This is a genomic window from Paraburkholderia haematera, assembly GCF_905220975.1.
GTDB lineage: Bacteria > Pseudomonadota > Gammaproteobacteria > Burkholderiales > Burkholderiaceae > Paraburkholderia > Paraburkholderia haematera.
The window spans coordinates 114,337-172,007 of record NZ_CAJNBK010000008.1; the positions used below are offsets into that span (position 1 = coordinate 114,337).

A 57,671-nucleotide genomic window follows, 5' to 3' on the forward strand; every position below is an offset into this window, starting at 1 on the left:
AAGAAAAAACCCCGCTTCCACCTCCGGAGCGGGGTTCATTCTCAGCGCACGTCGCGCCGCATTACTTGACAATACCAACAAGCTCGACTTCAAACGTCAGGTCGCTATTCGGCGGAATCGGTCCGACGGCGCGATCGCCATAGGCAGTGGCCGCCGGGCAAGTCAGCTTGGCCTTGCCGCCGACTTTCATTTTCTGCACACCTTGCGTCCAGCACGGAATCACGCGGTTCAGCGGAAAGGTTGCCGCGCCGCCATGCTTCGCCGAGCTATCGAACTCAGTGCCGTTAGCGAGCGTGCCACGGTAGTTGACCTTCACGACATCGTCAGCGGCCGGCTGCGCACCCGTGCCCTGCGTAAGATGTTCAACGACTACGCCGGACGGCAATTTTTCGATGGTGGAAGCGGCCATCGCCGTGGACGAAAGAACAGCCGCGGCGACCAAAGCAAGGATAGATTTCAAAGCGAGTCTCCAGGTGGGTAGTGCGCGTCATTGTAGCGGATGATATGTTCTGCTCTGCATGATTGCACGTGCGGACTTATTCGACGTCTTCGCTGAGTAACAGTAATCGTAACGGTATCGGTATCGGTCCGCTTCTCGCGATTTCGCATTGCGTCAGTTGCGCCACTTGCTGCTCCTCCCTCTTGAGCATGTAGCTGAGTCTATGCGCTTCTTCATCGCTCAGGCGGGTCGCGCAATCTGTTAATCCAGACGGCGCACCACGTAACGACCCGCTGTCTCGTCGCCGTGCGCCTTGAAGTCCGCCAGCACTGTCTCGCGTTCGCGGACGTCGGCCAGCACAGCCGGATCGAGTAGCGCGGTGATCACCTCCGCCCGTTCGCGGCTCGCTTCTTCCACCACGTCGCCATAGGGGCCCCAGATCGCGCTCGCACCGCACGTTTCCCATCCGCCTGTGGTGCCGACGTGATTCGACAACAGCACATACATGGTGTTGTCGAAAGCTCGCGCCGGAAACCAGATGCGTGACTGGTGATAGCCGGTCTTCAGGCTGAAGAGCGCGCTCACCAGATACGCGTGCGCACCGTTCATCGCAGCACTGCGCGCATGCTCCGGAAAGCCCGAGTCGTAACACACGCCGAGCGCGAGCCGCCATCCGCCGATCTCCAGCATGCAGCCTTGCGTGCCTGGCCGGTAGATCGCCGCCTCGCTGCTATAGAGGTGTTGTTTGTGATATCGCTCGATCCGCTCGCCGGAACGGCCGAACACCAGCGAAGAAATATGAAGACCATCTGCGTCACGCGTTGCCGCTCCGACGATCACGGCGATCTCGCGATGGCGGCAGACTTCCCGAATCGGCTCGAGCCGCGCGTCGTGATCTTCGAAGGCGTATTTTGCGGGATCGCCTGCAATCAGGCCGGGCTCGTAGCCACTCAGGAATTTCTCTGGAAAAACCACCAGTTTCGCGCCGCGGTCGGCGGCAACGCCGGCCAGTTCGACCGTTCTGGCAATGTTTGCCATGATGTCGCCGGAAACCGGTTGCGCTTGCGCTGCCGCAATTCGCAATGGCGTTTGCGGTAGCGCGGTCTGTTTGTTAATCAACGCGAACTCCGTTATGAATGGATCGTTGCGGTATGCCCGCTGGGGTTTGAGTTTGGCGTTTTAGTTGGCTAGCGAGACCTCGGCATTTAATCACAGATGGCACGCTGTCAGGCGGACGTCGATTGCGTTTCCGAGGATTGCGTTGAGCGGATGCTTGTTGAGTTTGAGAAGGCTGGTGGTTGAAGTGGTGCAGTGAGGGCCTTGGGTAGCAGTTGGCTTTTTGGGGTGGGGAGAGGTTGCCGTGAGTCATCCCATCGACAGGATGGCTTTTGGGTTCAAGGCGACACTGTCGATGGGATTTTTTGTGCACGCGATTGTCGCGTGTTGGTATTTCTGTTCTTCCTTTACGCGGAATTTGCGGGCGTGAAAGGAGACGGACTTTCGGCTGTCCGCTCGTTTCATGCCGGCCAGGACATCAGCGCGGGAAGCCGTTTGCCGGTTGCCGCGCGCTGAGGAACTCCCGCTGCATCAGTGGCCGTGGCCGCCGCCGTAACCGCCTCCCTGGCCGCCGCTGCCGTGGCCTTGGCCGCCGTGGCCTTGGCCGCTGCTGCCTTGGCCGCTGCTGCCTTGGCCGCTACTGCCGTGGCCGCCGTCGCCGTGGCCGCCATCGCCGTGACCACCAGCTCCATGACCGCCGTCACCGTGGCCGCCGTCGCCATGACCACCATCACCATGACCGCTGTCGCCATGGCCACCATCACCATGACCGCCAGCTCCATGACCGCCGTCGCCGTGGCCGCCGTCGCCATGACCGCCATCGCCGTGACCACCGTCGCCATGACCGCCGTCGCCGTGGCCACCGTCGCCGTGGCCACCGTCGCCGTGGCCACCGTCGCCATGACCGCTGTCGCCGTGACCGCCAGCTCCATGACCGCCGTCGCCATGACCGCCATCGCCGTGACCACCGTCGCCATGACCGCCATCGCCGTGACCGCCATCGCCGTGACCACCGTCGCCATGACCGCCATCGCCGTGACCACCGTTGCCATGACCGCCATCGCCGTGACCGCCGTCGCCATGACCGCCGTCGCCGTGGCCACCGTCGCCATGACCGCCGTCGCCGTGACCACCGTCGCCATGACCGCCGTCACCATGGCCGCCATCGCCGTGACCACCGTCGCCGTGACCGCCATCGCCGTGACCACCGTCCCCATGACCGCCATCGCCGTGACCACCATCACCATGGCCACCGTCGCCATGACCGCCATCGCCGTGACCACCGTCGCCATGACCGCCATCGCCGTGGCCACCGTCGCCATGACCGCCGTCGCCGTGACCACCGTCGCCGTGGCCACCGTCGCCATGACCGCCGTCGCCATGACCGCCGTCGCCGTGACCACCGTCGCCATGACCGCCATCGCCGTGACCACCGTCGCCGTGACCACCGTCGCCGTGACCACCGTCGCCATGACCACCGTCACCATTGCCGCCCGTTCCACCACCTCCTGTTCCACCGCCTCCTGTCCCACCGCCTCCTGTCCCACCACCTCCTGTCCCACCACCTCCTGTCCCACCACCTCCTGTTCCACCACCGCCCGTTCCACCACCTCCTGCCCCACCACCTCCTGTCCCACCACCTCCCGTTCCACCACCTCCTGTCCCACCACCTCCTGTTCCACCACCTCCTGTCCCACCACTTCCTGTCCCACCACCTCCTGTCCCACCACTTCCCGTTCCACCACTCCCTGTTCCACCACTTCCCGTCCCACCACTCCCACCGCTTCCACCACTACCAGACCCACCACTGCCCGTCCCACTCTTCCCCCCACCACCGCTCCCAGCCCCCGCACCCAGTCCCGCCGAGCCGGATGTCGAGCCGCCGCCGACTCCCGCCCCGGCCGACGAAGTTCCGCTGCCATTGCCGCTCTGCGAGCCCGAACCCGATGTCGACCCCAGACCTGCGGTCGCTGCCACTCCGGCTCCGCCGGATGCCCGCGATCCACCCGCTTCCTGCCTGCAGGCAAACGTGTCGGATAGCGAACAACCGATCGGCAATCCTTGCGCAACCAACAATTTCGTCGAATTGGCCAATGGCGCCGCGGGAGTCTCCGAACCCGATTGAGCACCCGCCATCGCCGCATAAAGACTCACAGCGACAGCCAATACCGCTTTGCCTGTCCCCAACGCCCGCGCGTCCCCGTTTTGCTTTTTCATTTCATTCTCCTAAACATACATCTCGAAATACAGATCCAGATAACGAGTGAATCTCTGTTCGCTGTTAAAAAATGAAACTTCAAAGCCCGGTCGACATTGCCGCGTGCGGCACGAAGAATGCGCGACGCGCGACATCTCTCCCGCGGACAGTCCCGGTCCGATTTGACGCGGTCCGGGATAAACAACTCGCCGTGCGCGAACAAAGCCTTGAAAAGAGCACAGCAGGGCCTGATAGAAGTTGAAGTTATGCGGGGCGCCGTCCGGCGACCGTGCGCTAGCCCACGCAAGGCGATAGCGATGACCTGTTTCCGATTAATTGCGTTGCCAGACTGTCAAATATCGTCAATTACCGCCGTGAAAAATGTTCTGACTTTTTGTTTGTAGATATGCAGTCCAAACTATTATTTTCATTTGATGTGCGAATCTCTTCATCATATGAATCGAATAGCCGCACGCGAACCTGTCACCCACAGACTGGCAATGTGAGAGAAGAGGAGCAGACGGTGACTCGAACAAACGTTTCGTATAAGTGTTTGTCCGAACACAAAAGAGAGTTTGCAAAGACGGGAGTGAGCGCAATCACACAGACAGTGCAATTCAAACGCGAGGCACGCGCCGTTACGCACATCGACGACTGCCTCTCAACGAGTGCCGTTTTTATCCGTGCGCCGTCCCACTGAGCGAACGAGAGAAAACCGCAATCTCATCGACAACAGAAAAGGAGATGCTTTTATCCGAACAATGCGTGCTGCTAACCGGCGACGCCCCTCATGTCGATTCCCAATACAGCCGGCAACGGATGTTTCGCGTGCCCGGCGGTGCCGGCGCGGATCTTGGTGTCGAGTGGATTCAGGCCGCTCGCGGCGATTCGCACCAGCACCTCACCGCGCGCAGGCTCGGGGCGCGGCAGTTCGGTAAGTTCGACCCTGCCGCACGGCGAGCCGGCGCAACACAATCAAGCCGGGTAGTGCGCCAGCCGGTGCGTCGCGATACCGCAAAAATGCCGCCTTCCGGCCACAGAAGTGTCGCCACGCAGCCACCACCGCGGCGCACAACCAACAGTTCTTCTCGCGGTCTTTCCCCGGAGCATTTCCACCATACGTAGCGGCCGCGACGGGCATGGCTCGCGCCGCAACGCGCGGACACTTGCAGCACGCGCTTTCGCGCCGCGTCGATCGCAGACGCGGGTTTACCTTCGTTTGAGTTAAGGAAGCAGGACCGTTTACTGGACGCAAAATGAACCTGTCCGGACGCTTTCAATTTACTTTGTTCAGCTGAATTGTGTTTTGAGTGCGTCTCCCATCATGTCTGGAGGTGTGTCATGGTTAGTGTGTCCAGCAGCGCCGCTGAAGAACTCAAAGCCGCGATCCGAGGCGAGCTGTTGCTGCCCGGCGACGCGGGTTTCGATACCGCCCGCAGCATCTGGAATGCCATGATCGACCGGCATCCGGCGATGATCCTGCGCTGCGCCGGCCTGGCCGACGTGCGCCGCGGCGTGGCATTCGCGCGCGACAACGGCCTGCCGCTGGCGGTGCGCAGCGGCGGCCATAACATCGCCGGCACCGCGCTGTGCGACGACGGCCTCGTGATCGACCTGTCGCCCATGAAATCCGTACATATCGATCCGGTAGCGCGGCGCGCCTATGTCGAACCCGGCGCGACGCTCGGCGATTTCGACCACGAAGCGCAAGCGTTCGGGCTCGCCACGCCGCTTGGCATCAACTCGACCACCGGTGTAGCGGGTTTAACACTCGGTGGCGGGTTCGGCTGGCTGAGCCGAAGATACGGCATGACCGTCGACAGTCTGATTTCAGCGGATGTGGTCACCGCCGACGGCGAGTTACTGCACGCGAGCGCCGATTCACATGATGATCTTTTTTGGGCGATTCGCGGCGGCGGCGGCAATTTCGGCGTCGTGACGCGCTTCGAATTCGCATTGCATCCGGTAGGGCCACTCGTATACGGCGGGCTCGTTGTGCTGCCGCTCGATCAGGCGAGGAATGCCCTGCTCCAGTACCGCACGGCTGTAAAGGACATGCCTGAGGAATTGAGCGTATGGGCGGTGCTGCGGCTTGCGCCACCGTTGCCGTTCCTGCCGCCCGAGGTGCACGGCAAGCCGGTCATCGTATTCGCGATGTGCTATTCGGGCCCCGTCGAAAACGGGCCGGCCGTGGTGGAGCCTGTACGCGGCTTCGGCACGCCGGTCGGCGAACAGCTTGGGCCGATGCCGTACGCCATGTGGCAGCAGGCGTTCGACCCGCTGCTTACGCCGGGGGCTCGCAACTACTGGAAGTCGCACAACCTCGACGGGATTCCGGACGGCCTCATCGATGCGCTGCTCGGCGCGATCGACAACCTGCCGTCGCCGCAATGCGAAATCTTCTTCGGGCAGATCGGTGCACAGACGAGCCGGGTGCCCGTCGAAGCCACGGCCTATTCGAGCCGCGACACGCAGTACGCGATGAACGTGCATAGCCGTTGGGATGACGCGAACGATGACGAGCGCTGCATTACCTGGGCTCGCGCTTTCTTCGACGCAGCCGCACCGTTCGCGCTAGGCAGCGTGTACGTCAACTTCATGACGCAGGAGGAAGGCGGCCGGGTGGCTGACGCGTATGGGCCAAACTACGAGCGTCTCGCCGCCGTGAAGAACCGCTACGACCCGCACAATCTGTTCCGCCACAATCAGAATATCCGCCCGGCGGCGTAGGGATCGGGGGACGCGGCGTCGAACGCCGTGAATCCCCGCGCGAACGTCTGCGTATCATGACAGTCTGATACCCAGGCCGTGACGTCAGGCACGCTACATGCTGGTTAGAAAATGTACGGGCCTGCCGGTGTCACGGCACCTGGCACCCAGTGTCAAATGAGAAATCGCAACCTTCATCACGCACAAGGAGAACAATCATGCGCAGACGACAATTCATCATGACCACGAGCGCCGCTTTGGCTACGGCGGGCCTGGGTCTCGCCGGCTGCACGACTACGTCACCGTCCTCGACCTCGTCGTCCTCGACGAACGCCAGCAAACGCGACACGATCAACGCCGGCGTCGATTCAACATTGTCACGTCTCTACGAGAATGTCACCGGCTCCCGTGAGCTGGTCGGCAAGGCGCGCGGCGTGCTCGTGTTCCCCTCGGTGATTTCGGCGGGCTTCTGGGTTGGCGGGCAATACGGCGAAGGCGCGTTGCGCGTGGCCGGACGCACGGCGGGCTATTACAGCACCGTCGCGGGCTCGTTCGGTTTGCAGATCGGCGCACAGTCCAAGGCGCTCATCTTCCTGTTCATGACGCAAGACGCGCTCAACAACTTCCTCGGCAGCCAGGGATGGGCGGCAGGCGCCGATGCAACAGTCGCCGTGCTGAAGGTTGGCGCGAACGGCGCGGTCGACACCTCGACCGCCACCAGCCCGGTCGAAGCTTTTGTGCTGACGAACGGCGGCTTGATGGCCGGTGTGTCGCTCGAAGGCACCAAGGTCTCTCGTCTGATCATCTGAGCAAACGCACTCGCCAGACGCAGTCAGTCACCGTCAGTCACCGCCAGTCGCCGCCATGCAGCCGCGCCGCCGGCTGCCTTCACGACGATTCACTCGACCGGCAGCGCAAGCGAGGCCACTTCACAGCGCGGCCACTGTTGCAGCACCTCGGGCGCCAATAACAATTTGGCCGCCCGAACCCCTGCCCCCATCACGATCTGAGCACGCTCCATGACGGCGGCGTCGACGAGAACGCGCCAGTCTTCCGGCAAGCCGAACGCCGTAATTCCGCCGAACTCCATCCCGCTATGCTCCACGGCGGCCTCCCGTTTGGCGAACGAGAGGCGCTGTGCCCCCAGCGCGGCTTTCACCGCGCCATTGATGTCGAGGCGCAGCGAACCCAGCGAGACCAGCGCCGCGTAGTGCTCGGCGCCCTCTTTTTTGTAGCGGACCACGATCGTGTTGGCGCAGTCCTCGAGACCAAAGCCGTAGCGCGCGCTAAATTCGGCGGTGTCCGAAGCGTCGTCGCTAACGGCAAATACGGTCACGCCCTGGGCGGGCAGATTGTCGACGACATGCGCCGGCAAATGTGCGCTCAATTGTTCCGTGGGAATGACGTCCAACTGCTTGATAAGTTCGTGCGAGTGCATGGTGCTCAACGTGTAAAGGTCCATCGGCATTCTAACGGCACACGTGCTTGCGGCGTATCGCGCCCACGTGCATGCAGCGCTTGTTATAGTGACAGACGCAAGGTTTGCGAAAGGCGTCGATGTAGAGGGCGCCGAGGCCACCTCAACGGCACGCACGCGGCGTATCTCGCGCCAGTATCCCCTTGAGAAAAAAACGACCATGGACACCGACACGCTTTCCGCCGAGAACCTCCAGTTGGTAGCCCGCAAGCAGGCCAGTTGGGCCATCAGCGCATTCAAACAGTTTGCCGACGACCGCTGCGCGGCCATGGCCGCCAGCATCGCCTTCTATGCGGCATTCTCACTCGCGCCCACGCTGGTCATGGTGATCGCCGTGGCGGGCTGGTTCTTCGGCGCGGCAGCCGCGCGCGGTGAACTGTTCACCCACATTCACGGCCTGCTCGGCGACCAGGCCGCCGCGGGCGTGCAAACCATCGTTGAGAACGCCCATCACAGCGGCAGCGCCGGTGGCATCGCGGCGATCATTTCATTCACGATGCTGGCGATCGGCGCATCGGCTACCTTTTCGTCGCTCAACAGCGCACTCAATCTAGTGTGGCCCTACACCGGGCCGCGCTCGTCGAGCGTGATCGCGATGGTGCGCGTGCGCCTGATTTCGTTCGGCCTGGTGCTCGGTGTCGCGTTCCTGCTGATCGTCTCGCTGGTGCTCGATACGGTCATCACCTTCATCGGCAAATGGCTGTGGGGCGACTCGCCGTACGTGGTGATCGGCAATCTGCTGCAGTTCGGCGTCGGCTTGCTGGTGCTGGCCTTCGCCTTTGCCGGCCTGCTGAAGTTTCTGCCGGACGCCAAGGTGCGCTGGCTCGATGCGTTCGTCGGCGGGATCGTCGCCGCCGTGCTGTTCTCGGCGGGCAAGAAGCTGTTCGCGCTTTATATCGCGCACGCCGGGATGGCGAGTTCGTTTGGCGCGGCCGGCTCGCTGGCCGTGCTGCTGATGTGGTTGTACTTCTCGGCCGCGGTGCTCCTGCTCGGCGCGGAGTTTTCGGCGGCGCGCGGGCGCATGCACGATCCACGCGGCGGATGGGGCATGCAGGACGAGTCGCCGCCCGGCAGCCGCGCCAAGCTCGCTTCCGTGCTGGCGGCGTCGACAGTCAGCGCGGGTGCCGTGCCTCGCATGGAAGACGGCGATGCCCGTGCTGCCGGATTGGCGCCTGCAACCGGAGCGGCATCAGCCTCGACACCTGCCGCCGCTACACCGGCTTCGGCTTTGCCGCAGGTGCAAACGCGAAAGGAGACGTCCGCGCGCGCCGCCGCGGTCAAGATCGGCCGCACCGTCGTCATTGCCGAAGCGCAGGCGACGCGCGTCGCCGCTGTCACGCTGGTCGAAGCGGGCCGCACGGCCGTCGCGGCCCATCGCTATGTCAGACGACATCCGTGGACTTCGGTGCTGTTTGCGGCGGCAGCCGGACTGGCCGTCGCGACCGTGGCGCGTCGCAACGGGGACGATGACGGCCGTCGCGAGTGAGGACTGAAGCGGCCACTCGGTCACAAGTGGCCGGCGCAGCGGTTGCGCCTGCTCACAGCGCATAAATTCTGTCCAGCGCGCCCGTCAAGCGCTACGCGACTCGATTTTTATATGGATGCTGCAAACAGGCGTCGAAATCTAGACGACTAGATTACAAAGGCCATTCAAACAAGTGTCTAAATTGCAGGTACCGGAGCCTTCACTGTCAACAAAACAACAATAATGCTCAGTCAACGAATAAATATTGCGAAAATAGCAACAATCGTTAACGGGCTTTAAATACAAGGCTTTGCGTCGATTGTCACTTTTTAGAGACACTCTTTTTTTTCCAGTTCTTGCCGGTTGAGGCAGTGAGCTATTCTCCTTTCCGCAACAACAAACTAATCATCTGCGTGGAGAATTGGATGAAACGAATCGCCCTGTCTACCCTCTCGCTGGCGCTTCTCGGCGCTACCGGCGTAGCACATGCTCAAAGCAGCGTGACCCTCTATGGCCTGATCGACGACTCGGTCCAGTACATTCACAACACCGTTGATGCTAGCGGCAAGAACGCCAACTCGGTGGGCCTCGCAGCCGGCAATCTGCAGGGCAGCCGCTGGGGCATGAAGGGTACGGAAGACCTGGGCGGCGGCCTGAAGACGATTTTCCAATTGGAAAGCGGCTTCAACCCGAACAACGGCAAGATGGGCAACTACAACGGCACGAACGCGCTGTTCGGCCGCCAGGCTTATGTTGGCCTGACGGGCGACTCGTGGGGTACCGCGACGATCGGCCGTCAATATGACCCGGTGGTCGACCTGGTTCAGCCGCTGACGGGTGACAACTACTTCGGTTCCACCTTCACAACGCCGGGCGACGTCGACAACAACGACAACTCCTCGCGCACGAACAGCGCTATCAAGTACACCTCGCCGGTGTGGGGCGGCTTCCAGTTCGAAGGCATGTACGCACTCGGCGGCGTGGCCGGTCAAACGGGTTCGGGCCAAACGTGGTCGGCCGCGGCAACCTATGCAACGGGTCCGTTCAGCATCGCTGCAGGCTACTTCCTCGCAGACAACAACTCGTCGGCAACGGCACGTAAGGTCAGCGCGGCAACGGGCGCGTCCTGGAGCAGCACGTCGGACGGCACGTTTGACGGTTCGCTGATCAACAACACGTACTCGTCGGCCAAGTCGATCGGTATCGCTCAAGTTGCAGCGCAATACGTCGCAGGTCCGTTCACGTTCGGTCTGCGTTACAGCAACGCACAGTACAAGCCGGACGGCGCATCGACGGGCTTCACGTCGAGCGAGAAGTACAACGTTGGCGGCGCGTACGTTGGCTATCAGGCAACGCCGGCAATGCTGGTGGGCCTCGGCTACATCTACACGAAGGCAAGCGGCGATACGTCGGCGACGTATAACCAGGTTTCGCTGGGTGCGGATTACTCGATTTCGAAGCGTACTGACTTCTACCTGGTTGGTGCCTACCAGCACGCAACGGGCAACCAACGTGCTGCAGACGGTTCCTCCGTTCAGGCAACGGCTTCGGTCGGTTCGTATGGCGTGACGTCGGCTTCGAGCTCGCAAGAAATCCTCAGCCTGGGTATCCGCCACAAGTTCTAATCGAGCTTGACAGACTGACTGCTGAAGCAATACGCAGTTGAAGACCAGCCACAGGCGATAAGCCCGTGGCTGGTTTTTTTTCGTCCGTTGGTTCTGACACGCGCGGCGTAGACCGGACCGTCCGGGTCACGCCGACTCAAACGAGCGAACTAAAAGAAAAGGCCGCCAGCAAGCCCTTAACAGGCTCGTGACGACCTTGCTGTGATGCTTCCGGCCGTAGCCCTACGCTGAGGCGCCTAGCGCCGCTGGGCCTTTCCTTTCTCCGCCTGCGCCAACGTCTGAGCCGGCTTCGCATCGAGCTCATGCTCCACGCCGTCCGCCCCCACCGGCGCACGATGCAGCACCAAGGCACGCTCGCGCTGCTGCAGCGGCACATTGGGCGAATCCTGCCAGTCCGGATCGGGAATCTCCCCGAATACCTGACGCAGCCGCTCGCCCCACGTACGGTGAATCATCTCGAAGTACGCATTGTCGTGATCAATCGAAACGAAACGCGTGACGCGCAGCGAATCTTTCTCGTAGACCAGCAAATCGAGCGGCAGACCCACGGAAAGATTCGACCGCAGCGTCGAATCCATCGAAATGAGCGCGCACTTGGCCGCTTCGTCGAGCGGCGTGGACGGCGTCAGCACCCGATCGATGATCGGCTTGCCGTACTTGGCCTCGCCGATCTGAAAATACGGGTTCACGGCCGACGCTTCAATGAAATTTCCGGCCGCGTAGATCATGAAGAGGCGCGACCGGTTGCCCGCGATCTGGCCGCCGAGAATGAAGCTGCAATTGAAGTCGACGCCGAATTCCTGCAACGCCTCGGCTTCGCGCTGATGCACGCCGCGCACCGCGCGGCCGATCACGCGGGCCGCGTCGGCCATGGTGGGCGCGTTCCAGAGCGTGGGCTGCGAAGGATCGGCGGGCTCGGACAGCTCGTGCAGCACCGCTTGAGTGAGCGACAGGTTGCCGGCGCCCAGCAGCACGAGCATGCGCTCGCCCGGCTGCTCGAACACCGACATCTTGCGCGCGGTGCTGATGTGATCGACGCCCGCGTTGGTGCGCGTGTCCGAAAGAAACACGAGCCCTTCGTCGACGCACATCGCGACACAGTAAGTCATAAGGAAAGGTACCCGCAAAAAACGACAGAACGGCGCTATTGTAATGCGACTCGCATGCGCCTTACCCCGCCGCTATTGCGGCTGTTGCCCACTGACCGTGACGGACACCTTCAACTGCTCCTCCAGCCCGCCAATACGCCGGCCGCGCACCGGTGCGGCCGCCTCGTAGTCGCGCGCCACGGCAAGCCGGCAGTAGATCTCGCTGGCAAACGCCGCATGCGTGACGTCGACGGAAATCCAGCCACGGCCGTCGAGCCATACGTCGACCCATGCGTGACTCGCGCCGTGCTCGACGTCGCCGGGTTCGATGTAGCCGCTCACGTAACGCGCCGGAATGCCGCGCGCGCGGCAGCAGGCCAGCATCAGGTGCGCATGGTCCTGGCACACGCCGTTGCCGAGCGCGAGCGCCTGCGCGGCCGTGCTGGTGACTTCGGTGATGCCGGGGTTGTACTTCACGCGCTGCAAGATCTGTTCGGACAACTCGATCAGATTGCTCGAACTCGCGAGGCTCGGCACCGATTGGGCCAGCTCGCGAATCGCCGCGTCGGCCTCCGTGAGACGCGTCGAGCAGGTGAAATGCTCCAGCGGAATCGGGCCGACGGCGTCGGGTAGTTGCCCATCGATCAGCGGAATCGTATCCACTTCGCCCGCTACATGCAGACGAATCTCGCCATGCGGCTTGTTGATGACGAGCGTATGCAGCACGTTGCCGTAGGCGTCGAAGGTGGCGTCGAGCTTGCCGGGCGCATCGATGCTCCAGCGCCGCACCACCTGCGAGGCACCGCTTGACGGCGTCAGACGCAATTGCTGGATCGAATAATGGACCGTCGCTTCGTAGCGATAGGACGTGTCGTGGCGGATCGTCAGGTACATATAAAAAACTCCGTCAGGCGACTGGCAACATCAGATAGGTACGCGCAACCAGATTGCCGAGCTCGAACACGCGAGCAAGGAACTGCGTCAGATAGGCGTGCAGGCCGGCTTCGAAAATCTGCCGGATGTCGGAGTACACCAGCTCGGCGCGCAGCTTGCCGGCAAACCGTTCGCATTGGTTCGAGCCGGACGTGCGCAGCATCGCCAGATTCGCACAGACACCCTCTAGCGACGCGAGCAGCGAGCGCGGCATCTGCTGGTTCAGGATCATCAATTCGACCACCCGCGCCGGCGTGACGACATCGCGATACACCTTGCGATAAATCTCCAGCGCCGACACCGAACTGAGAATCGAGGTCCAGTAATAGAAATCTTCGAGCTGGCGCGCGGCATCGCGTGAATTCGGCTCGACGTCTGCAAAGCGCACGTCGAGAATCCGCGCGGTGTTGTCGGCGCGTTCAAGAAAGGTGCCGAGCTGCGTGAAGAAAAACGCGTCGTCCTGCAGCGCGGTGCCGATCGTCACGCCGCGCGACAGATGCGAGCGGAATTTCACCCACTCGAATAACGCGCCCGGATTGCTCGACGCCTGGCCAGACGAGGCGCGTTCGTTGAACTCGAGCCAGGTGTCGTTGATGGTTTCCCACCATTCGGTCGTCAAGGTGCCGCGCACGGCGCGGGCGTTTTCGCGCGCGGCCTGCAAGCATGAGTGAATGCTCGATGGATTGGTCGCGTCGGCCACCATGAAATCGAGCACGTGTTCACGCGTCGGTTCGTCGTAGCGTTGCGCGAAAGCAGATTCGAGTTCGGAGATGCGCAGCACCGAGCGTTGGGCGCGCGCCTCCTGTTCGGGCGTTTGCGGCAACAGCAACGCCTTCAGGTTGATATCGAGCATGCGGGCGGTGTTCTCCGCGCGCTCCATGTAACGGGCCATCCAGAAGAGGTGATCGGCAGTTCGGCTTAGCATGACGGCGTTCCGTATCTGATGACGCGAGACCTTTGCAACGGTAAAAGGTCCGCGCGGGTTATCCGTGTGCGCCGGCGGCAATTCGATGCCTATGCCGGTGCGTCAGTTTGCGGGACGCGGTTGCCTGCCTGGCTACAGGAGCTGCTGCCTGACTGCTGCATCAGAGCTGTTACGTGAGCCACCGCAGCAACCGCGCTGGCAACCGTGTCAGTCGACCATCCACGTGTCTTTAGTCCCGCCCCCCTGCGACGAATTGACGACGAGCGAGCCTTCCTGCAAGGCCACGCGCGTGAGACCGCCCGCGCACATCGTCACGCTCTTGCCGGACAGCACGAAGGGCCGCAAGTCGATATGGCGCGGCGCGATGCCCGATTCGACAAAGGTCGGGCACGCGGAGAGCGCCAGCGTGGGTTGCGCGATATAGCCCGCGGGCCGCGCAATCAGGCGCTCGCGGAACGACTCGATTTCGGCTTTCGTCGACGCCGGCCCCACCAGCATCCCGTAGCCACCCGCGCCGTGCACTTCCTTCACGACCAGCTCGGGCAGATGCGCGAGCGTGTAGGCGAGATCGTCAGGCTTGCGGCACTGGAACGTGGGAACGTTGTTGAGGATCGGCTTCTCGCCAAGGTAAAACTCGATCATTTCCGGCACGTACGGGTAGATCGATTTGTCGTCGGCGATGCCGGTGCCCATGGCGTTCGCGAGCGCGACACGTCCGGCGCGATACGCGGTCAGAAGACCCGGCACGCCCAGCGCCGAATCATTGCGGAAGGCGAGCGGATCGAGAAAATCGTCGTCCACGCGGCGATAGATCACGTCGACGCGCTTCGGCCCCTGCGTGGTGCGCATGAACACATAGTTGTCGTCGACGAACAGATCCTTGCCTTCCACCAGTTCGACGCCCATCTGCTGCGCGAGAAAGGTGTGCTCGAAATACGCCGAGTTGTACATGCCCGGCGTGAGCACCACCACCACCGGATCGTCGACACCTTCCGGCGCCACCGAGCGCAGTGTGTCGAGCAGCAGATCGGGATAATGCGCGACCGGCGCGATGCGGTTCTGCACGAATAGCTCAGGGAAAAGCCGCATCATCATCTTGCGGTTTTCGAGCATATAGGACACGCCCGACGGCACCCGCAGGTTGTCTTCGAGCACGTAGAAGTCGCCCTCGTCGCCCGCGCGCACCACGTCGACCCCGGCGATATGCGCGTAAACACCGAGCGGCACATTAACGCCCTGCATTTCAGGCCGGTATTGCGCGTTGGTATAGACCTGTTCGGCCGGCACGATACCGGCGCGCACAATGTTGCGATCGTGATAGACGTCGTGGATAAACAGATTGAGCGCCTGCACCCGCTGGCGCAAACCGGCCTCCAGCGTCTGCCATTCGCTGCGCGGAATGATGCGCGGAATCAGATCGAAGGGAATCAGCCGCTCGGTGCCGGACAAATCGCCGTTCACCGCGAAGGTGATGCCGACCCGGCGAAACAGCAGGTCGGCTTCCGCACGCTTGCGTGCGATCGCCTCGTTGCCCTGCTTCACCAGCCACCGCTCAAAGCGCGCGTAGTGTGGCCGCACGGCATCGTCATGATGACGCATCTCGTCATAGCATCGCATGTCACGCCCCGCTCTTGTTGTCGGATAGAAGGCGAATGCGCTGCGCATTCGGTGTTCGACAATCGTTCAAGCAAGCGCTATGCCATTGAGCTTTTTCGCGTGCTGAACACGGTGCATGCACGCTAAGAGCGCATCCCGACCGGCATGGCCTCGTTGCCATCGTACTGCGGCGGCCCATGATGCGCTAGTACGGTGCATAGGGGGCACCGAGGCGGACGGCGGCGCGTTCGCCAATCCACCGCGGGCGCGCATGAAAAAATCCCCGTGGATTCGCATCCACGGGGATTCGGACAACTCGCACTGCGGGTCGGCTCAAACGTTAACGTTGGTTAAAAGCGCAAGGTTCAAAACGCACCGTTAAAAACCCGCGCTCAAAAACCGCGGCAACGCATGAAGCTCGATCAGCCTGCTGCTGCGTCTTTCAGCTTCTTCAGCGGACGTGCCTTGATGCGCACGCTAGCCGGCTTGGCCGGGAACCAACGCTCTTCGCCCGAGAACGGGTCTTTGCCGAAGCGCTTCTTCTTCGCCGGCACAGCTTGCACGACGATCTTCAGAAGACCCGACAGCGTGAATTCGCCAGCGCCCTTCTTGTGCACAGCGCCGAGGATCGTGTCTTCGAGCGCGGCCAGCACAGCCTTGGCGGTCTTCGGTTCCACAGCGGCGCGTTCAGCGACGTGTGCAGCCAGCGAGGCCTTCGTGAAGGTGTCCTTGATCGGCGACGGAGCGCTGGAAGCCTTCACGGCGACCTTCTTAGCTGCGACGGCCTTCTTCGCAGGAACAACTTTCTTTGCAGCAACCTTCTTGGTCGGTACCGGGGCAGCAGCCTTCTTGGCCACCTTTTTTGCGGAAGTCGGCATGTTTCTCCTACCTGTAGTGGTCAGTGAATTGCACGAAGCGCATACGGTATGTGCACGCTTCAACGCCGGATTCTACAAGCGCTAATACGATTTGCGCGACTCTTTTGTGTATAACAGCGAAGGTTTGTTGCGCGGCGCAGACTGCGCAACACATTTTGATCCTTGTTTTAGCGGGTAAACGTGCGTCGGAGCGCAACGGCCAGGTCCACAACACGAACACGTAACGTGCGTTACAAGCCATTTCGATACGTGAATAACGGCACTTTTGGCGTCGGACGATCTCTCGTGGATGGCGACTCGATGGCCCAGCCCTGGTTCGCCGACACGCTCACGACGCCGATTCACGCGGCGGAAAAAACACGCCCCCTGCAGCGAAAGTCTCTGCAGGGGGCGGCTAACGTTGCTCTGCGACAGAAAATCGCAGGCCGTTTCAACGCGCGTTCATGGCCGGCTGACGTGCTTCAGATCGTGCTCGCTCTCTTTCACATGAGCCCAGTACGCATCTTCGTCGCGCGCCATGCCGAGCTCGCCGTTGCGATAGGCGATCGCCAGCGCCAGATTGGCCTCGGGTAACTCCGCATTGGCCGCGCGTGTCAGCCATTGCAGCGCCAGCGCGTCGTCGTGCGGCAGCGCCGTGCCGAAGCGATACTCGTTGGCGAGCTGGAATTGCGCGAGCGGCACGCCCGCTTGCGCTGCCTGTTCCAGCCAGCGAATCGCCAGGTCGGGATCGCGCGCCACGCCGTAGCCGTTGCGATAAAGCGTCGACAGATCGTAAGCAGCTTGCGGATCATGCGACGCAACCGCGCTCAACCAGCGGCGGCTTTCCACGTAATCCGGCGCGATCCCGGGCAGCCCGCGCAACAGCAGATGTCCGAGCGTGCCTTGTGCGCTCGGCACAGCGTCGCGCGCAAGCTGGCGATACAAGGCCACGCCTTCGCGCCGCTCGTCGCGGTGCGCCGAACTCACCAGCACGTCGGCCAAAGCCTCACGCGCCGCCGCGTTGCCGAACGCCGCGGCAAGGCGCAGCCGCCACACCGGCCAGGCGGCATGCGTGGCCGCGCCCTGCATCTGCCAATCTTCGATCTGCACGCTGGATACGCGCGTGGCCGCGACCGTGGCGACCGTGGCGAGTGTTCCGGCAGCGATCGCGACAGCCACCGCAAGGCTCGCCACCCCAGCCGCCGGCCTCAAGGAAAAGCGCGCCGTCATTGGTTGAGATTCACCGAGTAGACCGCGAGCCCCTTGCCGGTGCCGTCGTCCGCCTGAAGCTGGGTGACGTTGGCGATACCGTTGGTCTGCGCGAGCGCCACCAGGTTCGGCGCCGCCTTGAAGGTCACCTGCCCGGCCGTCGCCACCTTCGTGAAGCGCCAGCTACGATCGCTGCCGTTGTTCGCCGTCTTGATGGCCTGCACTTTCTTGATGTAGGCGATCAGGACGTCGCGGCTCGCATCCGGTGAGGCGTAAATCGTCTTGCTGCCGTCCAGCCCCGGAAAATTGCCGCCGCCGCTCGCGCGATAGTTGTTGGTCGCGACAATGAACGATTGCGACTCCGAGATCGCCGCGCCCTGATATTTCAGGTTGCGGATCCGGCTGCCGACTGCCTGGGTGACGTCGATTTCGTAGCTGAAATCCTTCGACGTGATCATGTCGAAGTTGTAACCCGGATAGGTGCTGACCAGCGCCTGCGCCGCCGTGTTCGCCGGATCGATCTTGTTGAAACGCTTCGCCGCGGTTTCGAGCCAGGCCTTGAGATCGGCGCCCGTCACCTTCACCGCGTAGATCGTGTTCGGATAGAGGTAGAGGTCGGCGGCGTTGTTGATTGCGACATTTCCCTGCGCGACGTCGGTGAAATCGTTGCCGCCGCCAAAGCCGCTCTTGAACGGCGCGCTCACCGACAACACCGGAATACCCGCATATTGCGGCAGATTCGCCGCGATGTAGTCCTGCACGTAGGCCGCCTGCGCCTGATTGACGATCTCGATGGCCGAGACGTCGCCCACGTCGGCGAAGTAGGTGCTCATGCGGAAATTGGTCGTGCCGATCGGTGTTTTCACATAGTTGATGGTCGCGCTGTGTTCGGCCGCGATCGCCTGCGAGATCGCCGGATCGACCGCCACGTAGCTGTTATCCGCGTTCTGGATCGAGCGGGCTTCCGCCGTGCTCGAATTACGGTCCACCGTCCACGTGCCGTTCGTGTAGTTCAGTGCGAGCTTGATCACACCGAGATGCTTGCCCCAGAAATTCGCCATCACAGTCGGCACGCCGTTGACGGTGCCCTTCACTTTGTCCACGCCCGGCAGGTTAAATTGCGTGACCGTGCTGTTCTTGTCGGGGAACACCTGATGCGAGTGGCCGATCAGCATCGCGTCGATGCCGGGCACCTTCGAAAGATAGTAGCTGCCGTTTTCCATCGACGGCGAATAGGTCGAATTGTCGAGCCCGCCATGCGACATCGCGACGATGATCTGCGCACCCTTCGCCTTCATTTCCGGCACGTACTTCGATGCGCTTTCCACCAGCCCTTGCGTGTAAACATTACCGTCGAGCCAGCGCTTGTCCCACGCCATGATCGCCGGCGGCGTAAAGCCGATCACGCCGATTTTCACGGGTGCGCTGACGGTCTTGCCGTCGGGCGTGGTGGCGCTCAGCGTGCGCTCGAGGATCGTGTACGGCTTGAAAATCGGTTGCTGCGACTTCGCGCCGAGCACGTTGGACAGCACCAGCGGAAAGTTCGGCCCCGAGCATGCCGGTTGCGACGCGACCGGGCTCATGTTCGGCACGTCGAACGCGCTGCCGGTCACTTGTGCGAGGAACGGCAGGCCGTAGTTGAATTCGTGATTGCCGATAGTGCCGGCGTCGTACTTCAGCAGGTTCATCACCTTGTAGACGCCGAGTGTCGTCTTGCAATCGATCGGCGCGACCTGCGCCTGGTAGTCGGCGAGCGCGGTGCCCTGGATCGTGTCGCCGTCGTCGAGCAACATCGTGTTCGGGAATTCCTTGCGCGCCGCCGCGATCAGCGTCGCCGTGCGTTCCAGACCGAGGGACTTGTCTTCGGCCAGCTTGTAATAGTCGTAGCTGAGGAGATTGGTGTGGATGTCGGTGGTTTCCAGCAAGGCGAGCGTCGCCTTCGTGCCGTTCGCCACTTGCGGCTGTGACGGCGTCGTCTCAAGGTCGCTGCTGCATGCCGTGATGCCGATCGCGCTTACCACGCCTAATGCGCCCAGCGCACCCTGGACACCGGTTGCGCGAAGCGCGCGCATCTTCTTTCCTGCCATAAACGTCACTCGCATCCCTACTGCCCTCCGGTTTGTTGTGTTGTCGTGCCGGTCCATCCGGGCCGGCGTTGCATTACAAACAATTACAGAGGCGCAAGGTTACGGTCGCTTTATGACACTGATTTGTATGGTGTTAGATAGGTTTAAGTAATATTGACAGCGCTTCGGGTTATCAGCGCGTAAGGCGAGGCAGGATGTCGGCGAGCTTAGTGAGTGCCGCGTCGATGTGCTCCTCTGCAATGTTGCCGTAGCCGAACATCAAGCTGGGCTCCGGCTTCGCGCGCTGATAAAACGGCGCGAGTCCGTACAAACCGATCGACGCTTCGCGCGCGGCGCTCACCACCGCCTCCTCGGTCAACGGCGCCTTTAGCCGCGTTGCCATATGGATGCCGGCGGTTGGCACGATCGGATCGAACCACGGCGCGAGATCGCCCTGCAGATGCTTGAGCAGCATCGCGCGGCGGCCCGCATAGATCTTGTGCATGCGCCGCAGGTGCTTGGCGAAGTCGCCGTTGAGCATGAAAGTCGCGAGCGCGGTTTGCGTGAGCGTGCAGCCGTGCCAGTCGGCGATCTGGCGGGCCTTGAAAAGCGGCGCGTATAGCGATGTGGGCGGCACCACGTAACCGACCCGCAACTCCGGGAAGATCGTCTTCGAAAACGTGCCCACGTAAGCAACGAGACCGGCGCGGTCGAGACTTTTCAGCGGCTCCATCGGCCGGCCTTCGAAACGGTACTCGCAGTCGTAATCGTCCTCGATGATCACGGCGCCGCGTTTCTGCGCCCATTCGAGCAACTCGACGCGCCGCTCGAGACTCATCGGCATGCCAAGCGGGAACTGATGCGAGGGCGTCACGTAGACGAGCCGCGCCTTGTCCGGGAGCTTGCTCACGATCAGGCCTTCGTGGTCCACCGGCACCGGCACCACGCGTGCCCCCGTGGCCATGAAGCACGCCCGGGCCGGCGGATAGCCGGGGTCTTCGAGCGCCGCGATCTCGCCGGGCCGCAACGTGATGCGCGCGATCAGATCGAGCGCGTGCTGGGCGCCTTGAGTAACAATCACGTCGTCCCAGTTGCTCGTGACCGCGCGATTGAACGCCAGGTAGCGCGAAATCGCGAGTCGCAACTCCTGCTCGCCCGCCGCGTCGCGATACGTGCCTGTACCACGCGCCTGCACACGCAAGGCGTGGTTCACGCAGCGGCGCCAGACGTCGAAGGGGAACAGCGATTTGTCAGTCGCGCCGCCAATGAAATCGTGCGGCGAGGCCACGGTGGGCTTCGGCAACGGCAAGTTTTCAGGCATCTGCTCCCACAGCGGCTGGGCTCGCGCCGCAGCTTTCTGTTTCGCCTTCGCCCGCTCGGGCGCGGAGTCGGCGGCCAGTGCATGCGACGAGCGCTCCACCGGCAGACGCTCGAGGCCGTCAGCGACGAAAGTGCCCGAGCCGGCGCGGGCACTCAGATAGCCTTCCGAAAGGAGTCGTTCGAAAACCTCGAGCGTGGTCTTGCGCGAGACGCCCAGTTGCGTGGCGAGATCGCGCGTGGAAGGCAACCGCGTCCCGCCGGCGAGCCGCCCTTCGAGTATGCCGGCACGCAACTGCCGGTAGATCTGTCCGGACAGATCGTGACGGCCTTCGACCGCGATATGGATTTCCATCCGAGTGGTTACCTTAAATATCCGGGAAATGGTTATTTCGAAAGACCAATACCAACCGTAAGCTTACCTCCGTCGCCGCCATCGGAGCGGACACTTACGATAAGGAACAGCTCATGCAACCGCGTCTCGACTTCTACAAAGCCAGCCCGAGCGGCACCCGCGCGATGATCTCGCTCGAAGAAACCATCAGCAAAAGCACGATCGACAAACCGCTCGCGGAACTGGTGCGGATCCGCGCGTCGCAACTGAACGGCTGTGCGTTCTGCCTGGATATGCACGTGACGGACGCGCGCAAGCACGGCGAAACGGAACGGCGTCTGGCAACGGTGGCGGCGTGGCGCGAAGCGCCGTTCTTCACCGAGCGCGAGCGCGCGGCGCTCGAATGGACCGAATCGGTCACGCTGGTCGCGCAAACGCGCGTGCCGGATGAAGTGTGGGAAGCGGTGAAGCCGCATTTCACCGAGCAGGAGATTGGCGACCTGACCTTGCTGATCATTGCGATCAACGGCTGGAACCGGATTGCGGTTTCGTTCCGGAAAATGCCGGAGTAAGCGCGTGGAGCAGGTCCGCTCATGCGCAAACTAGCGCAACGTAGCGCATAAAATGCAAAATGGCGCACCCCTGTCAGACGGGGTACGCCATTTTTTTGCGCTGCCGGGCGTGGCAGACGCATGGGATGCCGAACGGCCGGCGCGTACTTTCTTGCGGCCGGTGGCCGACGCCCTGGGGCCGCTTTACACGCCGCCGATTACTCCGCCGCCACCGCGCTCAGGGCCGCCGTTTGCCGCGCGTTCTCACGCGCCTCGTCGCCGCAACGCTGATGTTCGCGCGACAGCTTGCGCATCAGCGGCAACAGCAGCACGGCAACCAGCGCGCCCGCTGCCGCGAGCCAGCCCAGGCCCGTAAACAGCTTGACGTACAACGGCAGCGATTCGAGCGGATCCATATCGCCCTTCGGCATCTGCGCGAAATTCGCCACCACGCTGCCCAGATACTGCGACACGCCGGTTGCCACGAAGTAAGCGCCCATCATGAAACCGCTCATCCGCGCCGGCACGTAGCGCGCGATCATCGCGAGACCCAGCCCGCTCACCAGCAATTCGCCGAGCGAATACAAGCCGTAGCCGCCCACCATGAACCACGACGAGACGCGCCCGTTCACCGCGTAGTTGCCGCTCGCCGCATACACGAAGAAGCCGGCCGCCACCACCGCGAAGCCGAACGCGTACTTGACCGCCACCGGCACGTCCTTGCCGCTCTTCGCGAGCTTCGTATAGAGCAGCGCGAGCACCGGGCTCATCACCATGATCCAGATCGGATTGAGCGCCTGGAACTGCGCGGCGCTCCACGTGAACAGCGTCTCGCCGAACAGCATGAAGCGCGGATCGACGTTGCGCAGCGCGAACAGCGTGAGCGACGTCGACATCTGCACATAGAACACGAAGAACAGGATCACCTGCGCGGTCAGAATCAGCGCGGCAACCAGACCCGAACGCTCCGAGCGTTCGCACTTCACCAGCATGTAGCCGAAGATCGCCAGAATCGCGACGCCGGCCGTGTACACGCAGGCCACCGCAATCGCCTTGTGCTGCAGCACGAACATCGTTGCGGTGCCAAGCACAATACCGCCCAGCGCGACCGCGCCGACGCGTTTCCAGCGGATCGGTTCGGCGTCCGGCGCGGAGCCGATATGCGCGAGCGTGCGGAACATGATGAAGTAGTTCAGCACCGACAGCAGCATGCCCGCGCAGCAGACCGCGAATGCCGTGTGCCAGCCCCAATGGTCCTTGATCCACGGCGTCGCGAGCATCGACGCTGTCGAGCCGATATTGACCGCCATGTAGTAGATCGTGAATGCGCTGTCGATGCGCGCGTCGTCGCCTTCATAGATGCGGCGCACGAGATTCGCGGCGTTTGCCTTGAAAAGCCCGTTGCCCACCACGATTACGCCCAGCGACGCGTACATGTAGCTCAATTGCTCGTTGGGCAGCGCCAGCATGAAATAGCCGGCTGCCAGCACGCCGGCACCGAAGATCATCGTGCGGCGCGCGCCCAGAATCTTGTCGCCGATCCAGCCGCCGATCGACGGCGATGCGTAAACCAGCGCTGTGAACGCGCCCCATGTGAGGGTGGCGTGGCTGTCGGTGAAGTTCAGCTTGTCGATCATGAACAGGACCAGCAGCGCGGCCATCCCGTAGTAACCGAAGCGCTCCCACATCTCGATCAGAAAGACCGTCGAGAACGAACGGGTCTGCGAGACCGGTGCGCCGGCGGGATTGGACGAATTCATCATGTACCTCTTGTGCTTACGGTTGCGGCGGCGCGTGGGCTGGCCACGCGGCGCGAAAAACGGAATCTGGCAAAACGTTCGGCGGATCCTGCGCGACACGACGCATGCATGGCCCCAGGCCTGCGCGTGGTCGATGGCGCGTTCATCTACACGTTCATCTGGAAACTGAACTGCGCGCTCATCTGCAAACCAGATTGCAAACTGAGGCGCCAATACCAGCGGAAAAACCAGGGGATGGGATAGTGGCCCGCCACGCGGTGCGCCCCGAAGGGAGTCCCCTGCCCCGAAGGAAGTCCCCTTGGGGGATTGGGGGACGCTGCGTCACATCGGGCTCGGGCTCCGGCAGGCGGAACGGGCTCAATGATAAAGCATTGCGGGAAACGGGGGTCTGGCGGGCGGCTTTCCGGAGGCCGGCTTTCCGGAGGCCGGCTTTCCGGGGGGCGGCTTTCCGGAGGCCCGCTTTGCAGGGGCCGGCTTCCAGGCGGCTGGCGGATGGCGGCTGCGCCAGATGGCGAACGCGATGCCCGCGGCAGGAAAAATCGGCAGTGATAGTCATGTCCTCAGCCCGGCCAGCGTTCGGTTGGAACGTGCCGGACAACGCTCCGCCGCGCAGGATCGCTGCGTGCGGAATGAAAAACAGCGGCCGGTGTCGCGTCTGATACGAACACGCGCGCCCAACCGCCAAGCGGGGCAGATTCTGCAAACAGACGCGCGATTCGTCACTCAGGGAATTCACTGATATCGCGCCAATTACCACGCCAATTACCCGTTCTTACACGCCAGATCGCTTCGTTGCGAAATCGTGTTTGACTGAAAATAGCCTTTGACGTCATGCCTTTAACCCTTCCCGATACTCAATCTGCATCAATGCTGACACCCTTATGCGTACTGCAGTCTTTACCGCATCCGCTTTCAGTTTCTCGTCGATTCCCGGTCAAAACGGCTGGGGAGAATTTCGGTTCTGGCAACATAGAGCGTTGTCTCGAAAACGCGGTCCCTTGCACGACCGGAAGCTGAACGGCCCGCCACCCCGGTCTGGACTGCGATCAAACCATATTTACTTATATCAAACAAATTTTGACGGGCTAATTTCCTCCTGCTATGGTCACGACAATTCAAAAGAAGAATCCGGCACTCGAACTCGGCAGCAAGATCCGCGCGTTAAGGCAACGGCTCAAGCGCACGCTGGATGACACGGCAACAGCGGCGGGTATTTCCAAGCCGTTTTTGTCGCAAGTCGAACGCGGCCTGGCGTCACCGTCCATCACGTCGCTGGCCGGAATTGCCCACGCGCTCGGGGTGACAGTGCAGTATTTCGTCGACACGCCAAGCGAAGAACGCTCGGTATGCCGTAGCGATCAGTTGAAGTTTTTCGGTTTTGCGGACTCGGCCAATTTGTTTGCACGGCTGACCAATCTGACGGGCGGCCGTCAGCTCGAAGCGATCCTTGTGAGGATGCCGCCCGGGCAGAAGCGCTCCGAAGTGACCACGCATGCCGGGGAAGAGTTTGTTTATGTGATCGACGGCGAAGTGTCGTTGACCCTGGAAGGCAAGACGTTCGTGTTGCATGCGGGAGACAGCGCGCATTACGAATCGACAGTGCCGCACAGCTGGGTGAATACCGCACGCAAAGAGTCGGTAGTCGTCTGGGTGGGCACACCGAGACTGTTTTAAAAAGCAGGCACCTTTTCCGGTTGATCCGGCCAGGGATTGCCTGCATTACGAAATGTAAGGAATCCTGCATGTCGAGCAACCAACAAGGGCCGCCCCGGTCCGAGCACGGCGGATAACCGGGCGCCCTGGCGCCAGCGCGTTCTTCTCTCGACTTTTCCTGCGATCTCAACCGATGAAAACCCCGTTCGTCTACGCGACGGCGCTGACCGCGCTCGTCCTTACATTTCAGCCCTCCGCCTTCGCCGTCACGGTACCCGCGGGTGTCACCCTCGCTGCCAGCCAGGAAATGACCCGCCAGGTGCCGTCCGAAACCGAATCGCTCGACCCCGCGCATATCGAATCCTGGACCGGCGACACGATCGCGCTCGACATGTTCGAAGGCCTGACGCGCATCGACGCAGCCGGCGCGATCGTGCCGGGCGTCGCGCAATCGTGGACGCGCACCGGGCCGACTACGTGGGTTTTCAAGCTGCGCCATGACGCGCGCTGGAGCAACGGCCAGCCGGTCACGGCCGCTGACTTTATCTATTCATGGCAACGCGTGCTCGATCCGAAGACGGGTTCGAAATACACCGTGCTGGTCGAATTCGTGAAGAACGCCAAGGCGATTCTCGCCGGCAAGGCGCCGCTCTCGAGTCTCGCCGCGCGCGCCATCGATCCGTACACGCTCGAAGTCACCACCGAAGTCCCCGCCGCCTTCTTCCCGCAACTGACCGCCATGCCGGCTCTCGCCCCGGTCAATCGCGCGACCGTCACCAAGTTCGGCAACGACTGGACCCGGCCGGGCAACTTCGTCGGTAACGGCCCCTACACGCTGACCGACTGGCAGCCGAGCAATCGCCTCGTAGCAACCAAAAGCAGCACGTACTGGAATGCCAGCAAGGTCGTGATCACGAAAGTGACCTATCTGCCGATCGAAAACGACGAAACGGCAATGCGCATGTATCAGGCCGGCCAGTTCGACTACACGTACTCGATTCCGTCGGGCATCTATGCGCAGGTGAGCAAACAGTTCGGCTCCGAACTGAAAACCGGCGTGCAGATCGCCACTTACTACTACAGCCTGAACAACGACGACCCGGCATTCAAGGACAAGCGCGTGCGCCAGGCGCTGGCGATGGTGCTGGACCGCGACCTGCTGACCAAGCGTCTGACGGCCGACGGCGAGGTGCCGATGTACGGCCTGATCGCCAAGGGCACGGAAGGCGCGAACGTCTTCACGCCTGACTGGGCAAGCTGGCCGATGGCCAAGCGCGTCGACTACGCGCGCAACCTGCTGAAGGAAGCCGGTTACTCTGACGCGAAGCCGCTCACATTCACGCTCACCTATAACACCAACGACCTGCACAAGAAGGTCGCGCTGTTTGCCACGTCGGAATGGCGCACCAAGCTCGGCGTGACCGCCAAGCTCGAAAACGTCGAACAAAAGGTCCTGCTCAAGCAACGCCACGACGGCAAGGTGCAGGCCTCGCGCGACGGCTGGTTTGTCGACTACAACGACGCCAACTCGTTTTTCGATCTGATACGCTGCAACAGCGTGCAGAACGATCAGCGCTACTGCAATCCGCAAGTCGACAAGCTGATCGATGAAGGCAACCAGCAGCTCGACGACGCGAAGCGCACCGCCCTGCTCACGCAGGCGCACGATCTGGCGATGAACGACTACCCGCTGGTATCGCTCTTCCAGTACTCGGCGGACCGGCTGGTCAAATCGTATGTCGGCGGCTACACGTCGACCAATTACGTCGACCAGCGCGCCACGCAAGACATGTATCTGATCAAGCACTAAGCGCGGGAGCACCGTCATGCTGGCTTATACGCTGCGCCGCACGCTCTGGGCGATCCCGACGATTCTCGCCGTGATCACCGCGTGCTATCTGCTGCTGCATCTCACCCCCGGCGGGCCGTTCGACACCGAGAAACACCTGTCGGCGGCCGTGCTCGCGAACCTCAACGCCAAGTATCACCTCGACGAGCCGCTGTGGCTGCAGTACTTCCACTACCTCGGCTCGCTGCTGCACGGCGATCTCGGTCCGTCGTTCCGCTACGCCGACTGGTCGGTCAACGATCTGGTGTGGAAGGCATTGCCGGTGAGTCTCGGCGTAGGTGGCGTATCGGTGCCGATCGCGGTCGTGATCGGCGTCACGCTCGGCACGCTGGCCGCCGTGCGGCGCGACCGTTTCATCGATCACCTGGTCATGGTGCTCGGCAATATCGGCAACGTGGTGCCGCCATTCGTGCTGGGTCCGGTGCTGGTGTGGATCTTCGCGATTCTGCTGAAGACGTCAGAAGGTCATGGCTGGCTGCCCGCCGGCGGCTGGGGTGAAGGCGAATGGCGCTATCGCGTGCTGCCGATCGTGCTGCTCACCATCATCAACGTCGCCGCGATTGCCCGGGTGATGCGCGGCAGCATGATCGAAGTGCTGTCGGGCAATTTCATCCGCACCGCGCGCGCCAAAGGACTGCCGGGACGCACGATCGTCTTGCGCCATGCGTTGAAGCCCGCGCTGATGCCGGTGGTGTCGCTGCTCGGCTCGATCTGCATCTCGTCGATCACCGCGGCCGTGGTCACCGAGTCGGTGTTCGCCCTGCCCGGCCTCGGCCAACTGGTCGTCAACGGCGCGATCAACCGTGACTACACGCTCGTGCTTGGCCTCGTCGTGCTGACCACCGCGGTCGCCGTCCTGTTCAATCTGCTGGTCGATCTGGCGTACGCCTGGCTCGATCCGCGCATCCGGTACTGATCCATGCCCCGCTCAATTCAATCGACCGCCGCGGCGCTCGATCCGCTCGCGGCCCTCGCAAGGGCGCCGCGTTCGCGCGGGCCGCTCGCCACCGCCGCACTGCGTTTCGTGCGCAATCGCGCGGCGTTTTCCGGCTTCGTCATCTTGATGCTGATCGTGCTCGCTTGCGTGGCAGGTCCGTGGTTCCTGCCGAACAATCCGATCGATAGCGACTGGAGCGCGATCAGCCTCGCGCCAACGCTGCAGAACATGCACTGGTTCGGCACCGACGAGCTCGGCCGCGATCTGCTCGCGCGCGCGCTGCAAGGCGGACGCGTCTCGCTGGAAGTGGGCCTGCTCGGCACGCTCGTGTCGGGGCTGATCGGCGTGGCCTACGGCGCCACCGCCGGCTATCTGGGCGGCCGCGTCGATGCGGTGATGATGCGTATCGTCGACATGATGTACGCGATCCCCTACATGCTGATCGCGATCCTGATGATGACGATGTTCGGCCGCGCGTTCTACCTGGTCGTGCTGACGATCAGCGCGTTCTCGTGGCTCGACATGGCGCGCGTGGTGCGCGGCCAGACACTGTCGCTGCGCTCGCGCGAATTCATCGACGCCGCCCGAGCAATCGGTGTGAGTTCGCGTTCGATCATCGCGCGCCACATCGTGCCGAATCTGCTTGGCGTAGTGGTGGTGTATGCCAGCGTGACGGTGCCCAACATCGTGCTGACCGAATCCGTGCTGTCATTCCTCGGCCTCGGCGTGCAGGAACCCATGACGAGCTGGGGCGTGCTGATCCAGGACGGCGCGCAGAAGCTCGAATCGATGCCGTGGCTGCTGCTGTGCCCGGCGGTGATGCTGTGCGTCACCCTGTATTGCGTGAATTTCGTCGGCGACGGTCTGCGCGACGCATTCGATCCGAAGGACCGCTGACATGCCGCTACTCGAAGTCAAAGACCTGAGCGTGCGCTTCACGCGCCGCGAGGGCGCACCCGTCGACGCGGTGCAGCGCGTATCGTTTTCGCTCGAAGCGGGCCGCACGCTCGGCATTGTCGGTGAATCGGGCTCGGGCAAAAGCCAGACGGTGATGGCGCTGCTCGGCCTGCTGGCCGGCAACGGTAAGGTGTCGGGCGCTGCGACCTATCGCGGCGAAAACCTGCTGACGATGAACGAAGCCGAGCTGAACAGGATTCGCGGCGACCGCATCGGCATGATCTTTCAAGACCCGATGACCTCGCTTAACCCGTTCCTGACGATCGAACGGCAGATGACCGAGACGCTGCAACTGCATCGCAAGATGTCGCGCCGCGAAGCGCGCCGCCGCGCCATCGAAACGCTCGAAACGGTGCGCATTCCCGATGCCGAGCGGCGCATCAACATGTATCCGCACGAGTTCTCCGGCGGCATGCGGCAACGCGTGATGATCGCTATGGCTCTGCTCTCCGAGCCGGAAATCCTGATCGCCGACGAGCCGACCACCGCGCTCGACGTGACCGTGCAGGCGCAAATCATCGAGTTGCTGCGCGAACTGAACCGCGAACGCGGCACCGCGATCATTCTGATCACGCACGACATGGGCGTCGTGGCCGGGCTGTGCGACGACGTGATGGTGATGTACGCCGGCCAGACCGTCGAGCAGGCGAATGCCGCCACGCTGTTTGCCGCGCCCACGCATCCGTACACGATCGGTCTGCTGAACGCGTTGCCGCGCCTGACCGACGACGATGACCGTCCGCTGCAAACTATCCCCGGCAACCCGCCATTGCCCGGCGAAGTCGGTGAGGGCTGCGCATTCGCGCCGCGCTGCGCGTATTGCAGCGATCGGTGCCGCGAGTCGCGCCCTGCGCTTACGGCGTCGCCGACGGCTGCCGATGCATTGCGCGCATGCCATCGGCCGGTGCAGGAAATCATGGAGGTACAACACGTATGAACGCGACTTCCATTACAAGCCAAGGCTTGGATCAGGCAACACTGTTATCGGTCGACGATCTCAAGGTGCAATTCGGCGTGCCGCGCGGCGGCTTTCCGTGGTCCGGCAAAGCAACCCTGCGCGCGGTGGACGGCGTGTCGTTCAGCGTGCGGCGTGGCGAAACCGTCGGCCTCGTCGGCGAATCGGGTTGTGGCAAGTCCACGCTCGCGCGCGCCATCATCGGCCTTGTGCCGGTGGCGAGCGGCAGCGTGCGCTGGCTCGACAAGGAAACCGTGCTGACAGGCGCGCGCCGCGATACCTCGCGCTTGCGCCGCGACGTGCAGATGATTTTCCAGGACCCGCTCGCCTCGCTCGATCCGCGCATGACGATCGAACAGATCGTCGCCGAACCTTTGCTCACGCATGGCCAGGATATTGCCCGCACCGACGTGCAACGGCGCGTTCTGACCATGCTCGAACGCGTCGGCCTCAACGCACAGCATCTGCGCCGCTATCCGCATGAGTTTTCCGGCGGCCAGTGTCAGCGCGTCGGGATTGCGCGCGCGTTGATCGGCGAACCGCAACTGGTGATCTGCGACGAGCCGGTGTCGGCACTCGACGTCTCGATCCAGGCGCAAATCGTCAACCTGTTGCGCGATCTGCAGCGCGAGTTGTCGCTGTCGCTGCTGTTCGTCGCGCACGATCTCGCGGTCGTCAAGGCGATCAGCCACCGCGTGCTGGTGATGTATCTGGGTCGGGTGATGGAATTCGGCGACAAGCGCGACGTATATGGCATGCCGCGCCATCCGTACACGCGCGCGTTGCTGTCGGCGGTGCCGGTGCCCGATCCGGTGGTTGAACGCGCACGCCGTCACCTGCTGTTGCGCGGCGAGATTGCGTCGCCGCTCAGCCCACCCTCCGGTTGCGCGTTTCGCACGCGTTGCCCGGATGCGATTGAGGCCTGCGCCAGCGAGATTCCGCAGCCCGTCACGCACGGTGCGAGTACGACTCGCGTCGCGTGCATTCGCGTAGGCGACGCTGCAATGTAAGTCCCCTTGAGCGACGCCCCGAAGGAAGTGCTCCTCGGGCGTCGCTAAACAAAACAGTCTGGAAATCTAAAACCGTATTCCCCGGTGCGACGGGCCGTCGCGCCGTTGGATTCGTTCGTCCTGTCGTCAGCAGGACGAACGATGCACGTGGACCGGCTAACTGCCGGCCAAAGACTCACCAAAATAACAGAGACGTACACCATGAAAGATAGCCGAACAAAAAAACGGTCAAAAAAAACTAATGCAGCCACCTTCTTTTACTGTGCATTCACGCTGCCCGCGCTGACCCTCGGCGCAAGTGCCTATGCCGATGACGTCGTATTGGAGCCCACCTCCGATACGACGAAAACTCAAACACTCGCGCAAACGTTGTCTTCTCCTGTGCAACGGTCACAAGCTTCGTCGGCCACGCAAACTTCGCAAGCCAACACCGCCGGCAAGCGCAGAGCCGACCAGGGCGGCCAGGTGCGCAACGATCAACCCGACACCACCAACGCCATCGTCAACGCGGAAGCCGATCAGACGGTCACGCCTCCCACGCCGCCGTCGAGCCAGGCGGCGAGCAAGGGCCTGATCGCCGATAGCCATCTCAACCTGCAATTCCGCAACTATTCCGACTACTTCCAGGCACCCACTGCGATCTATCGTCATGCGTGGATTCAGGGCGCGCAAGTCAACTATGAATCAGGCTTCACGCAAGGCCCGGTCGGCTTCGGCGTGGACGCGTCGCTGTTCGCCGCGCTCAAACTCGACGGCGGCAACGGCGCCGGCAACATGGTGCACGTGGGCAAGGACGGCGGCGGCTCGCAACAGCTCGCATGGGCCTATCCCGGCATGTATGACATCAAGGGTCGCATTTCGGAAACGGTCGTGAAATACGGTCTGCAGATCGTCACCAACCCGTTCCTCGAGCCGCATGACAACCGCGCGCTGCCGCCGACTTTCCTCGGCGTCTCGATGGTGAGCAACGATCTGGTTCATACGACGCTCGAGGCCGGCAGCTTCACCAAAGTCGACGCACGCGGCCACACGAACCTGACCAACCTGACCACCTCGTACGGCGGTACGCGCATCGACCGCCTGACCTACGTGGGCGGCACCTGGCACTACGCAAAGAACGGTGAAATGGCGCTGTATGCCGACCAGGCAGACGACGTCTGGCGTCAGTACTACGGCTCGGTGGCGCAGTCGTTCGGCGACCCGACTACGATCAAGTGGAGCGGTCTCGCGAACATCTATTCGACGCACGATACCGGCGCGTCCCGTCAGGGGCATATCAACAGCAACGCGTACAGTTTGTCAGTCTCCGCACAGCACGGCCCGCACGCGCTGCTGCTCGGTTACCAGCAGGTGCTCGGCGACCAGTTCTTCGACTACGTCAACGAGACCAACGGCATCTACCTGACCAACTCGATGGACGTCGACTACAACGCGCCGCATGAGCAGTCGCTGCAATTGCGCTACACGTTCGACGGCAAATACGCTGGCCTGCCGGGGCTCAAGGCGATGTTCTGGGGCGAGTACGGCTGGGGGGCGGACGCTTCGGCCGGTGCCGCGGAAAACGCTTCGGCGTCGGCGCCGCTGCACAACCTGTACTGGAAGAACGGCGAACCGGTGCACGGTCATCATCACGAGTTCGGGTTTATTCCGAGCTATACACTGCAAAGCGGCCGCTTCAAGGACACGAAGGTCACGTTCATCGCGATGTGGCACAACGCCTCGCGGTATTACTCCGATGGCAACAATATGGAGTACCGGCTGGTGGTGAATGTGCCGGTGAAGGTGTTCTAAAGCGGGCGGGTTTGCCTAAGCGGGAAGTTCACGGGTCGCGCAATGCACACCGCCGCCACCCGATGCGATGCCCAGGATGTCCACCTGGACAATCGCTCGTGAACCGGCATACGGCCGGATGGTTGCCACGGCGGCGGCATCGGCCGCAAGGTCGTTGAATTTCGGCACGATGATCGCCCCGTTACATTTGTAGAAGTTGATATAACCCGCGGCAAAGTTCGTCATCTGCTTGTCTCTCAGCGTTACGCCGTTGGATGTGCCGTAGTTACCCGGCGCATTCAACGCAATCAACGTGAGCAGCCGCCCTTTGGCATCCGTTTGACCCACCAGGTTTCCGTAGTTGGCGGCCATCAGTGCTTGCTCGTAGGTCGAATTGGTTGGATCGGCTGCGTAGGCGACGACGCCGGGCGCGAGGAACTTCGCATAGAAGTCGACGTGTCCGTTCGTGATGTCGGTCTCATTGGCCGGCGTGGCGGCGCCACCCTGGCCACCGACCCCGCAGCCTCGTGGATAGATCGCGGTGCCCGGAATCCAGATGATCTTCTGCACACCGAGCGTTCGTTGCAGTTCAGCCAGCACCGTGTCTTTGGCGGTTGGCAGAAGCGTCGCGTTAGCCACCACGCCATCTGGAATGGCGAACAGTTGCGGATTGCGATTGACGTGCAGCACGGCGGACTCGGCAAGGATCGCCGTCGCCTCGCCATCGAATTCAATCGCGCCGCCTTCGAGCGTCAATGAACTCTGAATCAGCGTCGCGTGGTTTGCCTGCGCCATCCATCCCGCTAGCGTGTGATCGTTTGCGAACGGCTGGAAGAATTTGCCCGCCTTGGACTTGTTGCTGCTCGCGGCAACCGAAGGTGGCACCGTCATCCCCGCGTTCAGGTTCAAGCCATCCGTATTCGCGTTGCCCCAGCCGTTGAAGTTGAAGCTCACGGCGCACAATGCGTTGCCGTTGGCCGTGTCCTTGACGAACAGACAACCGGTGTCGCGCGTCCAGAGATCGTCGAATCCATTGGCGAGCGGGATCAGATTGACGCCGCCCGCGCCCGTGCCCCGGGCCAGATAGTTCGCGTGGATGTCGGGATTCGCGCCGCTCGGCATCGCCAGCAAGGTCTGCGCGACGCTCAGGTCGACCGGCAGCACCAGCATGTTGACCGGCTCATACGTGCCGATCGCTTTGGCCACGTCCATCAGGTCGGCACGGACCCGATCAATACCGGCATCCGTGCTCTGCGGCGTCACCGGCGTCCAGATCCCTTCCGAACCCGAGGCGAACGCCATATACGTCGCCGTATGCGGCAAATCCTCGCCCGGCAGAAGGTACGACACGCCATTGGCCGGCGACGGATTCCGTGAAGATGCTGCCGGCGAAGACGGCGATGACGAACTCGACGATCCACCTCCTCCGCACGCGGCCAGAGTTCCCATCAAGGAGATCCCTAACAAGGTAGTAGAACTTTTGATAAAGCTGCGACGCGTCACTAGCGTGCGCTCAGCCGATGATTGAAATGCCTTGCTGCGCTTGCTCTTTGTCATATCCATTTTCCTGTCACTGCGCCTGGCGGCCGACTCCGGATTGCGGCCGGGAATTCGACGGTATTTCTGCGAGCGCACAAAACACCGGCCGACGATCTCCCCCGCCGCGGTGTTGCTCCGCAGTCGATTCAACGCACCAGAAGACCGAATTACGCCAAGGTCAGAAACGTCGACCGTGAGGGGAATCGTGAGCCCGCATCGTGGCGCGGCTCGCGATGTGGGATCAGCCGGGTTGCTGTTGTGTCGTACAGTGAATTCCACCGCCGCCTGCGGCGACGCCGTCGATATTCAGTTGAATCACGTCCCGGCCGGGAAACATATCCACGAGAATATCGCGCGTATTGCGATCGGCTTTGTTGTCGCCGAACTCGGGGGCGATCACCGCGTGATTGCACACATAGAAGTTGATGTATCCGGCCGCGAACTGGTCGTTCTCATACTTCCGGCGCACGGTGGTCGGGCCTTGCAGCACCACTACCTTCAATGGACGGCCTTTCGCGTCGGTGGACTTGCGCAGGATCTCCAGATGCCGCTTTGTCACCGCGTGATCGTAGGAAGACGGATCCGGATCGAGCCCGGCAACCACGACACCCGGGCTCGTAAAGCGCGCGTAGAAGTCGGTGTGGCCGTCGGTAATGTCCTTGCCTGCTATGCCTGGCAGCCAGATGATTTTCTGTAGCCCGAGCAGGCGGGACAATTCCGCTTCGCACTGCGCTTTGCTTAGACCCGGATTGCGATTGGCGTTCAGCACACAGCTCTGCGTAATAATGGCCGTGCCTTCGCCGTCCACTTCAATGCCGCCGCCTTCCAGCACCAAATGCGTTTCGAGCAGGTTCGCCCCGACTCGATGCGCGACAAAGGCCGCGACTTCCGCGTCCTGTTCGTGCTCCTGCTTGTTACCCCAGCCGTTGAAGTTAAAGCCCACGGCGCCGAGCTGGCCCGCGGCTCCTTTGACGAACACGGGCCCAGTATCCCGCATCCATAGATCATCGATTGCTTGAGGCACGAGCTCGACCGCAGCGCCGCACAGGCGAGCGGCGATCTCGTGGTCCTCTTCCCGAACCAGCATTTTCACGGGCTCGTGCGCAGCAATGGCCTTCGCAATGCCAGCCAGATTCTCCCTGACCACGGGCAGCAGTTTGCCGCCCCAGATCGCCTCGCCAGGGCCGAATGCCATCCAGGTCGCGGCGTGGGCATCGCCTTCGTCTGGCATCCGCCAGTTGGCGCTCTGCGCGAGCGCCATCGTGCCGAAGCCACTGCCGAGCGCACCCGACAACAGCGCGCCACTGGAGGCCAGGAGTCCCCGTTTCAGAAAATGACGTCTTGTCGTCATGGAAAACACCTCATGTAGATCGGTAAAGCCGGATGCATAGCCTGCCATTCAGGGCTTGCTCGCCTTGAGGCCAAGCCAGATTCGGCCCTCCAAACGAGCGGTGGCGGGCGCTTCGACCACCGGCGTAAACAGCGTTCGTTTCTTTTGCTCATCCGGATAGACGTTCGGATTATTGACCAGCGCGGGGTCCATCAGCTTCAGTGCGCCCTGATTGGCATTAGCGTATCGCGTGGCATTGGATATCTTCGCCACGACGTCGGGCCGCAGGATGTAGTTGATAAACGCATGCGCGTTGTCCGGGTGCTTCGCGGTCTTCGGAATGACCATGCCGTCGAACCACATCAGACTACCCATGCTCGGGATGTCGTAGACGATGTCACGCTTGTGGTCCAGTTCTCTCGCCTTTGGCGCGGCCAGGTTGATCGCCCCGGAGTAGCCGACCATGACGCACAGTTCGCCGTCGATCAACTCGTTGGCGTTAGCCGAATCGACGAACAGACGGATATATGGCCGGACTTTCATCAGCATGGTCTGCGCGGCCGCATAGTCTTGCGCGCTCGGATTCACCGGATCGCGGCCAACATAGCGCAACGCCAGCGGCAGCACCGTACTGGCGGAGTCCTGCAATCCCAGTCCGCAGTGCGCGGCGATGCGCGAGGCAATCGCCGGGTTGAACAGCAGGTCCATGCTGTTCGTCGGCATATCCTTGCCGAGGATGGCGCTGACCTTGGCGCGGTCGTATCCCACACCCACGGTGCCCCACATGTAGGGAACGCCGTACTGATTGCCGGGATCGGACTGCGCCATCAGTTTCAACAGTGCGGGGTCGAGATACTTGAGGTTCGGCAGCTTGCTCTTGTCGAGCTTGCGAAATGCGCCGGCCTGGATCTGCTTGGCCATGAAGTCATTGGTCGGCCACACCAGGTCGTATCCGCTGTCGCCCGTCATCAGCTTGGACTGCAATGTTTCGTCGCTGTCGTAAGCGTCGTAACGGACCTTGATGCCGGTTTCCTTCTGGAATTCGGACAAGGTGTCAGGGGCGAAATAGTCGCTCCAGTTGTACAGGTTCAGTACCTTCTCTTCCTCGGCATGGGCTTGCGCGGCCAACAGGCACAGACAAACTCCGAGACCGGCGAATACCGGGAGCCAATGCTTTTTCATCACGTATTCCTTAGCGATAGCATGAAGAGGTGCCGTCGCTGGTCAGCAGCGTGCGATACATCTCTGGGCGGCGATCGCGGAAAAATCCCCACGACTGTCGATCCGCGCGGATCGCGTCCAGATCGAAGGTGTGCAGAAGAATGGTTTCGTCCGTGCGATTGGCTTCGGCCAGCTTCGCGCCCGTGTGATCCGCAATGAAACTGGAACCGTAGAACACGCCGGCCAGTCCCTGCTGTTGCGGATTGCCGTTGCCGAAACCGACTTCACGGCCGATCCGGTTAGCGGCGACGACCGGCACCATGTTGGCCGCCGCATGGCCCTGCATCGTGCGTTGCCAGTGAGCCGCCGAGTCGAAATCGCTGCTGAACGGCTCCGACCCGATGATGGTCGGAAAGCACAGAATTTCCGCGCCCATCAATGCGAGGCTGCGAGCCGTTTCCGGATACCACTGATCCCAGCAGATACCGATGCCGATCTTGCCGAAGCGCGTGTCCCACACCTTGAAGCCGGTGTCGCCCGGCGTGAAATAGAATTTCTCCGTATAACCGGGGCCGTCCGGAATGTGCGTCTTGCGATACACGCCGAGTATTGTGCCGTCGGCATCGGCGACGGCAATCGAGTTGTAGGCGGCATTGCCGGCCCGCTCGAAAAAGCCGATGGGCAACACAATACCCAGTTCGCCCGCGAGTCTCGCGAAGCGGGCAATCCGCGGGTTGCCCGCGAACGGCTCGGCCAGCTCCAGATGCTGCACGTTCTGATCCAGGCAGAAGTACGGCATCATGAAAAGCTCGGGGCACAACACCAGGTTGGCGCCCTGAGTTGCGGCTTCACGGATCAATCGTTCCGCGGTGGCCATATTGTCTTCAAAGGTCCAGCTGCCGGATGCCATTTGCACCGACGCTACGGTGATGTTTCGCGACGACATGTCAAGGTTCCTTCGATCGGATTCGGTCTGGATCAGTTAGTGGTGACGTTACCGGTGACAGCGGGCTGCTGCTGTGTCGAGCAATGAATGCTGCCGCCGCCGATCGACAAAGTGGGAATCGGCAGCAGCTCCACCCGCCGCTCCGGGAACGCCTGAGCGAAGACCTCGCGTGCGGCCTGGTCCTGCTCCACGCCAAACGCGGTCGCGATCACCGCGCCGTTGACCAGAATGTAGTTCGCGTAACAATCGCAGTAGCGCTCGGATCCATAGCGTTCGCTGACAATCGGCGACGGCAGATCGAGCAGTTCGAAGCGGCGCCCGGCAGCGTCGGTGGCTAACTCCAGTGCACGGCGATTCTCACGCATCACCTGAAAGTAATCGCCCTGCACCGGACTCGCGCTCTGGCACAGCATCTTGCCCGGCGCGATAAACGACGCAATGCCGTCCACATGCCCATTGGTTTCCACTTCGTCCGGATTGCCAGGTAACCAGACAATCTTCTCCACCCCCAGCATGCGCCTGAGTTCGGCCTCGATTTCAGCGCGGTTCATATGCGGATTGCGATTCGGATGCAGCAAGCAGCTTTCCGTGGTGACCAGCGTACCCTGTCCGTCCACGTAAAAGGCGCCGCCCTCCAGCACCATATGGGAGTTGAATATCTGCGCCCCGGCCGCGCGGGCGATGTCCTGCCCCACCTGCTGGCAACCGTCGTACGGCTGGTATTTCTCGCCCCAACAATTGAAGCGAAATGAAGCGGCGCCTAGCCGGCCGCGCTCGCCCAGCAGAAAAATCGGCCCGCAGTCACGCAGCCAGTTGTCTTCCGCGGCAACGCCAAGAACCTCGACGCCGTTGCCGAGCAACTCGCGCGCGGCATCCGCCTGGCTGTGGTGAGCGCTCACCACGCAACGCTGATAGCGGGCGACAGTCTGCGCGACCAGCGCGAACTCCCGGCAGACTCGCAGATAGTGGTCCCCCCACAGGTCTTCGCGGCCTTCCAGAATCGGCCATCCCAACCAGGTGGTGTCCATTGTTTCCCATTCAGCGGGCATCCGGTAGCCGTATCGGCGAGCATCAAAGCGACTCATTCTGCTATCTCCGTCGTTAGGTGGTGAGTCATTGTGATACGGGTTACACTTGAATAAAAATGATGTTTATTGGTCAAATCAATCAACTTTTCTCATATCTCCATGCAACGCGTCCCCTCCCTGAAGTTGTTGATGGGCTTCGAAGCGGCCGCACGACTGGGCAATTTCTCGCGCGCAGCCGACGAACTGCACCTTTCGCAATCGGCGATCAGCCATCAGATCCAGCAGCTCGAGGAGCAACTGGGACAGCCGCTGTTTCGTAGAATCGGCCGCGGCGTGGAATTGACGGTCGCCGGCGAGGTGCTGCAGCGAAGCGTGCAGCGCTCGATGGAAACGCTGCGCAGCGGGCTCGGACGGATCGCGACCTATCTGGACCCTGGGCTGGTCGTGCTGGTGTGTCCCGCGCCGTTGCTGCACGGCTGGCTGCAACCGCGTCTCGATCAATTGCAACAGGTTCTTCCCGATCTATGCCCACTGCTCTCCACCGACGAGAGCGCGCGTTATGTCGATGAGATCGACGTCGATATGACGATCGGCGCGCGCCCGATGCAACAGGCCGGCCTATCGGAAATACCGTTTCTGTACGACGAGTGGGTGACCGTGTGCGCAACGGAACTCGCGGCGAAATTAGAGCGCGTGCCGCGCGCCAAACATCATTTGCACACGGGCCTGATCTGTCTGGAAGAGAACCTGACCAGCGAGAGCACCGGGCCGATTTTCCGCGGGCAACTGTCGGCCTATCGCATGAACGCGATCTATGACGATCAGCGCCTGGTGCTGGACTCGGTGTTGCGTGGGCGTGGCATTGCCTGCCTGTCCCGGCTGGTGGCGCAAGGCGGTATTGATCAGGGTGCGTTGACCATCCTGGCCGATTACTCGCGTTTGCCGGGCATGACGTGGTGGCTGTCGCGCGTGGCCGGGCCGTCGCGCTCACCCATCGTCGAGCAGATGTTCGAATGGCTGCTGGCGCAGGGCAAAGAAGCCGATTCCGGCCGTGGCCCTGAAGCCTAGTTTGAATCTCTAGCGGGTTGCATGTCACGACATCATCCGCGCGAGAGCATGGATGACGCCGTGGCATGCCGTGCTAGAACGAATAGATAAACTGCGTGGCAAGCAGATCGTTGGAACTGCTATAAGACCCGTCGTTGCGCAGGAACACCTTGTTATTGGCCCAGTCGTGCCGGTACTCGACTTTCACTGTAATCTGCCCGGTCGGGAAAAACAGCAGATCGAGCGCGACGTCCTGACGATTCGAACCCTTGCACTGCAGACCCAAACCGCCGCTCGCCTGCGCATTAGCGAAGCAGCCCGCGCCGATGCCGAACCCGTTGTAGGGGTCGCGGCCCTGGCCGTTCAGCGCAACGCCGCCACCACCGCCGCCGTTCTTGCTGTCGGCGAGGAAGTCGTAGCGCAACGTCGCGCCCATCCGGCCGACGCCCGGCAAGCTGAACTTGCGGTGCGCGAGTAGCGAGACGCCATACCATTGCGCCTGGCCGCCGTTGAATGCGGCGTTCTGCTGCTGGCCATAGTCGAGCTCGACGTTGTACTGCACGTCGGCGAGCAGGTAGGTCAGGTCGGCTTCCGAGAAGAAGAACGTGCCGAAACCGCTGGGCGCCTGACCGCTCACACCGTAGCTCACCGCACCGGTCGTCGGATTGATGGCGCTCGGCAAGGTCTGCCGGCCGATGTTGAACGACGCCCCGATATCGAGCGCGCTTGACCACGTATAGTCCGCGCGTGCCGTGAAGGTCGGCACCTTGTTGCTGGTCGTGATCGGATCGCCCAGCGCATTCGTGCCGGTCTGCGTGATAGCGCCGTTGGTCCGGTACTGTTCATTGCCGAGCAGGAACTTCCACGCCCAATTTCCCTTCGAGTAGTTCGCACCGAGGCCGATATAGCTGCCCGGATCCGAGAAGTCATACAGCAGGTTGTGGGTCAGCGTGAGCATCTGATTCGACTGCTGCACTTCATAGCCACCGAAGCTCGACATCAGGCCAGCGACGAAGGTCGTCGTGGCCGACAGCGGCACGCTGACGACCGCTGTGTTCAGAATGTTGTTGCCGATCTGACCATGCTCGTTCTGCAACAGCGTGATGCCGTTACCGCGATTGGGCATGAGTGTGATTTCGGCCGACGGCGCCATCGGCCCGACGCCGAAGGTCTTCTTGATGTCGAGGTACAGATCGCCGAACGTGCTGTTGAAGTAGCCGCCGGTACTTTCATGGTTTGCGAACAGGAACGAAGAACTGCCTTGCGCGCGGTTATACACGTAGGTCGGATCGATATAACCCGTCACCGAGAGACCGGCGATCGGTCCGGTATTCGCAGCGTCTTCGAGCGAATTCACCTTCAGTTGCTGAATCGCAAGCTGTTGCTTCATGGCAGTGACGTCGTCGTTGGTTAGCGTCGCCTGCGCTTTGCCATAGGCGGACGATGAGGCATCGACCGGTGCGGCCGCGGGCTCAGCGGCTGCCGGCTTGGTTGCCAGTTTAGTTGCCGGCGTAGTTGCCGGCGTAGTTGCCGGCGTAGTTGCCGGCGTAGTTGCCGATTTAGCCGGCGGCTGCGTCTGCAATCGCCTCACCTCTTTTTGCAGCGCGTCGAGCTGCGCCTGCAGTGCCCGGATCTGCCCGGTCGTGGTGTCGGCCAGCGCAATGCCGGGCAGACAGCCCGCCACCAGCAGGCAAATCAGTTTCTTTCTCACGCGATGTCTCCTCGTTTGTTGTATTGCGATTGATTTGCGTAGGCCCCGGCCGTCGCGAGCCGACCTCTCACGGGACGCGCGCGCGAGCGTTCCCCTGCGAGGCGCGCGAGGCGGCTCACAAGACGTGCAGCGTTCAGGGAAAGGTTGGCCGCGCGTTAGCGGCGCAGGCGGGCTAGCGTGGCGGCGGCTTCATGCGAAGCGACGCTCGGGGCCCGGTGGTCGCTGAAATCACGCTATTCGACGCCATTAGCGCCCTGCCTTCAGTTGTGCCCACAAGCGGTTTTCCAGCCGGACAATGTCAATGGGCAACGGCTTCATCAGGGTCATTTTGCTCAGCACGTCATCGCCCGGATAAACGCTCGGGTCCTGCGACACGACCGGGTTGACGAACGGCCGGGCGGCACGGTTCGCGGTCGGATAGAACACCTCGTTGGTGATCGCCGCATTGACCTTCGGGTCTTCGATATAGTTGATCCACTTCAGGGCCGCTTCGGGATGCGGCGCGTCCTTCGGGATCACCATCATGTCGAACCACAGCAGCCCCCCTTCCTTGACGTTCGAGAAGCGGATCTCGTAGGACCGTTTCGCTTCTGCCGCGCGCCGCCGCGCAATGCCCACGTCGCCGGACCAGCCGATCGCCACGCAGACATCGTTATTGGCGAGATCGTTGATGTAGCCCGACGAGTTGAACTGGGTGATGTAGGGGCGCACCTTCTTCAGCAGATCGAAGGCCGCCTGATAGTCGGCGGGGTTCGAGCTGTTCGGATCCTTATGCAGGTACTGCAGCGCGGTAGCGAATGCGTCGGCGGCCTGATCGAGGAATGAGACGCCGCAACTCTTCAGCTTCGACACGTTTGCCGGATCGAACACCAGCGCCCAACTGTCGACCGGCGCGTTGTCTCCCAGCGCTTTCTTCACTTCCTGCACGTTGTAGCCAATCCCATCGGTGCCGTACGCCCAGGGCACGCCATATTGCGCCCCCGGATCGGCATCCGCGATCATTTTCATGAGTACCGGGTCGAGATTCCTGAGGTTGGGAATTTGCGACTTATCGAGCTTCTGAAGCATGCCCGCCTGAATTTGCCTCGCCATGTAGAGCGACGATGGCACGACAACGTCGAAACCTGAACTCCCCGCCAGAAGCTTGGCCTGCAGCGTGTCGTCACTGTCGTAGTTGTCGTATCTCACGTGAATGCCGGACTCCTTTTCGAAGTTCGGGATCGTGTCCTTCGCGATGTAGTCCGACCAGTTGTAGACGTTGAGTTCGGTGTCGGCCGCCTTCACAGGCGGCGAGCAGGACAGAAGAAGTCCGGTGATCGCAACAAGAGCAGCACCCGCGATCTCATGATGAAAATGACAAAAGCGCATTGTTGTTTCCCTTGAAGATAGGAGATTGAAGTGCAGGTAGATAGCAATGTGAAAGAAGCCAATTATTTAATTTCCATTCCTAAATATTTGGCCAATCTGAATAGCGACAGAAATAGATGGAGGGTCGTTTTTCATCTGGCTTCGCGTCTCTCGCGTTGCCGACGGGTGAATCATTCTCGGTTGAACAATATCTGATGGGAATTGATGTTTTTTGTTTGGTTCGATCAATTCTTCTCATGTCTTGCAGCGAGCAGCAGGCGACACAAAAAGTCGGCAACCGGTGGAATTACAAGAATTACAACATCGCTATCACTTCGTTCCTGAACCACCGACAGTTCGTTGGCGTGGTTGATCCCTCCTCCTACATGGTCGATGCAGGAGGAACACCGACAACGGGCGCTGACCGGAGACGGTCGACCACGTTCGGCCACAGAGTTCATGGAACATGGGGCTTCTACACCTTGCTCTATCGCGTGAGTGGCAGCGGGCTGGCGCCACAATACGTGCATGAAGGTGTCCACCCTGCGTAGTACAGGCGTAACCGCAGCCTGCACCCCTATCCAGTGATGCGTTCGGTGGTCATAGCGCGCGACAAGCCATGCATCGGCCGGCGCAACGCGACATCGAAGGGATTGGTTTGCGGGCCGATCGCATCGGCCTGACGGCGCAGCAATTCGACCACCATCGGCAGGCGATCGTCGCCGAGACGCGCCGCCAGGGTGCCGACGCTCAACGCCGCCACCGCGACGCCGGTGCGGTCCAGAATCGGCACCGCCACGCCCGCCATGCCGTCGAGTACCCCGCTATTGCGGCCCGCGTAACCGAGTTGGCGCACGCGTTCGATCTCGGTGCGCAAATACACTTCGTCGAGCACACCATAGCCGCGAATGCGCGGCACGTTAAAACGAATGATCTCTTCTCGCTCCGCTTCCGGCAGAAACGCGAGAATCGCCAGGCTCCCCTGACCGACACCCAATGCCACGCGGCCGCCGATATCGCCAGTGAACGAGCGAATCGGAAACGGCCCTTCGCAGATGTCGAGACACACCGCGTCGAAACTGCTTTTGACCAGCAGGAAAATCGTGTCGCCAAGGCTCGCGCACAGCCGCAGCAACGCGGGACGGCACAGCGTGCGCATGCCGCTCGGATTACCGGCCTGCGCGGCGAGCGCAAAGAAATCGACACTCAGCCGATACAGCTTCGAATTTTCGTCCTGTTCGACGATGCCTTCCGCGATCAGCGCATGAAGAATGCGGTGCACCGTGCCTTGCGTCAGCCCCACGGCTTTCGCGAGACGCGTGACGCGGCCGCCGTCGGGTTGCGCTTCGGATAACGCACGGATCACCGCGAAGGCGCGCTCCAGCATCCCGGGGCCGGGCGCACCGCCCGTTTCGGCCAGTGCGGGATCGGCATCTCGTTTGGCGGCAGCATTCATCTCCAGCGCTCCAAATTATTTCATTGACCGGAACACTATAGAGGGTTTTATCCCTCAATGGAATATTCCCCGCACGCCCGTTCTGTTCCCACTCCGATCTGATTCATAGGGATTTTCCGGAGCTCATGCAGCGGAACGGCCGACATCGGTTTGACCGAATATCTTCCATTCACCGGAATTTTTTTCAATCTTATACCGCCAAACGGAATTTGAAATTGACGCCATGCAATTTGGCTGGATAGAGTCCGTTCCATCGAGGCAGTAGCCGATTGAACCGGTGTCGTCCTATCCAAAGGCCAGATCATGTCGTTCCTCACACTCACGGACGTCGCGAAATCGTTCGGCGATCTGCAGGCAGTCGCCGACGTGAACCTGTCGGTTGAAAAAGGCGAGTTCGTTTCGCTGCTCGGGCCGTCCGGCTGCGGCAAGACGACCACGTTGCAGATGATCGCGGGCTTTGTCGAAACGACACGCGGGCGTATTACGCTCGACGGCCGCGACATCACGCACATGAAGCCGAACAGGCGCGGCCTCGGCATTGTGTTCCAGAGCTACGCGCTGTTTCCGCATATGAGCGTCGCGGACAACGTCGCTTTTGGGCTGGAGATGCGCAACGTCGACAAGGCCGAGCGCAAGGAGCGCGTGCGCGAAGCACTGGCGCTGGTGCGGCTCGATACGCTCGCGCACCGCTTTCCGCGCGAGTTGTCCGGCGGTCAGCGGCAGCGTGTGGCGCTCGCCCGCGCAATCGTGATCGCGCCGCCCGTGCTGCTGCTCGACGAACCGATGTCGAACCTCGACGCCAAGCTGCGCGAAGACATGCAGTTCGAGCTGCGCGCCATTCAGCGCAAGATCGGCACGACCACCATCATGGTCACGCACGACCAGTCGGAAGCGCTATCGATCAGCGACCGGGTGGTGGTGATGGAAGCCGGCCGCATTACGCAGATCGACACGCCGTACGAAGCGTACGAACGGCCTGAAAACAGATTCGTCTCGCAGTTCATCGGCAAGGCGAACATGCTGGCAGGCAAGGTGGTGGCGCGCGATGGCGACGCGATCCGCATCGACCTCGGACACGATCTCGCCGAGACCGGCCACACCGCGCAACTGCCCATGCGCGAACGTGTGATCGGCGTCGGCGACGCGGTCACGTTGTGCATTCGTCCGGAAAAGCTGCGCCTGTGCGCGCCACATGCGGGACGTCTGGCGGCCACCGTGACGAGCCGCTTCTTCCTCGGCAGCCAATGGCTTTATCGCGTGGACAGCCGGCTTGGCGAAGTGCTGGTGTGCTGCCAGAACGAAGGCACCGAGCCGCTGCCGGAAGGCGCGGCGGTCGGTGTCGACTGGAACAGCGAGGCGATCCGCTTCATTCAACGGGATGCGCATCATGGCTAGTACGCTGCCTGCTTCGAACGACAACCGCTTGAAGAGCGGCACTACGCGCCGCGCGCCGTGGCAGGCGTTCGTGCCGTTGTGGCTGATGTGCGCGCCGGCTTTCCTGCTGTTCGCGGCGCTCGTGCTGGTGCCGCTCGTCATGACGCTGGTGCTGACCTTCTATCGCTTCGATCCGTCGAGTGGCCCGCTCGCCGCATTCCAGTTCGGCAACTATGCGGAAGTGCTGAACTCGTCGTATTTCCACACGATCTTCCTGCGCACCTTCGGCATCGCCTTTCTGACCACCCTGCTGTGCATCGTGATCGGCACGCCCGAAGCTTACGTGTTGTCGCGCATGCGCGATCCGTATCGCTCGATGTTCCTGCTGATCATTCTCGCGCCGCTGCTGGTCTCGGTCGTGGTGCGCGCGTTCGGCTGGAGCATGCTGCTCAACAGCAACGGCCTCGTGAATCAGGCGTTCGGTCTTGTCGGGCTGGGACCGTACAAGCTCGAATACACGACCTTCGCCATCGTCATAGCACTCGTGCACGTGATGCTGCCGTTCATGGTGATTCCGGTGTGGACCGCATTGCAGAAGCTCGACCCGCAAACGGAAAATGCCGCGCTGTCGCTGATGGCATCGCCCGCCACGACCTTGCGGCGCATCGTGTTGCCGCAACTCACGCCGGGCATTCTGTCGGGCAGCCTGATGGTGTTCGGCCTGTCGGCGAGCGCGTTCGCGATTCCCGGCCTGCTCGGCGGACGACGCCTGAAAGTCGCCGCGACCGCCGTCTATGACGAATTCCTCGGTTCACTGAACTGGCCGCTCGGCGCGACCATCGCGCTCCTGCTGCTGGTCGCGAATCTGATCGTGATGCTCACTTACTACCGGGTTCTGGAGCGCAAGTACGCCAGAAGCCTCGGCTGAACCTCTCGAGATCATCATGAGAAAAAACGGCCCCATTGCGCTGATTTTCCACACGCTTGTGATTGCGTTCGTGCTCGCGCCGCTCGTGATCGTCGTGCTGGTCGCCTTCACGCCCGACGAAACGCTCACGCTGCCCACGCACGGCGTATCGCTGCGCTGGTTCCGCGCGATCCTCAACTATCCGGACTTCATCTCGGCGTTCTTCAACAGCCTGAAACTGGCGTTTGCCTCGGCAACGTTGTCATTGATCGTCGCGTTACCTGCTGCACTGGCAATCGGCCGTGCCCGCTTTCCGGGCCGTGGGTTCCTCAACGGCTTACTGCTGTCGCCGCTGGTGATTCCCGGCCTCGTGCTCGGCATCGCTCTGCTGCGCTTCTTCGCGCTGATCGGCGCGACCGGTTCGTTCGCGTGGCTCGTGCTCGCGCACATGATCATCATCACGCCGTTCGTAATGCGCCTTGTGCTGGCCTCGGTGAGCGGTCTCGACCGCAGCGTCGAACATGCCGCGCACTCGCTCGGCGCCGACGCGTGGACCACGTTTCGCCGCGTCACCTTCCCGATGATTCTGCCGGGCATTACCGGCGGCTGGCTGCTCGCGTTCATCAACAGCTTCGACGAACTGACCATGTCGATCTTCGTCACCTCGCCGCAAACCGTCACGCTGCCGGTTCGCATGTACATGTACGCGACCGAATCGATCGATCCGATGATGGCCTCCGTCTCGGCGCTGGTGATCTTCATCACCGCGGGCGCGATGCTGCTGCTCGATCGCGTGTATGGGCTCAACCGGATTCTGATCGGCCAGCACTGATGCCTTCCACCGCCCTCTATCATATGCCGTCGAATCTGCCGTCTTCCGAACCCGCCGCGCCGAAGCGCGATGCGCAATTCGTCCGCATCGCGGAGACGCAGCGTGAACCGCTCAGCTTTTTTATCGACGGCCACGAAGTCACCGCGTTGCAAGGCGACACACTGCTCACTGCCGTACTGATGCAACAACGCCGCTTGCGCGACAGTGAATTCAGCGGCGCGCCGCGCGCTGGTTTTTGTCTGATCGGCGCTTGCCAGGACTGCTGGATGCGTACCGAAGAGGGAATACGTCTGCGCGCGTGCTCGACACTGGTGACACAGGGCATGCGCGTGCTCACGCGGTTCGCCGAAACGGCTTCTGTTGTTGCTTCTGCCTCTGCCTCTGCTGCGGCCGCGGCTGCAAACGGAGCCACGCCATGAGTAACGAACACCGCGTGGTTATCGTCGGCGCGGGACCGGCGGGCGTGCGCGCCGCCGAAACACTGATTGCGGCCGGTATCAAACCCATTGTGCTGGACGAGAATGCCCGTTGGGGCGGTCAGATTTATCGTCAACCGCCCGCGAACGGCGCGTTCCAGCGCTCGAAGAAAACACTCTACGGTTTCGAAGCGCGCAAAGCCGACGCGTTGCATACGACGATGGCCGCGCTTCTCCCGCACCTCGACTATCGCCCCGACACGCTGGCCTGGGCTTGTGAACCGGGCCGGCTCGATACGTTGCACGCGGGACGGGAAATCAGCGTGCCGTTTTCGCATCTGATCATTGCGAGCGGCGCCACTGACCGCGTGCTGCCGGTGCCGGGTTGGACGCTACCCGGCGTCTACACGCTGGGCGCGGCGCAGGTCGCATTGAAGGCGCAGGGTTGTGCGATCGGTCAGCGCGTCGTGCTCGCGGGCACGGGGCCGCTGCTCTATCTCGTGGCCTATCAGTACGTGAAAGCCGGTGCACAGGTGGTAGCCGTGCTCGACACGAGTTCGCTATCGCAGCAGGTTGCCGCGGTGCCGAAACTCGCGCGGCAACCTTCTACGTTCGCCAAAGGGCTCTACTACGTCGGCTGGCTAAAGATGCACGGCGTGCGAATCGAACGCGACGTGAACCTGATCGGCATTCGCGGCGAGCACGGCGTGAGTGCGATTGAATGGCGTTCTTCGGCGGACAATTCGAAGACCGAAACCCTCGCGTGCGACGCCGTCGGCATCAGCTTTGGCCTGAAGCCAGAAACCCAGCTCGCCGATCTCGCCGGGTGCCGCTTCCGTTTCGACACGCACAACCGTTGCTGGCTGCCCGAACTCGACCCCGCCGGCCGTAGCTCCGTGCACGGCATCTATCTGGCGGGCGACGGCGCGGGCATCGCCGGCGCCGATGCGGCCGAACTCGCGGGCCGTCGCACGGCGCTAGCGCTACTCGACGACCTCGGCATCGCCCATCCGCGTGGCCTCGGCATGCACGACGCGGCTTCCCTCGACCGCAGCCTGCGACGTATCGCTGTATTTCGCCAGGGGATCGAAGCGGCATTTGCACCACCCGCAAAATGCGCGGCGCAATGGCCCGACGACATGACCGTATGCCGCTGCGAAGAAATCGACGCCGGCACCTTGCGACGCTGCATCCACGGCGGCGAAGCGAACGAGATCAACCGCCTGAAAGCGCTCACGCGCGTCGGCATGGGCCGTTGCCAGGGGCGCATGTGTGGCGAAGCGGCATTGACGCTGCTTGCGCAAGAAACCGGCAAACCGCTTGAAGCCGTAGGCCGTTTGCGCAGCCAGCCGCCCGTCAAACCGATTCCGCTATCGCCCGCCATGTATGCCGATGGCGTCGCCGAGATTCCCGAGGAGGCCCGCGATGAGTGACACGCTGCACTATGACGTCGCGATTGCGGGCGGCGGGTTGGTCGGCGCGTCGGCGGCCTTGGCGCTGGCGCGGCGCGGCTTACGGGTGGGCCTGTTCGAGCGGCGCTATTGCGGCGCGCAGGCAAGCGGCGTGAACTACGGTGGCGTGCGCGTCCAGGGACGCCCGGTCGAGCAGATGCCGCTCGCCATGCGTGCACGGCGCATCTGGGATCGCTTGCCGGAACTGATCGGCATCGACGGCGAATTCACCGTGTCGGGACATTTGCGGCTTGCGCGCAGCGAAGCCGATATTGCCGCGCTCGAAGCATGGGCGGACATGGCGCGCGGCCACGGCCTGCAAGCGCAGTTGATCAGCGGCGCCACGTTCCGGCAACGCTATCCGTGGCTGGGCGCTGCGGCGATCGGCGGCTCGTTGTGCGCGACCGACGGCCACGCGAATCCGCGCCTGGTGTCGCCCGCGTTCGCACGCGCCGCGCGAGCCGCAGGCGCGGACGTGCGCGAACAAACCGCACTAACCGCAATCCATCACGACGGCACACGTTTCCAGCTGCGAGCGGGCGACACGCGCATCAGCGCCGATTGGCTGATCAATTCCGCCGGCGCATGGGCGAATACGGTTGCCGGTTACTTCGGCGAAACCGCGCCAATGAAACCGATCTACCCGAACATGTGGGTCACCGAACCGCTGCCGCATTTCATCACGCACAACCTCGGCGTGGTCGGCGGCGGCATCTACGCACGGCAGGTGGCGCGCGGCAATTGCGTGATCGGCGGCGGGCGCGGACACGGCGACGGCGAATACGGTCAACCGTCGACAGAAACCACCCGCGCCGTGATGCGCGATGCGTGCGCCCTGCTACCCCCGCTGCGCGAGGCGCTGCTGATCCGCACATGGAGCGGCGTGGAAGGTGAAACGCCCGACAGCAATCCGATCATCGGTGCGAGCCGCACGGTGCCGCGTCTGCTGCACGCGTTCGGCTTTTCGGGCGGCGGGTTTTTGCTGGCGCCGGGCGTCGGCGAAATACTCGCGGATCTTGTGCTGGAAGGCGCGACGGCCACACCGCTCGACGCGTTTTCGATCAATCGCTTCGCTGCTGTTGCTGCGCCATCTGTCGCCTAGTTATCGCCTGGTTATCGCCTGGTTATCGCCTGGTTATCGCCTGGTTGTTGCGTGCTTATTGCAATTCGCTTTGTTATCGCTCAGTCATCGCCTCGTTATCGTTTAGTGAAACTCAGGAGTCTCCCAATGAAACTGTTCAAGACGATCGCGGCGCTGGCCGCATTGTGCGCATTCGGTGCGGCCGCGCCGGCATGGTCGGAAACGAAGACCATCTATATCGGCATGAACGGCGGTCCGATGGAAAAGGCCTATACGAGCCAGGTTCTGCCCGACTTCGAGAAAGCCAATAACGTCAAGGTGGTCGTGGTGCCCGGTACCTCGTCGGACATTCTCGCGAAGCTCCTCGCCAACAAGGCCAATCCGCAAATCCACGTGGTGTTTCTCGACGACGGCGTGATGGCGCGCGCGGTCAGCATGGGCGTGTGCAAGAAGCTCGACGATTCGCCGGTGCTCAAGGAGCTCTACCCGTTCGCGCGCATGAAGGACGACATGGGTGCGGGTGTGCAGCTCGGCATGACCGGCATCGCGTATAACAAGAAGCTGTTCGCTGAAAAAGGCTGGGCGCCGCCCACTTCATGGATGGACTTTGCCGATCCGAAGTACAAGGGCAAAGTGGTGTTCCAGTCCGCTTCGAGCAGCACCTTCGGGCTGCACGGCTTCCTGGCGATCAACCGTTTGATGGGCGGCAGCGAGCAGAACGTCGAACCGGGTTTCACGAAATGGGCCAGCACGGTCGGCCCGAACGTCGTGGAATACGTGCCGAATTCGGCGAAAATTTCCGAAATGGTCCAGACCGGCGAAGCGGGCCTGTTTCCGTTGACGCCAACCGCCGTGGGCGATCTGCAGGATAAGGGCATTCCGGTCGGCTATGTGAATCCGAAGGAAGGACCCGTGTTGCTGCTGGTCGATCTGTGCGTGGTCAACAACAACCCGGATCCGCAAGTCGCGCAGAAACTCGCGCAGTTCCTGCTGTCGGCGCCGGCTCAGACGAAAGCCGCCGAAGCCGGCAAGCAGATTCCAACCAACCGTCTCGCGAAGATGACGCCGCCAATGCAGCAAAGCCTGGGCAATGTCGACGATCTGGTGAAGAAGGTGACCGTGGTGGATTGGGACACGATCAATGCGCATCGCGCGCAGTGGGATACGCGCTGGAACAGGCAGATCGAGCGTTAAGCCCGCTTGCGTAGGGCGGCGTGCCGGCAATCGGCACGGCCACGCTGCGATTCTCCACATCGACGGGACGCGCGCCTTGTTTGCCTCAAGGCGCGCGTTTTCGTGTCTGGCGTTGCGTCAGAAGATTACCGAAACAGCCACGCCCAGCCAGATTGACAGAACGCCGGCAAGAAACATATGCCGCGCTATACGAACGCGGGAATCGCTAGTTTCCGGCTCGACAGGGCTGGTCGCCATCCACGGTACGAGGCCGAGGCAGCCGAAGCCGGTCATCGCAAACACGAAGACAAAGACGTCGGAGACTCGCCATTTCGTCTGATCGTACAGGCCCCAGTAGCCGAGAAAAACGATGCCGATCGAGAAGATCGTCGCCGAAGCGGCACTAAGCGCGGGTACGGATCCGGTTGGACTCGGCATGCTTCACCTCCGAAACGTTAGGCGGTTGTAGCCGCCCCCATCACCCGCGCTCAGGTCAGTCAGGACGTGCGGGTCTGCCTCGCTTCATACGTCTTCAGATGACTATAGGCGATGCGCAGCAGCGACAAGCCATGCTCGCCCTTCTGCGCGTCGCCGCCGCGCGCGATCAGATCGCCGAGAATGTGATCCGCCTCGGTATGCGAGTGGTTTTCGACGTCGCGCAACATCGAAGCCGTCAGCGGCGTCGGCGTAAAGAGCGTTTGGGTGGCCCGGGCGTCGAAGTCCGGACCCATCGTAAAGCCGTTGTGTTCCGCGACGCCACGGCACTCGCCGAGCAGGTTTTCGATGATGCGCTTGCCATCCGGCGCAGCCAGAATATCGCCGACCGATCCGCGCATCAAGCACGTACTCGCCGCCAGTGTGGCCAGGAACACCCACTTTTCCCACATGCGCAGCAGGATGTTGTCGCTGACCACCGCATCGAAGTTCGCGCCGGCCATCGCGTCCACAATCGCCTCTACGCGCTCGGACGTGCCGCCTTCCAGTTCACCGAAAGTAATCGCATGCGTTTCGTTCAGATGCATGATGTGCTGCTCGGGGCTGAGCGTCGCCGCAATCACGCATTGACCGCCCAGTACGCGCGACGCACCGAACTTTTCCTTGAGCACGTCGATATGGCGCATGCCGTTGAGCATCGGCAGAATCAGCGTCGATTCGCCGACCAGCGGTGCGAACGAATCGATCGCGTCGTCGAGGCTGTAGGCTTTGCAGCTGAGCAGCACCAGATCGAACGGCTCCGCGCCAACGCCGGCGAGAATCGTCTTGACGTCGTGCAACGCCAGATTGCCGCGCACGCTGTTGATAACCAGACCGTCAGACGCGAGTTTTTCCGCGCGGCCGGCGCGCACGAGGAAGGTCACGTCCTGGCCCGCCGCCGCGAGACGTCCGCCGAAATAGCCGCCCACGGCGCCCGCCCCTACTACTAGAATTCGCATCTTTTGCCTCTTGATAGATTTGGGTCACGCGCGCCGGGCCGATCAGCAAAGGCTTCGAAGATCGCGTACGCAGCACGTCTGGAGAAATGTAGCAAAAATTGACGATGGGCATCGGCCACCTATGACGGCCCAGTTTGCTGCAACGCGTTGCGGCCGCACGGTTACCGCGTTGTTTCGGTTGTTTCCGTTGCTTCGGTTGTTTCTTATGTCAGATCAATCGCCCTACAACGTGCCGCAGAGGGTCTGTTCGTAAAGCGCGAGCATCCCGGGCACATCCACGTCTAGGCACACGGTGCTCCCGGGCCGGGTGTCCCAGTCCGGCGCGGGCACGGGCATCGCGGAAGGCTTCTGAATGGTTTGGCCCACCGCGATCCCATCCGTCAGCACGCGTACGGGCCCACGGCGAGTCGTATAAAGATGCGGCGCGAGGACATAGGCGACTGCCGACGAGTCGTGTACGTAAATACCCTTGAGTTGCGCGCTTTGCTCGTGAAAAGCCTCGTAGTGCCGCGACACGTCCCAAACGAACCGTCCTGCTGCACCGCCGCGATCGCGCAGCGACGCCAGATAATCGTGGCTCATGACGGTGCGCTGCGTGACGTCGAGTCCGACAATCGCAACCGGCCAGGCCGCGCCGAACACAATGTCGGCGGCATCGGGGTCGCCGAGGATGTTCGCTTCTGCAGCGGGGGTCACGTTGCCGAGCACGCCGTCCGTGCCGAACGCACCGCCCATGATAACCACCTGCCTGACGAGCGAGGCGATCTGCGGATCGTCGGCCAGCGCCAATGCCAGGTTCGTGAGCGGGCCCACCGCAATCAATGTGACTTCGCCCGGATGCGCGCGCACCGTGTCGACGATGAAGCGGTGTGCGGGGCGTGCGTCGAGCGCCGCCTCAAGACCGGCTTCGATCGCGATGTTGCCAAGCCCGTTATCGCCATGAATCCAGGCGAGCGGCTCAGGCGCGCTGCGCTTGAGCGGTGCGGCAGCGCCCTGCGCAACCGGCACGCCCGGCGCGAACCGCCCGGCCAGAAAACGCGCATTGCGCGTGGTGGTCTCGATCGTGGCGTTGCCGAATACGCTCGTCAGACCGAGCAATTCGATGTCAGGATGCAGCGCCTGGAAAACGAGCGCCATCGCATCGTCCACACCGGGATCGGTGTCGTAAATAACCCTGTGCTTGCTCATAGGTAGAACGCGTCCGGCAATTGTTCACGCGCGGTGGTGTCGCGCGTGGCGCCATGCAGGTTGCCGAGCCGAATCGGCAATTCAGGGCCGCCCAGTTCGATGATCACCTGGCGGCATGCGCCGCACGGTGCGATCGGTCCATCCGTATCGCCGATCACGGCAAGTGCGGCGAACTGGTCGCGTTGATAGCCCGCGGCAATGGCGCTGAAAAACGCCGTGCGTTCAGCGCAATTGCACAATCCGTACGAGGCATTCTCGACGTTGCAGCCGTCGAATACGGTGCCGTCTTTGGTCAGCAGCGCGGCGCCGACCTTGAACTTCGAATAAGGCGCATAGGCCTTTTCTCGCGCGACACCCGCGCGTTCCAGCAGTTGTTCCATGTTCATGCAACGATCCTCGATTCAATTCAGCGTCAGGAACATGCCCGCGATTGTGGCGCTCATCAGGTTCGAGAGCGTCGCGGCGAGCACGACACGCAGGCCGTAGCGCGCGACCTCGGCGCGGCGTTCCGGCGCGACGGCGCTAAACCCGCCCGTCAGCACCGCGATCGACGCAAAGTTTGCGAAGCCGCATAACGCAAACGACAGAATCGCAATGGTACGCGGATCGAGCGCTTGCAGGCCGGCCGCGCTCACGCTTGCGGCATCTTTCAGATACGGCGACAGCGACGCATAAGCGACGAACTCGTTGAGAATGATCTTCTGGCCGAGAAAGTTGCCGGCGATGGCGGCTTCGCTCCACGGCACACCGATCAGGTACGCCAGCGGCGCAAACACCGTGCCGAGCACCGACTGCATCGACAGTTGGGGATGGCCGAACCAGCCGCCTATGCCGCCCACAATACCGTTGAGCAACGCAATGAGACTGACGAACGCGATCAGCATCGCGCCGACCATCACGGCGATTTTCAGGCCCACTGTTGCGCCGGAACTCGCGGCTTCGATCACATTCGCGGGACGCTTTTCATCGAAGCTGAGGTGCTCCAGGTGCACGCGGCTCGGTTCGGTGGTCGGGTGAATGATCTTGGCGAACAGCAAGCCACCGGGCACCGCCATAAACGACGCGGCCAGCAGATATTCAATTCGCACACCCAGGCCCGCATAGCCCGCCAGCACCGAACCGGCAACCGCCGCCATGCCGCTCGACATCACGGCAAACAGTTCGGCACCGGTCATGTCGCGCGTGAACGGTTTGACCACGGCAGGCATTTCGCTTTGACCCAGGAAGATCGTGGTCACGGCCGAGAACGACTCGATCTTCGATACGCCGAGCAGCTTCTGGAATACCGTGCCGAGCACGATGACGATCCAGCGCATCACGCCGAGGTAGTACAGCACGGAGATGAGTGCCGTGACGAAGATGATGGCCGGCAGCACACGCACGGCGAAAACAAAGCCGCCGTCGCCGAACACCTGGAACATCTTCGCTTGCACGAGGCCGCCGAACAGGAACTCGATGCCCGCGTTGCCATAGCCCAGTATGTCGTTCACGCCTGACGCGGCGGCCGCGAGAACCGTTTTGCCGACCGGCACGAAGAGAATGAAGGCGCCGATACCGACCTGCGCAAGCAGCGCTGCAATAACAGTGCGTAAGCGGATGGCACGCCGGTTGGTCGAAAAAATGAAAGCGATAAGAAGCAGTACGCCAATGCCGAGGATGTTTCGTGCGATCAGTGCCATGTCTCTTGGTGTTCTTGTGGAAGTGGCAATGATCCTAAACGAAACCGATGCTGGAGAAAAATTTAAATACCGCCTTATCCCGGCATCAGCAGCCGAGTGGCTGGCGACAGTGCGCTTCGCGGCAGTCGTTGTTGGATCAACTTCGTTCAGGTACTCTCACGCCGTAGGCGTTTCTGCCGCTCCACACACCGTCTAACGCCTCGTCGCGCTATGACCATCACTCAAGTTTATCGAGGTCGCCTATGAACGTCGGCATCTATGGAACACTCGTCACGGCTTCACTGGTTCTGCTGCTGGGAAACAGGCTGCTCGGATGGATCCCTCTGCTGCGCAGCTATACGATTCCCGAACCCGTTGCCGGCGGTCTGCTCGTGGCAATCGTCCTGCTGATCCTACGCACCACGAGCCACGTTGAAGTACGTTTCGACACAGCACTGCAAACGCCGCTGATGCTTGCCTTTTTCGCGACCATCGGCCTCAACGCCAACCTCGCCAGCCTCAAGTCCGGCGGCCCACTGCTGCTGCGTTTTCTCGGTCTCGTGATCGGCCTGCTGGTCCTGCAGAATGCAGTGGGCATCGCCCTCACTTATCTATTGGGCATCGATCCACTGTACGGTTTGCTGGTCGGTTCGATCACCCTGTCCGGCGGTCACGGCACCGGCGCTGCATGGAGCAAGGTGTTCGCCGAACACCACGGGCTTCAGTCCGCCACGGAGGCCGCGATCGCCTGCGCGACGTTCGGCCTCGTGATGGGCGGCATTCTCGGCGGCCCGGTGGCACGATTGCTGATGCGGCAAGTCGCGAAGAAGGACGTTGTGCGCGCCGGGAATCGCGCAGAGACCCACGCAGAGAGCCTCGCAGAGAACCACAACAAGAGCCCCGCCGAACCGCCGCTCGCCTTCGAAGAACCGAAGGCTGAGCAAGCCACCACGCCGGCCGCCTTCATCGAGACGCTGGCGCTGATCGCGATCAGCCTCGCGGCCGGCAGTGCGCTTTCACAATTATTGGCCGGCACGGCGATCGAGCTGCCGACTTTCGTCTGCGTGCTATTCGTCGGCGTGGTGCTAAGCAATGCGCTCGGGCTTGCGGGCAAACCTGTTCTCGATCACGCCGTGGCCCTGCTCGGCAACGTGAGCCTCGCGCTGTTCCTCGCCATGGCGCTCATGACGCTCAAGCTCTGGGACCTCGCCTCGCTGGCGCTGCCGGTCGTTTCGATTCTCGTGGCGCAAACCGTTTTGATGGCGCTCTATGCGATCTTCGTCACGTTCCGCGTGATGGGCCGCAACTATGACGCTGTCGTGCTTGCCTCCGGTCATTGCGGCTTCGGACTCGGTGCGACGCCCACGGCCATTGCGAATATGCAAGCCATCACGGCCCGCTTCGGCCATTCGCACCTCGCTTTTCTGGTCGTGCCAATGGTGGGCGCCTTCTTTATCGACATTGCGAATGCAATCGTCATCAAGGGCTATCTGGCCTTGCCGATCTTTCATTAGCCGATACGGCCGCGGCGCGTTTGCGGTTCCAGTCACCGCAACGCGCCGCAGCAACGGCCGATCTCAGATCACTTCCAATGCCAGCGCAATTCCCTGCCCGCCGCCGATACACAACGTGACGACACCGCGTTTCAGGCCGTCACGGCGCATTGAGTGCAGCAGCCGGGTCGTCAATACCGCACCGGTCGCGCCAATCGGATGACCGTGCGCGATCGCACCGCCTTGCACGTTGATCAATTCGTCCGCAATGCCGAGTCTGCGCGCCACCGCGATCGGCACCGCGGCAAAGGCTTCATTGATCTCGAAGCGTTCGACGTCCCCGAGTTGCCAACCCGCGCGGGCCA

At 62.1% G+C, this 57,671-nt stretch carries 49 protein-coding genes and 1 pseudogene (1 of these 50 running past the window's edge); 22 read left to right on the forward strand and 28 right to left on the reverse strand.

Annotated elements, in window-relative coordinates; genetic code table 11:
- Window positions 1–61: 61 nt before the first annotated feature.
- The 4 genes and pseudogenes from KHO23_RS16650 to KHO23_RS35090 all read right to left on the reverse strand — a co-directional run.
- Window positions 62–409: an FKBP-type peptidyl-prolyl cis-trans isomerase gene (locus KHO23_RS16650; protein ID WP_236066890.1), complete on the reverse strand. Its 348-nt coding sequence runs from the start codon at window positions 407–409 to the stop codon at window positions 62–64.
- Window positions 410–700: 291 nt separating this feature from the next.
- Entirely contained in the window at window positions 701–1,558 is an 858-nt protein-coding gene (locus KHO23_RS16655) for a carbon-nitrogen hydrolase family protein (protein WP_211612320.1), read from the reverse strand.
- A gap of 398 nt (window positions 1,559–1,956) precedes the next feature.
- Window positions 1,957–3,300, reverse strand: coding sequence for a hypothetical protein (locus KHO23_RS35425; RefSeq protein ID WP_268963896.1), 1,344 nt, complete (start codon window positions 3,298–3,300; stop codon window positions 1,957–1,959).
- A gap of 1,172 nt (window positions 3,301–4,472) precedes the next feature.
- Window positions 4,473–4,667, reverse strand: a pseudogene (locus KHO23_RS35090) (alcohol dehydrogenase catalytic domain-containing protein); the annotation flags it as partial.
- 366 nt (window positions 4,668–5,033) lie between these two features.
- Here KHO23_RS35090 and KHO23_RS16670 point away from each other — a divergent pair.
- Together KHO23_RS16670 and KHO23_RS16675 are read left to right on the forward strand one after the other, a co-directional pair.
- Window positions 5,034–6,422 carry an FAD-binding oxidoreductase gene (locus tag KHO23_RS16670; RefSeq protein WP_211612321.1) on the forward strand — a complete coding sequence of 463 codons (1,389 nt, stop codon included), beginning with the start codon at window positions 5,034–5,036 and terminating at the stop codon, window positions 6,420–6,422.
- A 197-nt stretch (window positions 6,423–6,619) separates the two neighbouring features.
- Window positions 6,620–7,210, forward strand: coding sequence for a BPSL1445 family SYLF domain-containing lipoprotein (locus KHO23_RS16675; RefSeq protein WP_211612322.1), 591 nt, complete (start codon window positions 6,620–6,622; stop codon window positions 7,208–7,210).
- 89 nt (window positions 7,211–7,299) lie between these two features.
- On the opposite strand, the gene KHO23_RS16680 is transcribed toward KHO23_RS16675, so the two are convergent.
- Window positions 7,300–7,839, reverse strand: coding sequence for a YbaK/EbsC family protein (locus KHO23_RS16680; RefSeq protein WP_211612442.1), 540 nt, complete (start codon window positions 7,837–7,839; stop codon window positions 7,300–7,302).
- A 199-nt stretch (window positions 7,840–8,038) separates the two neighbouring features.
- Here KHO23_RS16680 and KHO23_RS16685 point away from each other — a divergent pair, with 199 nt between their 5' ends.
- Window positions 8,039–9,364: a YihY/virulence factor BrkB family protein gene (locus tag KHO23_RS16685; RefSeq protein WP_211612323.1), complete on the forward strand. Its 1,326-nt coding sequence runs from the start codon at window positions 8,039–8,041 to the stop codon at window positions 9,362–9,364.
- Window positions 9,365–9,768: 404 nt separating this feature from the next.
- Window positions 9,769–10,968: a porin gene (locus KHO23_RS16690; RefSeq protein WP_211612324.1), complete on the forward strand. Its 1,200-nt coding sequence runs from the start codon at window positions 9,769–9,771 to the stop codon at window positions 10,966–10,968.
- Between the two features lie 236 nt (window positions 10,969–11,204).
- Here the strand turns inward: KHO23_RS16690 and KHO23_RS16695 are convergent, their stop codons facing one another.
- The 8 genes from KHO23_RS16695 to pdxR form a co-directional block, all read right to left on the reverse strand.
- Entirely contained in the window at window positions 11,205–12,077 is an 873-nt protein-coding gene (locus KHO23_RS16695) for a proteasome-type protease (protein WP_211612325.1), read from the reverse strand.
- A 72-nt stretch (window positions 12,078–12,149) separates the two neighbouring features.
- Window positions 12,150–12,950 (reverse strand): transglutaminase family protein, encoded by an 801-nt coding sequence (locus KHO23_RS16700; protein ID WP_211612326.1) that lies wholly within the window; start codon window positions 12,948–12,950, stop codon window positions 12,150–12,152.
- Window positions 12,951–12,963: 13 nt separating this feature from the next.
- Entirely contained in the window at window positions 12,964–13,914 is a 951-nt protein-coding gene (locus KHO23_RS16705; RefSeq protein WP_211612327.1) for an alpha-E domain-containing protein, read from the reverse strand.
- 207 nt (window positions 13,915–14,121) lie between these two features.
- Window positions 14,122–15,531 carry a circularly permuted type 2 ATP-grasp protein gene (locus KHO23_RS16710; RefSeq protein WP_172169908.1) on the reverse strand — a complete coding sequence of 470 codons (1,410 nt, stop codon included), beginning with the start codon at window positions 15,529–15,531 and terminating at the stop codon, window positions 14,122–14,124.
- Between the two features lie 401 nt (window positions 15,532–15,932).
- Window positions 15,933–16,388, reverse strand: coding sequence for an HU family DNA-binding protein (locus KHO23_RS16715; protein ID WP_175048835.1), 456 nt, complete (start codon window positions 16,386–16,388; stop codon window positions 15,933–15,935).
- Between the two features lie 441 nt (window positions 16,389–16,829).
- Window positions 16,830–17,561 (reverse strand): tetratricopeptide repeat protein, encoded by a 732-nt coding sequence (locus KHO23_RS16720; protein ID WP_211612328.1) that lies wholly within the window; start codon window positions 17,559–17,561, stop codon window positions 16,830–16,832.
- A 32-nt stretch (window positions 17,562–17,593) separates the two neighbouring features.
- Window positions 17,594–19,648 (reverse strand): bifunctional 2',3'-cyclic-nucleotide 2'-phosphodiesterase/3'-nucleotidase, encoded by a 2,055-nt coding sequence (locus tag KHO23_RS16725; RefSeq protein ID WP_211612329.1) that lies wholly within the window; start codon window positions 19,646–19,648, stop codon window positions 17,594–17,596.
- A 187-nt stretch (window positions 19,649–19,835) separates the two neighbouring features.
- Window positions 19,836–21,314: a MocR-like pyridoxine biosynthesis transcription factor PdxR gene (gene pdxR, locus KHO23_RS16730; protein ID WP_211612330.1), complete on the reverse strand. Its 1,479-nt coding sequence runs from the start codon at window positions 21,312–21,314 to the stop codon at window positions 19,836–19,838.
- 113 nt (window positions 21,315–21,427) lie between these two features.
- Between pdxR and KHO23_RS16735 the strand changes: the two genes are divergently transcribed.
- Window positions 21,428–21,865 (forward strand): carboxymuconolactone decarboxylase family protein, encoded by a 438-nt coding sequence (locus KHO23_RS16735; protein ID WP_211612331.1) that lies wholly within the window; start codon window positions 21,428–21,430, stop codon window positions 21,863–21,865.
- Window positions 21,866–22,062: 197 nt separating this feature from the next.
- Here the strand turns inward: KHO23_RS16735 and KHO23_RS16740 are convergent, their stop codons facing one another.
- The gene (locus KHO23_RS16740) at window positions 22,063–23,604 is read right to left on the reverse strand and encodes a peptide MFS transporter (RefSeq protein ID WP_211612443.1); all 1,542 of its coding nucleotides are present in this window, start codon (window positions 23,602–23,604) and stop codon (window positions 22,063–22,065) included.
- A gap of 1,101 nt (window positions 23,605–24,705) precedes the next feature.
- On the opposite strand from KHO23_RS16740, the gene KHO23_RS16745 reads away from it, so the two are divergent.
- From KHO23_RS16745 to KHO23_RS16775, 7 genes are all read left to right on the forward strand, one after another.
- A complete protein-coding gene (locus tag KHO23_RS16745) occupies window positions 24,706–25,278 on the forward strand; it encodes a cupin domain-containing protein (RefSeq protein WP_120294344.1) in 573 nt (190 codons plus the stop codon).
- A 172-nt stretch (window positions 25,279–25,450) separates the two neighbouring features.
- Complete coding sequence (locus KHO23_RS16750) at window positions 25,451–27,067, forward strand: peptide ABC transporter substrate-binding protein (RefSeq protein ID WP_211612332.1); 1,617 nt, start codon at window positions 25,451–25,453, stop codon at window positions 27,065–27,067.
- A gap of 16 nt (window positions 27,068–27,083) precedes the next feature.
- Entirely contained in the window at window positions 27,084–28,022 is a 939-nt protein-coding gene (locus KHO23_RS16755) for an ABC transporter permease subunit (protein WP_211612333.1), read from the forward strand.
- Window positions 28,023–28,025: 3 nt separating this feature from the next.
- The gene (locus KHO23_RS16760; protein WP_236066880.1) at window positions 28,026–28,940 is read left to right on the forward strand and encodes an ABC transporter permease; all 915 of its coding nucleotides are present in this window, start codon (window positions 28,026–28,028) and stop codon (window positions 28,938–28,940) included.
- Between the two features lies 1 nt (window position 28,941).
- On the forward strand, window positions 28,942–29,937 hold the full coding sequence (locus KHO23_RS16765; protein ID WP_211612334.1) for an ABC transporter ATP-binding protein: 996 nt from the start codon (window positions 28,942–28,944) through the stop codon (window positions 29,935–29,937).
- Window positions 29,934–30,965: an ABC transporter ATP-binding protein gene (locus tag KHO23_RS16770; RefSeq protein WP_211612335.1), complete on the forward strand. Its 1,032-nt coding sequence runs from the start codon at window positions 29,934–29,936 to the stop codon at window positions 30,963–30,965. The genes KHO23_RS16765 and KHO23_RS16770 overlap by 4 nt, the downstream gene beginning before the upstream one ends.
- 201 nt (window positions 30,966–31,166) lie before the next feature.
- A complete protein-coding gene (locus KHO23_RS16775; RefSeq protein WP_211612336.1) occupies window positions 31,167–32,756 on the forward strand; it encodes an OprD family outer membrane porin in 1,590 nt (529 codons plus the stop codon).
- A gap of 15 nt (window positions 32,757–32,771) precedes the next feature.
- On the opposite strand, the gene KHO23_RS16780 is transcribed toward KHO23_RS16775, so the two are convergent.
- The 5 genes from KHO23_RS16780 to KHO23_RS16800 all read right to left on the reverse strand — a co-directional run bounded on the left by KHO23_RS16780 (window position 32,772) and on the right by KHO23_RS16800 (window position 38,796).
- A complete protein-coding gene (locus KHO23_RS16780) occupies window positions 32,772–34,085 on the reverse strand; it encodes an agmatine deiminase family protein (RefSeq protein ID WP_236066881.1) in 1,314 nt (437 codons plus the stop codon).
- Between the two features lie 430 nt (window positions 34,086–34,515).
- Window positions 34,516–35,625: an agmatine deiminase family protein gene (locus KHO23_RS16785; protein WP_211612338.1), complete on the reverse strand. Its 1,110-nt coding sequence runs from the start codon at window positions 35,623–35,625 to the stop codon at window positions 34,516–34,518.
- A gap of 48 nt (window positions 35,626–35,673) precedes the next feature.
- Window positions 35,674–36,786, reverse strand: coding sequence for a polyamine ABC transporter substrate-binding protein (locus KHO23_RS16790; RefSeq protein WP_236066882.1), 1,113 nt, complete (start codon window positions 36,784–36,786; stop codon window positions 35,674–35,676).
- Window positions 36,787–36,796: 10 nt separating this feature from the next.
- Complete coding sequence (gene aguB, locus KHO23_RS16795; RefSeq protein WP_211612340.1) at window positions 36,797–37,711, reverse strand: N-carbamoylputrescine amidase; 915 nt, start codon at window positions 37,709–37,711, stop codon at window positions 36,797–36,799.
- A 32-nt stretch (window positions 37,712–37,743) separates the two neighbouring features.
- Entirely contained in the window at window positions 37,744–38,796 is a 1,053-nt protein-coding gene (locus tag KHO23_RS16800) for an agmatine deiminase family protein (RefSeq protein WP_211612341.1), read from the reverse strand.
- Between the two features lie 102 nt (window positions 38,797–38,898).
- Here KHO23_RS16800 and KHO23_RS16805 point away from each other — a divergent pair, with 102 nt between their 5' ends.
- Entirely contained in the window at window positions 38,899–39,807 is a 909-nt protein-coding gene (locus KHO23_RS16805; RefSeq protein WP_211612342.1) for a LysR family transcriptional regulator, read from the forward strand.
- A gap of 73 nt (window positions 39,808–39,880) precedes the next feature.
- Here KHO23_RS16805 and KHO23_RS16810 read toward each other — a convergent pair whose 3' ends face one another.
- Window positions 39,881–41,497 carry a DUF3138 family protein gene (locus tag KHO23_RS16810; RefSeq protein ID WP_211612343.1) on the reverse strand — a complete coding sequence of 539 codons (1,617 nt, stop codon included), beginning with the start codon at window positions 41,495–41,497 and terminating at the stop codon, window positions 39,881–39,883.
- Between the two features lie 246 nt (window positions 41,498–41,743).
- Window positions 41,744–42,865, reverse strand: a complete 1,122-nt coding sequence (locus KHO23_RS16815; RefSeq protein ID WP_211612344.1) for a polyamine ABC transporter substrate-binding protein — start codon at window positions 42,863–42,865, stop codon at window positions 41,744–41,746.
- A 116-nt stretch (window positions 42,866–42,981) separates the two neighbouring features.
- On the opposite strand from KHO23_RS16815, the gene KHO23_RS16820 reads away from it, so the two are divergent.
- Window positions 42,982–43,395 (forward strand): hypothetical protein, encoded by a 414-nt coding sequence (locus tag KHO23_RS16820; protein WP_211612345.1) that lies wholly within the window; start codon window positions 42,982–42,984, stop codon window positions 43,393–43,395.
- A 26-nt stretch (window positions 43,396–43,421) separates the two neighbouring features.
- Here the strand turns inward: KHO23_RS16820 and KHO23_RS16825 are convergent, their stop codons facing one another.
- A complete protein-coding gene (locus KHO23_RS16825; protein WP_211612346.1) occupies window positions 43,422–44,300 on the reverse strand; it encodes an IclR family transcriptional regulator in 879 nt (292 codons plus the stop codon).
- A gap of 303 nt (window positions 44,301–44,603) precedes the next feature.
- On the opposite strand from KHO23_RS16825, the gene KHO23_RS16830 reads away from it, so the two are divergent.
- From KHO23_RS16830 to KHO23_RS16860, 7 genes are all read left to right on the forward strand, one after another.
- On the forward strand, window positions 44,604–45,695 hold the full coding sequence (locus KHO23_RS16830) for an ABC transporter ATP-binding protein (protein ID WP_211612347.1): 1,092 nt from the start codon (window positions 44,604–44,606) through the stop codon (window positions 45,693–45,695).
- Window positions 45,688–46,602 (forward strand): ABC transporter permease, encoded by a 915-nt coding sequence (locus KHO23_RS16835; protein ID WP_211612348.1) that lies wholly within the window; start codon window positions 45,688–45,690, stop codon window positions 46,600–46,602. Before KHO23_RS16830 ends, KHO23_RS16835 begins: the two co-directional genes overlap by 8 nt.
- A gap of 16 nt (window positions 46,603–46,618) precedes the next feature.
- Complete coding sequence (locus tag KHO23_RS16840) at window positions 46,619–47,413, forward strand: ABC transporter permease (protein ID WP_211612349.1); 795 nt, start codon at window positions 46,619–46,621, stop codon at window positions 47,411–47,413.
- 23 nt (window positions 47,414–47,436) lie between these two features.
- Entirely contained in the window at window positions 47,437–47,832 is a 396-nt protein-coding gene (locus KHO23_RS16845) for a (2Fe-2S)-binding protein (protein ID WP_211612445.1), read from the forward strand.
- The gene (locus KHO23_RS16850; protein ID WP_211612350.1) at window positions 47,829–49,262 is read left to right on the forward strand and encodes an FAD/NAD(P)-dependent oxidoreductase; all 1,434 of its coding nucleotides are present in this window, start codon (window positions 47,829–47,831) and stop codon (window positions 49,260–49,262) included. The genes KHO23_RS16845 and KHO23_RS16850 overlap by 4 nt, the downstream gene beginning before the upstream one ends.
- Window positions 49,255–50,382: an NAD(P)/FAD-dependent oxidoreductase gene (locus KHO23_RS16855; protein ID WP_211612351.1), complete on the forward strand. Its 1,128-nt coding sequence runs from the start codon at window positions 49,255–49,257 to the stop codon at window positions 50,380–50,382. Before KHO23_RS16850 ends, KHO23_RS16855 begins: the two co-directional genes overlap by 8 nt.
- Window positions 50,383–50,508: 126 nt before the next feature.
- Window positions 50,509–51,555, forward strand: a complete 1,047-nt coding sequence (locus KHO23_RS16860) for an ABC transporter substrate-binding protein (RefSeq protein ID WP_211612352.1) — start codon at window positions 50,509–50,511, stop codon at window positions 51,553–51,555.
- Window positions 51,556–51,672: 117 nt separating this feature from the next.
- Here KHO23_RS16860 and KHO23_RS16865 read toward each other — a convergent pair whose 3' ends face one another.
- The 5 genes from KHO23_RS16865 to KHO23_RS16885 all read right to left on the reverse strand — a co-directional run bounded on the left by KHO23_RS16865 (window position 51,673) and on the right by KHO23_RS16885 (window position 55,834).
- Window positions 51,673–51,972 (reverse strand): hypothetical protein, encoded by a 300-nt coding sequence (locus KHO23_RS16865; protein WP_211612353.1) that lies wholly within the window; start codon window positions 51,970–51,972, stop codon window positions 51,673–51,675.
- Between the two features lie 59 nt (window positions 51,973–52,031).
- Window positions 52,032–52,967, reverse strand: a complete 936-nt coding sequence (panE, locus tag KHO23_RS16870) for a 2-dehydropantoate 2-reductase (RefSeq protein WP_211612354.1) — start codon at window positions 52,965–52,967, stop codon at window positions 52,032–52,034.
- Between the two features lie 222 nt (window positions 52,968–53,189).
- Window positions 53,190–54,155 carry a nucleoside hydrolase gene (locus tag KHO23_RS16875; protein ID WP_211612355.1) on the reverse strand — a complete coding sequence of 322 codons (966 nt, stop codon included), beginning with the start codon at window positions 54,153–54,155 and terminating at the stop codon, window positions 53,190–53,192.
- Entirely contained in the window at window positions 54,152–54,541 is a 390-nt protein-coding gene (locus KHO23_RS16880) for a cytidine deaminase (protein WP_054040364.1), read from the reverse strand. The genes KHO23_RS16875 and KHO23_RS16880 overlap by 4 nt, the downstream gene beginning before the upstream one ends.
- A gap of 15 nt (window positions 54,542–54,556) precedes the next feature.
- A complete protein-coding gene (locus tag KHO23_RS16885; RefSeq protein ID WP_211612356.1) occupies window positions 54,557–55,834 on the reverse strand; it encodes a NupC/NupG family nucleoside CNT transporter in 1,278 nt (425 codons plus the stop codon).
- 242 nt (window positions 55,835–56,076) lie between these two features.
- Between KHO23_RS16885 and gltS the strand changes: the two genes are divergently transcribed.
- The gene (gene gltS / locus KHO23_RS16890; RefSeq protein ID WP_211612357.1) at window positions 56,077–57,327 is read left to right on the forward strand and encodes a sodium/glutamate symporter; all 1,251 of its coding nucleotides are present in this window, start codon (window positions 56,077–56,079) and stop codon (window positions 57,325–57,327) included.
- 63 nt (window positions 57,328–57,390) lie between these two features.
- Here gltS and KHO23_RS16895 read toward each other — a convergent pair whose 3' ends face one another.
- A protein-coding gene (locus KHO23_RS16895; RefSeq protein WP_211612358.1) for a thiolase family protein crosses the window boundary here: on the reverse strand, window positions 57,391–57,671 show its 3' portion. It continues 904 nt past the right edge of the window; only the last 281 of its 1,185 coding nucleotides appear in the window; the start codon falls outside the window, past its right edge — the gene reads right to left on this strand; it ends in the stop codon at window positions 57,391–57,393.

Excerpts from the sequence above, each read along its gene's own strand:
- KHO23_RS16650 (WP_236066890.1), bottom strand. The coding sequence starts at position 409 with ATGGCCGCTTCCACCATCGAAAAATTGCCGTCCGGCGTAGTCGTTGAA.
- KHO23_RS16670 (WP_211612321.1), top strand. The coding sequence starts at position 5,034 with ATGGTTAGTGTGTCCAGCAGCGCCGCTGAAGAACTCAAAGCCGCGATC.
- KHO23_RS16675 (WP_211612322.1), top strand. The coding sequence starts at position 6,620 with ATGCGCAGACGACAATTCATCATGACCACGAGCGCCGCTTTGGCTACG.
- KHO23_RS16680 (WP_211612442.1), bottom strand. The coding sequence starts at position 7,839 with ATGCACTCGCACGAACTTATCAAGCAGTTGGACGTCATTCCCACGGAA.
- KHO23_RS16685 (WP_211612323.1), top strand. The coding sequence starts at position 8,039 with ATGGACACCGACACGCTTTCCGCCGAGAACCTCCAGTTGGTAGCCCGC.
- KHO23_RS16690 (WP_211612324.1), top strand. The coding sequence starts at position 9,769 with ATGAAACGAATCGCCCTGTCTACCCTCTCGCTGGCGCTTCTCGGCGCT.
- KHO23_RS16695 (WP_211612325.1), bottom strand. The coding sequence starts at position 12,077 with ATGACTTACTGTGTCGCGATGTGCGTCGACGAAGGGCTCGTGTTTCTT.
- KHO23_RS16700 (WP_211612326.1), bottom strand. The coding sequence starts at position 12,950 with ATGTACCTGACGATCCGCCACGACACGTCCTATCGCTACGAAGCGACG.
- KHO23_RS16705 (WP_211612327.1), bottom strand. The coding sequence starts at position 13,914 with ATGCTAAGCCGAACTGCCGATCACCTCTTCTGGATGGCCCGTTACATG.
- KHO23_RS16710 (WP_172169908.1), bottom strand. The coding sequence starts at position 15,531 with ATGCGATGCTATGACGAGATGCGTCATCATGACGATGCCGTGCGGCCA.
- KHO23_RS16715 (WP_175048835.1), bottom strand. The coding sequence starts at position 16,388 with ATGCCGACTTCCGCAAAAAAGGTGGCCAAGAAGGCTGCTGCCCCGGTA.
- KHO23_RS16725 (WP_211612329.1), bottom strand. The coding sequence starts at position 19,648 with ATGCGCGCGCTTCGCGCAACCGGTGTCCAGGGTGCGCTGGGCGCATTA.
- pdxR (WP_211612330.1), bottom strand. The coding sequence starts at position 21,314 with ATGGAAATCCATATCGCGGTCGAAGGCCGTCACGATCTGTCCGGACAG.
- KHO23_RS16735 (WP_211612331.1), top strand. The coding sequence starts at position 21,428 with ATGCAACCGCGTCTCGACTTCTACAAAGCCAGCCCGAGCGGCACCCGC.
- KHO23_RS16740 (WP_211612443.1), bottom strand. The coding sequence starts at position 23,604 with ATGAATTCGTCCAATCCCGCCGGCGCACCGGTCTCGCAGACCCGTTCG.
- KHO23_RS16745 (WP_120294344.1), top strand. The coding sequence starts at position 24,706 with ATGGTCACGACAATTCAAAAGAAGAATCCGGCACTCGAACTCGGCAGC.
- KHO23_RS16750 (WP_211612332.1), top strand. The coding sequence starts at position 25,451 with ATGAAAACCCCGTTCGTCTACGCGACGGCGCTGACCGCGCTCGTCCTT.
- KHO23_RS16755 (WP_211612333.1), top strand. The coding sequence starts at position 27,084 with ATGCTGGCTTATACGCTGCGCCGCACGCTCTGGGCGATCCCGACGATT.
- KHO23_RS16760 (WP_236066880.1), top strand. The coding sequence starts at position 28,026 with ATGCCCCGCTCAATTCAATCGACCGCCGCGGCGCTCGATCCGCTCGCG.
- KHO23_RS16765 (WP_211612334.1), top strand. The coding sequence starts at position 28,942 with ATGCCGCTACTCGAAGTCAAAGACCTGAGCGTGCGCTTCACGCGCCGC.
- KHO23_RS16770 (WP_211612335.1), top strand. The coding sequence starts at position 29,934 with ATGAACGCGACTTCCATTACAAGCCAAGGCTTGGATCAGGCAACACTG.
- KHO23_RS16775 (WP_211612336.1), top strand. The coding sequence starts at position 31,167 with ATGAAAGATAGCCGAACAAAAAAACGGTCAAAAAAAACTAATGCAGCC.
- KHO23_RS16785 (WP_211612338.1), bottom strand. The coding sequence starts at position 35,625 with ATGACGACAAGACGTCATTTTCTGAAACGGGGACTCCTGGCCTCCAGT.
- KHO23_RS16790 (WP_236066882.1), bottom strand. The coding sequence starts at position 36,786 with ATGAAAAAGCATTGGCTCCCGGTATTCGCCGGTCTCGGAGTTTGTCTG.
- aguB (WP_211612340.1), bottom strand. The coding sequence starts at position 37,711 with ATGTCGTCGCGAAACATCACCGTAGCGTCGGTGCAAATGGCATCCGGC.
- KHO23_RS16800 (WP_211612341.1), bottom strand. The coding sequence starts at position 38,796 with ATGAGTCGCTTTGATGCTCGCCGATACGGCTACCGGATGCCCGCTGAA.
- KHO23_RS16805 (WP_211612342.1), top strand. The coding sequence starts at position 38,899 with ATGCAACGCGTCCCCTCCCTGAAGTTGTTGATGGGCTTCGAAGCGGCC.
- KHO23_RS16815 (WP_211612344.1), bottom strand. The coding sequence starts at position 42,865 with ATGCGCTTTTGTCATTTTCATCATGAGATCGCGGGTGCTGCTCTTGTT.
- KHO23_RS16820 (WP_211612345.1), top strand. The coding sequence starts at position 42,982 with ATGGAGGGTCGTTTTTCATCTGGCTTCGCGTCTCTCGCGTTGCCGACG.
- KHO23_RS16825 (WP_211612346.1), bottom strand. The coding sequence starts at position 44,300 with ATGAATGCTGCCGCCAAACGAGATGCCGATCCCGCACTGGCCGAAACG.
- KHO23_RS16830 (WP_211612347.1), top strand. The coding sequence starts at position 44,604 with ATGTCGTTCCTCACACTCACGGACGTCGCGAAATCGTTCGGCGATCTG.
- KHO23_RS16835 (WP_211612348.1), top strand. The coding sequence starts at position 45,688 with ATGGCTAGTACGCTGCCTGCTTCGAACGACAACCGCTTGAAGAGCGGC.
- KHO23_RS16840 (WP_211612349.1), top strand. The coding sequence starts at position 46,619 with ATGAGAAAAAACGGCCCCATTGCGCTGATTTTCCACACGCTTGTGATT.
- KHO23_RS16845 (WP_211612445.1), top strand. The coding sequence starts at position 47,437 with ATGCCGTCGAATCTGCCGTCTTCCGAACCCGCCGCGCCGAAGCGCGAT.
- KHO23_RS16850 (WP_211612350.1), top strand. The coding sequence starts at position 47,829 with ATGAGTAACGAACACCGCGTGGTTATCGTCGGCGCGGGACCGGCGGGC.
- KHO23_RS16855 (WP_211612351.1), top strand. The coding sequence starts at position 49,255 with ATGAGTGACACGCTGCACTATGACGTCGCGATTGCGGGCGGCGGGTTG.
- KHO23_RS16860 (WP_211612352.1), top strand. The coding sequence starts at position 50,509 with ATGAAACTGTTCAAGACGATCGCGGCGCTGGCCGCATTGTGCGCATTC.
- KHO23_RS16865 (WP_211612353.1), bottom strand. The coding sequence starts at position 51,972 with ATGCCGAGTCCAACCGGATCCGTACCCGCGCTTAGTGCCGCTTCGGCG.
- panE (WP_211612354.1), bottom strand. The coding sequence starts at position 52,967 with ATGCGAATTCTAGTAGTAGGGGCGGGCGCCGTGGGCGGCTATTTCGGC.
- KHO23_RS16875 (WP_211612355.1), bottom strand. The coding sequence starts at position 54,155 with ATGAGCAAGCACAGGGTTATTTACGACACCGATCCCGGTGTGGACGAT.
- KHO23_RS16880 (WP_054040364.1), bottom strand. The coding sequence starts at position 54,541 with ATGAACATGGAACAACTGCTGGAACGCGCGGGTGTCGCGCGAGAAAAG.
- KHO23_RS16885 (WP_211612356.1), bottom strand. The coding sequence starts at position 55,834 with ATGGCACTGATCGCACGAAACATCCTCGGCATTGGCGTACTGCTTCTT.
- gltS (WP_211612357.1), top strand. The coding sequence starts at position 56,077 with ATGAACGTCGGCATCTATGGAACACTCGTCACGGCTTCACTGGTTCTG.